Source organism: Desulforhopalus sp. IMCC35007 (assembly GCF_005116575.1).
GTDB lineage: Bacteria > Desulfobacterota > Desulfobulbia > Desulfobulbales > Desulfocapsaceae > Desulforhopalus_A.
This window is the reverse complement of record NZ_SWCN01000010.1, coordinates 115344-173014: the sequence shown is the minus strand read 5'-3', so window position 1 is coordinate 173014 and position 57671 is coordinate 115344. Positions and strand designations below refer to the sequence as shown.

Below are 57671 nucleotides of genomic sequence, written 5' to 3'. Positions count from 1 at the left end.
TCAGACCCATGACCTACGATGATATGCCTGTCATTGATCGAGCTGGTCATCTGAAAAACCTTATAATTGCTACGGGACACGGCATGCTGGGCCTGACTCTCGCCCCTGGAACCGGAAAGATGGTCTGTGATATGGTACTTGGCCATCCAGCGGAAATTGACATCAACCCGTATTCTCTGAAACGTTTCAAATAGAATTATGCCAAAAAAATTTTTTGCCTTTATTGCATAATGGCGAGTTTTTTGATTTTGGTGTTGAGTTAAAAAAAAGAATCGACCTCTTCAACTAGGCCCTTGTCAAAAAATAATATGGCCGCAATTATACTCGGAACTCATAAGGATCCGTAACGGAATGGGTAAAATAGCCAGGTTATTTCGTAATGGCTCCTAAGTACCACAATCAAAAATGAATGCAGACTTTCAGGCATGAGAATAGATGTCCTGTATTTGATTGTTTTGTTTCAATTCATTTGCGTTTGCCAATGAATGCTGTTATGGGCATATAATTTATGCTAATCACATTTTTTATGGCGGTTGTAAAGACCCTAAACAATTCAACGAAATAAGCTTATGGTTGCAAAAATAGCAATACGAAGAGAAGACAAAAACAAGTGGGAAAGGCGTGTCCCTATAACTCCAAAACATGTAAAGGAGTTAATAGCTAAAGAGGGCCTTGAGGTTGTAGTACAGCCTTCAAAAATCCGTGCTTTTTCTGATCAGGAATTCGAACAAGCAGGTGCAATTATTCAGGAAGACATTTCCCAGTGTCCTGTGGTCTTTGCTGTAAAGGAAATACCAGAACAACATTTTCAAGCGAAGAGTAGTTATGTGTTTTTCTCCCACGTCATTAAAGGGCAATCATACAACATGAACATGTTGAAGAAAATGATGGCTCTTAGGTGCAATCTTTTTGATTATGAGAAAATTGAAAATAGCGCAGGCCGGCGGTTAGTGTTTTTTGGCCGCTATGCAGGTCTTGCCGGCATGATTGACACACTCTGGTCATTGGGCAAAAAACTACAATCACAGCAGATTGACTCTCCATTCAATGATATAAAGAAAACCGTCGAGTACACCAACCTCGATGAGGCGCAACAACATTTGAAAGACATTGGGCAACTGATTCGTGACCAGGGGGTTCCCACTTCTCTGGCTCCTCTGGTTGTGGGCTTTGCAGGATATGGGAATGTATCTAAAGGGGCCCAGGAAATTATACATCTATTGCCTGTAACAGAAATTGCTCCGGGTGATCTGGCTGAACTGTCTGAAAACTATTCTCGACACACTATTTACAAAGTGGTGTTTAAAGAAAGTGATATGGTTGAGCCTATTGATCAAAAAAAATCATTTTCGTTAAAAGACTATTACGATTCTCCCGAAAACTATCAGTCCTGCTTTTATCAATACCTTCCCCACCTGTCCATTCTTGTTAACTGTATTTTCTGGAATGATTCTTATCCGCGACTGATCACCAAAGCCCAAATGAAGGTCGCATATGCGGATCAAACCAAACTGATGGTTATAGGTGATATCAGCGTAGATATAAACGGAGCAATCGAATTCACAGAAAAATCCACTAGTCCTGATAATCCTTCGTTTATGTATGATCCTGCTGCTGAAATGCTTTACGATGATTTAGATCATGACGGTATTGTTGTAATGGCTGTTGATAACCTTCCTTGTGAGTTACCCCTGGAGTCGTCACTGGAATTTGGCGATGCCTTATTGCCTTTTGTTGCAGAGATAGCAAAAGCTGACTTTTCATTGGACTTTGAGCAGTTACAGCTTTCACAGGAAACAAAGGGTGCCTTGATCCTTCATAATGGGGAATTAACACCAAATTTTAGATATATCGAAAAATATTTATAAATGAGACCTGGCTCAATACAGATCCACTATACAACTTTCACAATCCGGTAAATTTATGAAAAATATACTTGTTCTCGGTGCTGGCATGGTATCCAAACCGCTCGTTCAGTATCTGTTAAATCAGCAAGATTATAATGTAAAGATGGTCAGCAGAACCTTGAGTAAGGCTGAAAAAAATATTGGTGGCCATAAAAACGGTATTGCAGAAGCTCTTGATGTCGAAGATAAGGCAAAATTAGAGACCCTGGTAACAGAAGCAGACCTGGTGGTGAGTCTGCTCCCTTATATTTTTCACGTAGAAGTAGCCCGTTTATGTATTAAACATAAAAAACATTTGGTAACGACCTCTTACGTCAGTGATGAGATGAGGCGACTTGACCAGGATGCCAAAGATGCTGGCGTTATACTGTTAAACGAGATTGGACTTGACCCCGGTATCGATCATATGTCTGCTATGCGGATAATTGATGATATTCATGAACGGGGCGGGAAGGTTGTCAGCTTTAAGTCTACCACCGGAGCCCTTCCAGCTCACGAGGCTAATACCAACCCCTTTGGTTATAAATTTTCCTGGTCCCCTCGCGGTGTACTGCTTGCCTCAAGAAATCCATCAAAATGGCTGGAGGATGGGAAAATATTATCCTTTCCAGGTGAACAATTATTTGAAAACTATTTTCTTCAGGACGTACCTAATGTTGGTACATTTGAAAATTACCCCAATCGAAACTCTCTGCCGTATCAGGATATCTATGGGATAGGTGAAGCACAGACAGTGTATCGTGGCACATTTCGTATGGTTGGCTGGTGTGAGACCTTAAAAATGATTGTTGACCTAGGCTGGCTCTCAGAGAAGGCAGTAGAGAATTTTAGTGGTCAAACATATCGAGATCTGAGCGCACATTTAATTAATGCAAAATCTAACTCGAATGTTGTCGAGGCTACAGCAAAACACCTTGGCCTGAAGTTGTATTCCACGGCCATTAAACGACTTGAATGGTTAGGCCTGTTTAGCCAACAACCGCTTTCGGATAAATGTAAAAGTCCTCTGGATTTTCTCAATCAATTAACCATGCAGAAAATGACGATAGGCTCACATGAAAAAGATATGATCGTTATGCATCATGAGTTTACTGCCGATTTTCCTGAAAAGGTAGAATCTATCACCTCGACGATGTTGCAATATGGTATCCCAGGAGGCGATACATCAATCGCCAGAACTGTGGCCTATCCTGCAGCTATTGCTGTTAAGATGATACTAAACGGCGAGATCAACCTAACTGGAGTTCATGTTCCGGTAATTCCTGAGATCTACAATCCCGTATTAGACGAACTGGCTGCCATGGAAATTGGCTTCGAAGAGCATTGCACTGAAGTGGCAAAGTAAACGAACGAAGAAACACCGCCCCCCAAAAGGAGTTGAAGGCTATGAACGGGGTCGGTGTTTTGAGGTCTTGGGCAACAGACAGGAGCAGCAGTGCTTTTCAATAAAATTTTTTCTTAACCTTCTCAACGGCAGTCAGTAGCTGTGCAGGTAGCGGATGATCTTTTTGATAAGCAAGGCCGATGACGCGTTCAAGTTTTACATTGCCAATTGTTCGAATGACAATATCTGTTCGATGGCTGGCTGAGTGGCTGGGAACAAAGGAAACTCCCAGTCCCGCGGCAACCAGATCAAGAGCGTATTCCTGGGTATTAACTGTCGCCTTAGAAACAAATGAAACCCCATATTTTCGTAAGGCATAGTTCCAGCTATCCCGTGCATCACAGAATTTACTGCTTATAAAAGCCAATCCATTCAGATCTTGCAATATAATCTCTTCTTGACTGGCAAGTGGGTGTTTGACCGACATGGCGAGTACGTAATCATCCACCCATAGATTGTGAAAAGCTTCATCCTGCAAAACCATAGATCTTGAAATAATACGGGCATCCGCTTCCTCGTTCCAATCTACAACAGTTAAATCCAGCTCCGGCAAAGATAAAATCAGTTCATTTATTATCAGGCCGACCCGCTCGCCTGACAAAAAAGGCATGAGGGCAATACGCAACGGGATGAGCGAAGGACAATCGTGTAGCAGCCCCTTCATAGTGTTAATATCATTGATTACTTTAACCGCTGCAGGATAGAAAGTCTTTCCTGCCTGTGTTGGGCTAGCCCCTTTGGCATGACGGATAAACAACTGTTTATCAAGTTCCGCTTCCATCTGACCAATAGCTGCTGAAATAGACGGTTGCGAAACGAAACATTTTTGTGCAGCTTTACTGAAGCTGAGCTCCTGATAGACTGAGATAAAATATTGCAGATTGCGTAGTTCCATTTTCTTCGTCCTGTCTCTTAGACCTTCCTGCCCTACCCCTCACTAGAAATGACAACATAATCTCCCGTAAAAACAAAACTTTGTCAATCAGAGATATTTTTGCTTGTTAACCGCAAGCGATAGAACACCCACCTATAGTCCCTAGCTATACCCCATAGAAAAAATGGGTATTGTACCTTTTCGACGCCCACACCTAAAGTATTACCAATAGATGAGAGGATCCGAGACTCACTGCGAAGGGAAATTCTCTTGTGGTGGACTGAATTGGAAAAAAAGTAACGGAGACAAAAATGAATTTTTTAACAGAACTCAATATTAAAGATAAAAATTTTGGCGCGTCAACAGGTCTTGAGTGGAACACCACCACCGATCAGGGCGAAATTGAGATAACATCCCCGGTTGACGGCAAAAAAATTGCCTCAGTCTACCTCGCCTCGACAGCAGATTATGATAAATTAGTCACCACAAGCCAGGAAGCATTTAAAAAGTGGCGACTGGTGCCTGGCCCCAAGCGTGGCGAAATAGTACGCCAAATCGGCATTCAATTGCGTAAGTATAAGGATGCTCTTGGCACCCTGGTTTCTTACGAAATGGGAAAATCTCTACAGGAGGGCAAGGGCGAGGTTCAGGAAATGATCGACATTTGCGATTTCGCAGTAGGCCAGTCACGGCAGCTTTATGGCAATACAATGGCTTCCGAGCGAGAGTTGCATCGCATGTACGACCAGTACCACCCTTTAGGCATTGTCGGCACCATCTCAGCCTTCAACTTCCCCGTGGCAGTTTGGTCATGGAACGCCATGATTGCGACTGTTTGCGGCGACACTAATCTCTGGAAACCATCGTCAAAAGCCCCTCTTTGCGCCATTGCTGTGCAGAACATCCTCTCTGAGGTGATAAAAGACAACAAGCTGCCGGAAGGACTCTTTAACTTGATCGTCGGTCGAGGCTCCTCCGTTGGTGAAAAAATGCTCAATGACAAGCGGGTGCCATTGATTTCTATCACCGGCTCCACCAAGGTTGGGCGGCATGGTGCCGAAGTAATTGCCGGAAGATTCGGCAAATCTATCCTTGAACTGGGCGGCAACAACGCAATCATCCTCACCCCTCATGCCAACCTGACAATGGCCCTGCCCGCCATCGTCTTTGGCGCAGTCGGCACCGCCGGTCAACGTTGCACAACAACCCGGAGATTGATCATTCACGAATCGATCTACGACAATGTCAAAGAGGCAATCGTCAAGGCCTATGGCGGACTGAAGATTGGCAACCCTCTTGATGAGAATAACCATGTCGGTCCCCTGATTGACAAAGGTGCGGTAGAAGATTTCCTTAATGCACTTAAAAAAGTCCAGGAAGAAGGTGGCAGAGTTATTTGCGGTGGCTCTGTCCTGGAGGGTGAAGGTTTTGAGTCAAACTGTTATGTAATACCGGCTGTAGCCGAAGTGGAAAACAGCTATGAAATAGTCCAGGAAGAAACATTTGCGCCGATCCTTTACTTGATTAAATACAGCGGCGAGGTCGAAAACGCTCTTCTGCTGCAAAACGATGTTGTCCAGGGACTCTCGTCGGCAATTTTCACAGAAAATCTTGGTGAAGCCGAACTCTTTTTGTCGGCGGCAGGATCAGACTGCGGCCTTGCCAACGTCAACATCGGCACCTCAGGCGCTGAGATTGGCGGTGCTTTTGGCGGTGAGAAAGAAACCGGCGGCGGTCGAGAATCCGGTTCCGACGCATGGAAAGCATATATGCGCCGTCAAACCAACACCATCAACTACGGCAAGACCCTGCCATTAGCCCAAGGAATCAAGTTCGATATTTAGTCCAGATGCAAAATAAACAGGTCCAAGCAAGGACACACTGTTTATGGGATCGGACAGCTGACATTAACAAACTTCCCGTATGTAACCATAATCAACTCTAAAGCCCGGCAAACAAAGCTTGAGCCGGGCTTTTTAAAACCTCAATTCCGCCCCACCTAATTTTTCCGGACAGGAAAAAATACGTCATGCAGACGATTTTCAGCTAAGCTCTTTCACCGAAGGATTTAACAATGTGATCAGAAAAGCATTCTATAATTTCAGACGTCTTTTTCTTGGTTTTATGAAGTACAATATTTGAGACAGGCAATATGGGCAGTCCTTCTTCCAGTCCTAAAATTTTCAACCCAGCGGGAACGTTGCTGCGAATGATCGGTGCGATTGCAAGCCCTGCACTTACGGCATCAATGAGACCCGATATACTGTGGCTGACATAGACAATCCTATAATCTATCCCATATTTTTCCAAGGCTTCTGTTGCCCAAGTCCGAAAGATACACCCCTCTTCAAAGACTGCAACCGGCACGGTACTATATTTTCGCACAATAAATCCAGGTTCAGCCACCCATACAATCGGGTCATGAGCAATTACCTGGCCGCCCTCACTTATCTGGGTACAGATCCCGACATCAAGCTCTCCATTATCGACGGCGTCCTTAATTACATCGCTATTTTCACACCGCATTTCAACCAGGACATCTGGATAGATCGAAGCAAATCGAGCCAGCAGCTTCGGCAGAATGCCAACGGTATAATGTTCCGGAGATCCGACCCGGAGACACCCTTCCAGATCCGGCTTTGATAATGCCCGAACAGCATTATCGTGTTCTTTTAGAATTCTCAGGGCATATTTGATCAAAATATTCCCTTCAACTGTCAGTTTCACTGTCTTGCCAACACGTTCAAACAGTTTCTTACCAATTTCATCCTCAAGCCGCTTAATCTGCATGCTCACAGCCGATTGTGACTTGTTGATCTGAATCCCGGTCTTGGTAAAGCCCTTCGTCTCAGCCAGAGCAATAAAAGTTCGTAAATAATCTATTTGAAGTTCCATAATGATAACATTTTTGAATTGTCTGGATTAAATCTATTCATTGGACAAATAGTTTAAGCAAATATACAGTCATGGTCAAGGCTGAAACAATTTTTTAAAATTAAAGGAGAAAAATGAAAATTTTAATTATTGGTGGAAATGGAACAATTGGTAAAAAAGTCAGTGCACATTTCTCAAAACAACACGAAGTAATCATTTGCGGAAGAACTTCAGGGAAAGTCACGGCAGATATCGCAGACAGCAAATCAATACAATCTATGTTTGAAACAGTTGGCAAAGTTGATGCTGTGGTCTGTATCGCCGGAGAGGCCAAATGGGCGGAATTCGCTTCTATGACTGAAGATGATTTTTATATTGGCCTAAAGAGTAAATTGATGGGACAGGTAAATCTGGTAAGAATTGGCAAGGATTATCTGAACGAAGGAGGATCTTTTACCCTTACAACAGGTATACTCGCAGACCATCCTGTATTCATGACTACGAGTCCTGCCATGGTTAACGGAGGGATTCACAGTTTTGTCAAAGCAGCGTCTCTGGAGCTGAAAAACAACCTACGGATTAATGTGGTGTCATCCGGTCTCGTTGAAGATGCAGTCGATAAATACGAAGCATATTTCCCCGGAGACAACCCGATACCAATGAAAAAGGTAATTAATGGTTATGTAAAAAGTGTTCTGGGTCGAGGTACTGGACAGATTATCAGAATGTATGACAATTGTTGATTATTAATCACAGTTGTTTTTACCAATGGCCTCACCATCTGGATGAGGCTATCTGCCCATAGTAATCAATGTCGGCATGTCATCCAGGAAGGGCCGATGCAATTCGAAGGCGAAGCGAATTGTGCTATTGTTCAGCAGACAAAAAAAGATGAGTGCACAAACTATCGCCTTCATGACTCGCTGCAGGTCGTCTCACCTGAGCCTTTTTAATAATGGGAAAGATGGAATCAACAGCGTTTGATTTCACAAAGGAGTTGCCTGATAACAGCTTGATGTATTAGTGTCGTCCTGTGGTTGAAAAGCGTTAGCGCAGATCGATCAAATATCAGCTTTATAACATTTATCAAAGGCGACTTCCCCTTATGTTAACCGGATACGTATTTATTCTCGCAGCTGCAATAAGCTGGGGGTTTATCGGCATCTTTTCTGCAGTGGCCTTTTCACAGGGGCTCGGTCCAATGGAGGTTGCTTTCTGGCGTGCAATCCTGGCATGGTGCTGTTTCGGCGGTCAGGCCATTTGGTGCGGTCAGACCAAAATAAAAAAACAAGACCTGCCTCTACTTGCATTTTTCGCTGTTTTTGGCATCTCTTTGTTCTACATCTCTTACCAGTATGCAGTCAAATCAGGCGGAGCAGCCTTTGCTGCTGTATTGCTCTACACAGCACCAGCCTGGGTCGTAGCCTTTTCGTTTGTTATCTATCGCGAAAAATTGACCGCAATAAAGATCGGCGCAGTGGTGCTGGTCATGACCGGTGTCTACCTGATCTCCAGATCAGGTAATGCTGGTGGTTCTGCTGTTGGCCCATTGGCACTGGTTTCCGGACTTATTTCTGGTTTTTGTTATTCTCTCTATTATACGGTGGGAAAATACTTTTCAAAAAGATACTCCTCTGCAAATCTCTTCCTCTACGTACTGCCTTTAGGAGCTCTTGGCATTTTTCCTTTTGTCGATTTCGTCGACAAAACGCCCCTGGCCTGGGGGGCGCTGGTAGGCGTAACGGTAGTTTCAACATTCTTTGCCAACTACTGCTACTACAATGGCTTAAAATATCTTGAAGCAGGTAAAGCCTCTATTGTTGCAACCATTGAACCGGTTGTGGCAGCGGTAGCAGCCTATCTTTTTTTTGGGGAATATTTTACCCCACTTGGGTATCTGGGGGCAGGGCTCATTCTTACAGCTGTTATCGCCACCGTCTGCGAAAAATAGATCGGCCGGCCCAGAATGTCGCAGCGTTCATGGTTATCTTAAATATCTGGTTTTTTTCAGGATCGAATAACTTAGAGGAAATACAACAATGTATCGAGCTGCACCAAAAACTAGTTATCTGCCATTGGCAGCTTTTCTTTTTCTTGGCATCGTCTGGGGAAGCAACTTTATTTATATGAAACTTGCAGCCAGTCTCATCACCCCTACCCAGATCGTCTTTTTCAGGGTTCTTTTTGGTTTTTTCCCCGTATTGATCTATGCCTACCTGTCGGGTGCCATGGCCTGGCGACATCTTCGATATACCGGGCACTTTTTCGTTATGTCGCTTTTGGCAACTACGCTCTATTATTATGCATTTGTCAAAGGAACCACCCTGCTTCTGTCCGGCGTAGCAGGTGCCCTCTCTGGATCTATCCCGCTCTTTTCATTTATACTCGCAATTCTCTTTCTGCCAGAGGAGAAAATAACTCTATCAAGAACTGTCGGCCTTATCATTGGCTTGATCGGTGTCCTTATTATTGGTCGACCTTCTGGACACGATTTTATGTCAACTAATATGGAAGGGGTTCTATACCTGGTGGCAGGTTCGCTCAGCGTTGGTGCTTCATTCGTCTATGCAAAGAGATATATAACTCCATTAAAAATTCCAGCTGCGGCCCTCACGGCGTATCAATTGGGAATCGGCTTGTTACTATTGGCGGTTGTAACCAACTATCAGGGTATCGGCAATGTTTGGACAGACGTACACGCCTCAATTGGCCTAGTCGTTGGGCTAGGCCTACTAGGAACAGGAGGCGCATATATCATCTATTATTTCATCATCGAGAGACTTGGAGCCGTCACTGCGTCTTCTGTTACCTATATCCCACCCATAGTTGCTCTTCTGATCGGTGCGATCATTGTTGGAGAGCCAATCGAATTTGTCGACTATGCCGCTACTTCGATTATTTTTATTGGTGTATTTTTATTAAAAAGAGGTTCAGGACCAAGATCACCTAAATCTATAAAGACAAATGGACCAACAGAGCAACTCCGATAAAAACGATCCTGGTCTCGTTGTTTTTAAAGAATTAATTCTGAGATTGTTTGAGGCACCACATATCAAAACACCGAACTTAAAAGGCCCCCGATCAACGCTGTTCAGGGTGACGCACCCGTCGTTTGACGATACAACCGCTTAAACAGAGTCACAATACATCAGTCACCTTTCGTCGAAGATTTATAGAACAATAAAATTAACCTGATTTGCATCGTACACAACGATCAAGGATAGATTGTGAGAGCGCAGTGATCCGCAATCTATCCTTAATTCTAGGTAGTGGTGTTGATACCAAAACAATGTGCGTGCAAAATCATGCCGAAGATTCAAACTGCCAATGTAAAGCAATGGGTAGATTCTTCTGTTGAGGTGTTTTCTGAAGGTGGTGCCATCTACTTTTTCGGTCCTGCACAGAAATGAAGAAAATACGCAACATAACTGATCTCGCACCATAACCAAAGAATCTCTCACAGTGGCAACAGCACGCCAACCCTGAGGCGACTACTTTGAAGGTCATGAAGAAGTTGCCTTTGCCTATCAACACAAAATCTGATTTTGACTTTTTAGAAAAGCAAGATTTTCCTAACAGGAAAAGTGAAATTTAATACCGTTGATGTTTCCAGATTCTCTTTGACATCCACTTCAGAAAAGATGTTTGGATTTGTGCTCGATACCACAACCGCGTTGGTCAATTCTGAATCAAAACATATGAATTAAGAGTGGACAGATTTGGGGACCGCAACGATTCGTGCGAAATTGTTCGTATAGTAAATTTTTCTGTCATAAAATAAAAGTTGAGTCGTCTTTTCTTATAAGGAGTATTTATGCCTACCCCTTCTCTCGAAAAGTACAACAAATGATGCAACTTTATTGACATATGATTTTCGGCCATTTCAAAAAAACCTTCACAACAGTATGATATACTGTTGATAGTACGATTCTGTGAACAAGTTGGCACGAATCGTTGCGGTCCCCCAGCATGAGCAGAAAACATGATTTAAAATAGATTCAATAAACCTAGAGACTTGAAATGAAGGCATATCCCTCATGATGACCAACAATTATCATTTTGAAACAGGTACTTACCGGCCCCCAAGTGAAGGAGGCAGTGCTTCTCTTCTTGTCCGGTTCACCCGTAACTGCCCCTGGAACCATTGCACATTCTGTGCAATGTACAAAGAAGATAAATTTCAGTTACGCCCACTTAAAGAGATCAAATCAGATATCAATGCTATGGCTACCCTAGCCAATGACCTAAAGTTAGAGGCCACTCGCCTGGACCAGAACGGTAAGATTACCCGGAAGGCAATTATGGCCCTAATTGATCGTTCTCCTGACCTCAACTATCACCACGGGGCTGATATGCTCATCCAATGGTTGCTTTCTGGCGGGAAAACAGCCTTTATCCAGGACGGCAACTCTTTGATCATGCCTCCCGGAGACTTAATTCAGGCCTTGGCTCATTTGAAATCCACATTTCCCTCCATCAACAGGATTACCACGTATGCTCGTGCAAGAACTATTGCGCAACGGACACCAGAAGATTTAATTGCTATAAAATCGGCGGGCTTGAACCGCCTCCACCTAGGGTTGGAAACCGGAGATAACGAGCTTCTCAAGATGATCAAAAAAGGAGTAAATGCCCATGGCCATATAATTGCGGGTCAAAAAGCCATGGCAGCTGGATTTCAAGTCTCAGAATACTGGATGCCTGGCCTAGGCGGAAAAGAAATGTCCGAACAGCACGCTCTTAATACTGCTCGAGTTCTCAATAAAATCAATCCTCATTATATCCGATCCCGACCCTTTAGGCCCATTCCCCACACCCCGATATCTGACCAAGTTCGGTCTGGGGCGTTGACCCTGCTCACTCCAAAAGAACAGCTTCTTGAACTCAAAACCATGATATCAGCTCTAGCAGTCACCTCAAAGATCTGTTTTGATCATGCGGGCAACCACTGGCGCACCCCCAAAGGCGACTTGGTCTTTGCCCATAATTACGAAGGCTATCAGTTCCCTGGTGACAAGGACAAGGTATTAGAACGGATCGATCAGGGCCTGGCCTTTGTTAAAAGACCTGACTCTGTTGCAACAAATTCCATAATGAGATGAAATGATAATCGATCATTATTGGAGAGCATGCAAAACCGGGAGAGGCTGTTTTGAGAGATTCGATGATTCTGCGATACCGTGCAAGCACAGGTCATATTTTAGCACAGGAAACAGAACGTCAACCTGATACGGCTATCTTGAAGGTTATGAAAAAGTTGCCTTAAATGCCTATCAACTTAAAACCTGAGCTTAACCTTTAGAAAAGCAAGATTTTCCTGACAGGTAAAAATAATTCCAAAATCCGAGATACTTCCAGAAAACCAACGGAGTCAGTTGCTCTATTTTCGAACGATTCGGGCGTTGATACTACTTTTATGTTTGTTACGTGGAGTACTTTCGAAACGGTTCAGTTACCAGATGATTTTAGTGTGCTGTACTATTTTTTACGTTTCTCAAATGTTAACTCTATCTTACTCTTCTGCTTTTGTCAGAAATTCTGGTAGCAGCAAAACTCAAGTATGCTTAAAATAGAACTAGTTTAAGAATAGTCAAAAAAGCACAACCTAAAAAGAAATCAATACATTTCTAACTAATAGAAAGACTAGGAGTAGAAAATGGCAGGTGGATGGACCAGCGACGGAGCGGTACAGGATCAAATAGATGCTACCGTGGGAGATGCGGTAAATTTAGCAAGAAGCCGTTTGCCCAAGGGCAAAAGCCTGAGCAACTGTGAAGAATGCTACGAACCGATTTCAATGGCCAGAAGGCAAGCCATCCCCGGTGTACGTCTCTGCATACAATGCCAGTCTGAGATAGAGAAACAGCAGACTTTTACATCCGGCATCAACAGACGGGGCAGTAAAGATAGCCAATTAAAGTAACTCCGCTTCTGATCTAAAACTGTATTGAGAAACACTCATTCTGACAATCCCTGCACAGTAGATAAACCTCTTCTGTGAATCTTGACCCTTTCTCAGCGTTGAGCATTGCCCCCTGTATATTAATGAAGAAGAATATGTTTCCTCGTTCAAACCCCTTCTGGGTGGTGGATTAAGAGTTTCTAAAAAGAATAGCTTTTGGTTTGAGGGGCACCCTTGGACGCTGACAAGGGGCAATATTGAAAGCTGATTGACAAATAGCCTGGAAAAACTGATTTACAAATATAAAAAATAATGAGTTGTTTGGTTTTTAATGCAATGGGTTAGATATCTTGAGGATGCTATATTATTCCCACCGGCTCTAAAAAAAAACGAGACAGGAAAAATTTAAGCCTTGTCTCGTTTTTGATCTTCCAATGTTATAATTACTAAATATTATTTTATTCAACTGTTTGCACTTTTTTTCGAGAAAATCTACCTCCATCGTTAATTACCCGACTTTTCGTTGAGGCTCATCGGTTTCTTTTCCGTCTGCTTGATTCTTTTTGGCTGTTTTCTTATCAAAAACTTCAGGTAAGTGGGCTAACATTTCTTTTTTTCAATTGCTACCATAACCGGATGTATTTCAAATTCTGCAATGATCAATAACAAGAGAATTAGTGGTGCTGGATAGGTGGAACAGATCGAGAATTGGTGCCGATTCAATTATTGTAATAAAATACATATCAGGCAAATTTCTTGCCCATACAATAGAAGTTGTGAGGTCTAACCATGCCTGGCACCGTTTTTATGATTGTCCTGTTTGCAGCATTGCTCCATGCTTCTTGGAATTTTCTTATTAAGCGCACCGAAAATAAATTTGTCAGTATGAGTGCTGTAGTGTTCGGCCATACAGTTTTTGCGCTCATAGCCATTCTTTTTTCACCCACCCCCTCCACTTTATCCCTGCCTTATCTCATTGCCGGAGCCTTATTGCACGTTGGTTACCAGTTTTTTCTGTTAACCTCTTATCGTCTCGGCGATCTTAGTCATGTCTACCCCCTTGCCCGGGGTGTGGCGCCGATTCTTGTTGCCACAGTTTCCATCTTATTTCTCAATATACGGCTAACACCTTTTGAGCTTGTGGCAATTCTCATCATTGCCGCTGGCATTACCAGCCTTTCTCTGGTACGACGCAAAGATGGTCTACACAACAGCCGGGCTGTCTTCTATTCCTTGATTACAGGGGGTTTTATTGCAGCCTACAGCCTGATAGACGGTATTGGTGCGCGGACTGCCGGAACTGCTCTCGGTTTTTACGGCTGGCTGTCAGTTGTTAATGCGGTTGTTTTTACTGTCATTATGCGGCTGAGACACCCAGGAGTTATCAGTAGTACAATCATCTACAATAGAAAACTTGCTCTCTTCGGAGGCGGTGCCTCTTTTCTCGCTTATGCAATTGTCATCTGGGCTTTTACTCAGGCACCCATTGCCCTGGTAACAACCATCAGGGAGACGAGCATTATTTTCGCAATGCTTTTCGGCGTTGTTTTTCTAAGAGAACCCATAAATTTGATGAAATTGCTGGCGACTACCCTAACCCTGCTCGGTATGGTTCTGCTGCGCTTGAAGATCTGAGACGTCGTCCATCCCGGTCATTTCCTCCCCCACCATGGCAGACGAAGATATCCTCCGGCAATAATAAACTTTAAGAACTACAGCCTAAGTTGTTATTATTCCATACATTATCTTAATCAGATCTCTGCCCCCACTGAGCCGATTTTTATCAAAATAACGACTTCATATTACTCCATTTCTTCCAATTATAGCAGATATAGCTGAAGAACTTGACAAGATGGTTTAAGTTTACAAACCACCTCAACAATTGAACTCCGAATAGATTGTCGAAACGTTTTTGTCCGTCTACAGGAATCCCCTCGCACTGCAATTCCCCCACTTCCGCAGGTCACCCCCACAGAAAAAAGATAATAGACAGCAAACAATCGCCGTTTTCATCTTATCTCAATTACCTCGCCTACGACCCAGAACTGGAACTATATCTGAACCAGGACGGAAGTCTGGGCTTATTGTGGGAGTGCTCTCCAGTTATCTACGCAGGTCCCAAAACCATTACCGCACTTGAAGGGTTGTTTCGCGCTGGTTTACCAAAAGACAGTGTTATCCAGCTTCTCTTTCATGCCGATTCTCATATTGAACCGATTCTTGATCGGTACCAGAACTGCAGAAGCAGAACAGAGACCATTGTCAGCTCAAATACCGATGCCGTAGTGTCATTTCTTGTAGAGGGAAAAAAGGGGTTGCAGGCCTGCCCCAACATTCCAGTACGTAATTTCAGACTGTTTGTCGCCGTCAAGATACCTGGCGATACACAGGAGTTAAAAGTTTCTAAAGATTTTGCAAGAAAAGAGAGAACAGCACCTCTTCTTGATATCAAGCGGCAGATCCATGAAACCCTGAAGGCAGCACTCCTTTCTCCTTGCCATATGCACCCGGGATCCTTGCTGGAATGGCGTCGCAGGCTGTTGAACAGCTATCCTGAAAATTATCCGGAGCAGAACTTTCACACTTACAATCCGACGATTCCTCTGCGCAAGCAGATCATCAACAGTGATACTGTAGTCCGGGAAGAATCAGACCACATGCGGATACTTACTGAAATATTTTTCGGATAGGTTTTTCCCACACAAACAGGAGGATGGTAATTGAAGAGATTGTTTTCCAACCTAAGATTGCAGTAAATCACATCCTTCTCTATAAAAATGTTTACTGTTTTAGATATCTAATAAAAAATCTTCTAGCTACAGATCCCCCTGAACTGTTTTTACCCGTTTTACCAGGTAATATCTTGAGACATGAGGAGTTTGCAATGGTTGAATATCAGATTTCTATTGAAAAGTTTGGTTCCCTTACCGCCTATAATGATAACGAAGAGGCCATCAAACTGTCCTCCTTATGGCAGAAACAGACTGCAGTTTTGGTCTTTGTTCGTCATTTTGGCTGAGTAATCTGCCGTCAGCAGGTTGCTGAACTCGCTGGGCATTTGGATAATTTTTCACAACACGGAGTGCAACTTGTTGTTGTTGGTAATGGTGGGAGCTATGACCTTATAAAATTCAGGAAGGTGACAGGATATCCAGGGATATTACTCACTGATCCATCCCTAGAATCATATAAAATTTTGAAGTTTAAAAACAGCCTTGCCGATGTTGTCGGGATTAAATCCTTTATTCAAGGTTTTTCAGCTCTTAGGTCCGGCTTCATGCCGGGTTCACTTCAGGGGCATGCACTGCAACTTGGCGGTGCCGTAGTTGTCGTGCCAGAGGGCAAGATCACCTACCTTTTCAAAAGCTCTGCGGCTGGCGACCACCCGCCCGTTGAAGACCTGCTGGCGGCCGCAATTTAAATATTCACCGTACACATCTGGTAAACTGAGCGCAAACAACTCATTAGACCGGCATTTTTGTATGTATTTCTAACAATTCATTTGGTTATTTTTTTTCGGGTAACTGTAGATTTGGTCCCTGGAATGTATTGCTGTCTTTGTCAATTTCGCGCTGGGTTGCAAAGAAATGAGATACCACCCCTGCTTTGTTTTTAATGGGGACGATTTTCCACTCCATTAAAAATTTTTCACCATTCTTTCTGTAGTTAAAAGCCCTACCATGAAAATTTTCTCCGTTATCGAGTTTATTCCTTAAATCGATAAGTACATCTTTGTCGGTACCTTCCCCTTGAAGAATTGAAGGCGACTTTCCGAGAAGCTCGCTAAAACTGTAACCAGTTATTCCACAGAATGCAGGGTTTACATAAATGATTGGGTAGTCAGGTCCAGCTTCAGTGATGATCACGCCATCGAAAGATACCTCAAAAACGCTTTGCAGCATATTACAGACAATTGTCTGAAAATTATCGTCATGCCGAAGTATTTCAATAAGGTTTACAGGATTATTCATAATCAACTTGTTATAAAGGTTATGGGTTCATTCTGCCTGAGCACCAGCAAGTGGAAGAGTAATCAAGCAAAAGACCAGGGTCAAGATCTATAGCCTGGTTATTTTATAAGTGCAACGTCTAGGCCGTACATCCACCGTTAACCAGAATATTCTTTCCTGTCACCCGGCGCGATCTTTCATCCACAAGCACTCCAACAATTTCAGCAATATCAACAAAAAAGCCAATCCTATAAAGAGCCGCCATTTGTGTTGTTCAATCTCCAAATTTAACCCTCTTTCAGCGGTGCACATTGACCTCCGTGTATATGGAGCAAAAACGTATTTCTTCTCTTAAAACCTTTCTGGCTGGTTGAGTAGTAAAAGGTTTTTACGAGTGAAGATATCTACCTTACGGGTCACCCTTGGAAGCTGAAAAGGGGTCATTGTTGCACGCTGTTCAACAAGACGTAGCTCTCAAGAGTCATGGACTCTCACTCTGGAGGCCTTTGGCTGCTGCTCTTTTGCAAAATGACCAAGAGCGCCTTCCGGAGTGACTGCTGCACCTATGGAAATTCCAGTTGAGGTCGGGTACCAATCATCTCCCCCGCGAATTCTACCCGTCAAGAGGGCCAGGGTCTGCAGCGGTGCAACCAGCTCAGGCAACACGGAATCCAGAGACTTCTTGTGCGGAGCCTGCAGATCAAAAGTCCAGGCAAATGGCCAGTCCCACTCATGATAGGTTTGACCAAAAGTTGATGGAATTTCAGTAAATCGCAGGTCAACGACCTTAACTCTATTTTCGCCATCTTCGACAGCATACCACCACCCTTGAGAAAACCACTCCACAACCGCAAAAGTCCCGGTCCCAGATATTCTTTCAATTAACTCTGGTCGTTTGGGGATATAATAAAATCTGATAGCCTTTGAAGGATCGTCAAATATTGAAAAATACGCGAGAAGAAAACCGTTGTCTGTTTCTGCAACATGTCGCTACAGAAAAGTAGTAAATGGCCCTGCCGTGGTCCTCTGTCTGACGATTGTTATATTCTCATCTGCGAGCGCTGCACTAAAGGTACGATCTGCAATAGCTTGAGCCGAAAACGACCAGAACATATAACAGACAGCGAGGGATAAGCCTGTTACATTTGCTCTTCTGCTAAGGGGCTCCTTTGAAAATGCAGCTAGAACACACCCAACGAGAAGAGGAATTGTAAACAGCGGATCAACTATGAACAAATTACCCAGTGCAAAGCCGTTAGGAAGGCAGATGAGTATTAGAGTGATATCTGAATATTCGTTTTCAGCTATTCTATCCCAGGAGTATTTTCCCCGGTGCAGGCGAGTTTATTGAAATCGTCTCTCAGGGTGGCGGCTCTGTCCAACAAAAAATCAAGTTGCTCCTGGTCTGTCTCCTCAAGCAGGTCTGTCAACAGGTCTGTCATCGAAGCCCGGCTCTTTGCCATCATCTGCTCATACTCCGGTCCTCGCAACGCCTCATTGTTATCGATCAGATTGTCGATTGCACGGTCAAAGCTCGCTTCTTTCCTCTGCTCTAACGCCTCAAGTAGTTCCCGTTGCCAGGTCTGACGGCCTTCCAGCCAGATTTCGGTCTGACGGCCACGATCGTAGGACCACTGCTCCAAGATACTGGTCTGGGTCTCATTCAGGGTACCCAACCAACGTTCAATCCTCTCTTTTGTTCGCTCTGTCCGGGCCTGCCGGGTTTGTTCAGCCTTTTCTGCCAGAAGCTTTTCCTTCAATTCTGCTTGGTTTTCGGCCATGTTCTCCGCAAGCTCTCTAACCTGCTCGTCGGAAAGGCTCGACAGTAGACGTTTCGCCGCCGGTTTTGCCCGATCTGCCAGCGGTGGAGAAAAGGATAACAACTGTTCCAGATGATAGGAAACCCTGGCATTTTCCAGGTTGCCGGACCTAATGTCCTCCTTTAGATTTTTCAGCCATTGCGAATAGCGGGGCAACTCTGTCCTACAGTGCCAATCCCGCAGAGCGAGAATATCTCGTTTAAGCTGATTTTCCTGCTCCTCTGTCATCGAGATGTAGTCATCAACCCACCAGACGATACCCCAGTCGGCGTATCGGTAAGCAAATTTTGTAGAGCTGCAACTGGCAAGCGCTAGGACTATCGCAATAATTACGGCAACCTTTTTAATTTCTTTCAACCAGAAGGGTGATTGGCTTTCCATAGGTCAATTGATTTAATAACAGTATATTACCGATTCATCATATTTCGACGAGACATCATCACAGGGTACTCTCAAGTACATCAATACAGGTGCTCACTACAAATAATCTATACCTGTAACCTTTCTATTGCTAAACGAAAGGCTAATGTGTGTTATGAAAAAAGTTAACGTGCTTCCTGAGATGGTGCTACCGCCTATTCTATTAAAATTACTCAGAAATGGAGCAACTATCAAGTAGACCTTAGCAAAGAAAAGGTTAAACTCACCAAGTAATCGGGTCAATTCGGTAGGTGTCAAGATAGTTTTCGCCTCATTTGCTCATTTACAAAGATTAATTTGGCATCCTTGTAATAATCCGCTTCAGCAAAAGCCAACTCTTCCGACGAACATCCAGTTGGGGCCCATTCTCAGAGTTGTCTTTTACTTCCGCTCACCACTGTGCTTAAATTGCATCACATAAAAGAGTAATACTTCCTTTTATGCAGCAATTTTATCCTCACTATTTTCAGGTGCCTGATTTACAGGATTAAGCTCAACAGCTGTTTCATGATCCCAGTTTCTGATCTTGCCAGACCAACGTTCAGGATGCTTTCTCCTTGCGGCTTCATAGACATGTTTTCTTTCCTCCAGAATACCCTTATCTTTACCACGGTGGCGTTGTGCTGGTGTTACAAACTTCAACCCGCTATGGCGGTGTGAATAGTTATACCATCGACAGAAGGTTGACACCCATTGCCGGGCCTCTATAACACTGCCAAAAGGTTTCGTTGGGTATATAGGCACGTACTTGAGTGTTTTGAACAAAGACTCTGAAAACGGATTATCATTACTTACTGAAGGTGTCCTTCCGGTAAGCCTGCCATGACACCGAGCATCTGACTTGCTACAATCGGTATTTTTCTAATAACCATAGGAGGATTACCGATGGGCCAACCTGCACTACCCACCACGACACTGCAAGATGTCGAGTCCCTGTTTACTCAATGGCGCGCAACCAGACAGCATAAATGCCGTATTCCAGAAGAATTATGGACTGCGGCAGTGAGGTTGAGCAAAGAGTATTCTATCCATCGATTATCTCGTACATTGCGGTTAAGCCACAGCGAACTCAAAGCAAGGGCGGCGAGTTTTCATGCCAGCAAGAACGCCGCTATTCCTCCCGCTCGTTCAATGGATTTTATTCCCATAGATATATCTCTGCCCCATCCAGCAGAATGTATAGTTGAGATGGAACATCGCAATGGCAATAAGATGAGGATGCACTTCAAAGGAAAAGCGGATCTTGACCTGCAGTCTTTCGCTGAGTCTTTCTGGGGTGGGAAAGTATGATCCAGATAACACCCCATATGCGCATAATGCTGGCCGTGGAGCCGGCAGACTTCAGGAAAGGTATTGATGGTCTGGCAGGGATCGTTAAACGAACTCTGCAGTCGAATCCGTTTGACGGGACCCTGTTTCTTTTTCGCAATAAAGGAGGAACGGCTATAAAAATAATCAGTTATGACGGGCAAGGGTTCTGGCTTTGCCAAAAGCGTCTTTCCTGCGGGTGCTTTAATTGGTGGCCGGAAAAGCTCGATCGACAATCACAGCTCCTTGTTGCCCATGAGGTCCAGTTACTGCTCTGGAACGGTAATCCGGATGCAGCACCAGCTGTAATGTGGAAAAAAATTACGCCCACTCCATTTTTAACGGGACACACATAACGCAATAGTGTACAACACTCTCTGAATACTATTACAAGGAGAGTGGCATGCGCTATTGCGGTCGAGATTTCACTGAAGAAGAAATTGCCTGGATCCGTCAGATCATAATTGATCAGCCTGAACTGAGTCGAAAAGACCTTTCGATTCTCTTTTGCCAGACTTCTAACTGGTTAAAGCCCGATGGTGGCACAAAAGATATGAGCTGCCGGGTTGCCATGTTAAGGATGGAAAAGGACGGTCATTTTACTCTCCCCCCTCCCAGAAAGAAACACACCGCACCATACAAAAAAATACGGACCCTATGGACTATAGAGCAGCCTGAGATCAACAAAAAAGCAGGTGAGTTCAGTCTCGAACTGGAGCTGGTCGATAAATCCGGCAGCGCATTATGGAACGAGTTTATAGACCGTTACCACTACCTGGGTTACAAAACTCTTCCTGGTGCACAGTTGAGATATTTTGTCAAAGCAGAAGGGCAGATACTCGCCCTTCTCGGGTTTGGGGCGGCAGCCTGGCAGACAGCGCCCCGTGACAATCATATCGGCTGGGACAGGGCCACGAGAAAAAAGAACCTGCACATGGTTGTCAATAATGCCAGATTCCTGATTCTGCCATGGGTTCGCTCAAAGAATCTGGGCTCAAAGATTTTATCACTGGCCAGCAAAAGGATTTCCGACGATTGGCAGGAGCGCTATAACTATCGCCCGGTATTGCTCGAAACCTTTGTCGAAAAGCAACGTTTTCGAGGGACCTGCTATAAGGCGGCGAACTGGCTTGAAGTGGGCGAAACCTGCGGCAAGGGAAAACTGGGCAACAGTGAGGGCGAGGTGCCGACAAAGACTGTCTGGCTCTATCCTCTGCGCAAGGATTTTCGTACCCGGTTATCCGAGACCTCATAATGAAGCTCAAAAAGTTAGAAGTCAGTGGCAGCGAGGCCGAGGCGCTGCTTGAACGGGTAAAGGATAATATGGATCAAGAGGATTACCAGATTATCAAAGGCCTGGTCGATACTCATCTGCTCCTGGGACAGGCTGTGAGTGAAAAAAAGAGTTCCATCAGTCGACTGCTGAAGATGATCTTCGGCGCTAAGACGGAAAAAACCAGAACTATCTGCAAAAATTCAAAAAAAGAGAAGACTGAAAAGGGCACAACGCCTCAAGGGCACGGTAAAAACAGCGCAAATGATTACGTGGGGGCAAAAACCGTAAACGTCGATCATACCGCACTTCAGCATTGTGGTCCCTGCCCATTATGTCAGGACGGAAGACTCTACCGGCAAACTGTTCCAGGAGTGATTGTTCGCATCAATGGGGCAGCACCGCTTCAGGCAATTGTCTATGAACTGGAAAAATTACGCTGCAACATCTGCGGCAAGGTGTTTACCGCAGATTTACCGGTTGAGGCTGGGGCGAAGAAATATGACGAGACCGCCTCGGCTATGCTTGCTGTACTGCGCTATGGCAGCGGTCTGCCTCTTCATCGCATTGCCAGACTTCAAGCCGCGCTGGGAATACCTCTTGCCACCTCCACCGCATGGGATGTCCTTGAGCAATCAGCCGACAAGATACATCCGGTTTTTCCTGAACTCATCAGACATGCAGCCCAGGCAGATATTGTTCACAACGATGACACCAACATGAAGGTCCTGAGCTTGATCAAGGAAAATAAGGATAAAACACGCAAGGCATCTCGAACCGGAGTGTTCACCACCGGCATCCTCTCAATACACAATGGTCGCAAGATAGCACTTTTTTTTACCGGCCGTAATCATGCCGGTGAAAATATGACAAAAGTGCTGGCTGCACGGCAGCACGGCCTGGATCCGCCGATCCAGATGTGTGATGCTCTGGCACAAAACACCTCTGATGAGTTCCAGTCCATACTTGCCACTTGCCTCGTTCATGGACGAAGAAACTTTGTTAATGTTGCCGATAATTTCCCTGATGAGTGCCTGCATGTGCTGGAGATGATCGGGAAAGTCTACCAGCATGAAGCCATCGTTAAGGAACAGAACATGACGGCTATCCAGAGATTGCAGTATCATCAGGCCAACAGTGAACCGTTAATGGGAGAACTGCATGTTTGGATGAAGGTGCAGCTTGATGAAAAAAAAGTCGAACCGAACTCCGGCCTCGGCAAGGCGATCAAGTATATGCTCAATCATTGGCAGCAACTGACACTTTTTCTCCGAGTTGAGAAAGCCCCATTGGACAACAATATTTGTGAAAGAGCACTTAAAATGGCTATTTCGCATCGGAAGAACTCGCTTTTTTATAAAACCGAACACGGGGCTTATATCGGCGATATGTTCATGAGCATCATCCATACCTGCGCCCTCTCAAACGTCAATCCCTTTGAATATCTGACGGCTCTGCAAAAAAACTCCTCGGCTCTCTTCGCCAACCCCTCTCTCTGGCTCCCCTGGAACTATAAAGAAAATTTCACGGGACCCGTTTATTGACCAGGCTTTTTGAAAAAACACCCTCCCTGTTGGATAATACTCTATCAATCAGCGTTGAGATAGACAGGCTTGCCGAAAGGACACGATCTTGCCAGACCAACGTTCAGGATGCTTTCTCCTTGCGGCTTCATAGACATGTTTTCTTTCCTCCAGAATACCCTTATCTTTACCACGGTGGCGTTGTGCTGGTGTTACAAACTTCAACCCGCTATGGCGGTGTGAATAGTTATACCATCGACAGAAGGTTGACACCCATTGCCGGGCCTCTATAACACTGCCAAAAGGTTTCGTTGGGTATATAGGCACGTACTTGAGTGTTTTGAACAAAGACTCTGAAAACGGATTATCATTACTTACTGAAGGGCGGCTAAAAGAGGGTATAACACCGATTTTCTGCATCGTAGCAAGCATAGTTGCACCCTTCATTGGACCACCATTATCAGAATGTAAAACAAGTTCATGATTAATCGGTAAAGCTTCTTTAAGTCGGGTCTTTCTCAACACATCAGCTGCTTGCTCAGAAGACTCATTTTCATACACTTCCCAGCCAACAATCTTACGGCTATAAATGTCCATAAATAGGTACAAATAGAAGAACTGACCTTTTATGGCGCTGGCGAGATAAGTAATATCCCAAGACCACAATTGATTGGGGCCATTTGCTGTATAAGAAGCTGGACGGTTTACTGAACTGGGCTTTGCTGTGCGCCCTCGATGCTGTACTTGGCTGACAGCTCGAAGGATGCGGTAAATGGTGCTTTCGGACGCGATAAATACTCCTTTGTCAGCCAAGGCAGGAACAATTTGTTTGGGTGACAAATCCATAAATTCTTTACTGTTGCATACCGAAAGAACTTCCTGCTTCTCTTGTTCACTGAGTTTGTTGGCTGGCCTCTTGTTTATCATTTGTCGCTGGTCTTCTAAACCATTAACACGCCAATACTGTAGTGTGCGCACAGTGATATTAATAATTTTGCAGGCTTGTTGTTGCCGGGCTCCATGACGCACAGCAGTAGCTATGGACTCAATAGCCATCTGACGAATCTCAGAAGAAATTAATCTTCCTCGTTTTCCCCCCAGATGGCTTCCCACTTTTTTGACAATACCAACAGGGCAGCCGTTTCAGCTAAAGCCTTTTCCTTACGATTTAACTCTCGCTCAAGCTTTTTGATTTTTTGCTTATCTTCACGCCGGTCCTGGGTTTGAGTCTTGTTTATCTGACTACTTTTTTCATACCCGGATAAGGCTTCTATTTTCCATCGGGAAATCTGCTCTCTATAAAGTCCTCTACTACGGCAATACTCACTCAGCTCAACTTCATTGAAAGAAGCAGTTTCAATAACAACGGCGAGTTTGTCACCTGCGGACCAATTTTCAGGTTTACTTTTATCTCCTGGCACAGCCACTCCTTTGTTTCTGTATGAATTTCGCCATTTATACAGAGTAACATCTGAAACTCCTATTTCACTGCTCAATTTTGGAATAGATACTGGATTGGGATGCATCATTTTTTTGATTGCTGATTCTTTGAACTTATCTGAGTAACGTTTTGACACTAGAGGCTCTCACTTCGCCCATTGGTTATATATGAAAATATTTGAAGTGCAAACTATTCTGACACATAGGGAATTTACCTTCCTGATAGGGTAGTAATCAGATCTTCACCCCCACTGAGTCGATTTTCATCAAAATAGCGACTCCATTTTACTCCATTTGTCCCGATTATAGCGGATATAACAGGAGACCTTCACAAAATTGTTTCAATTGACAAACCACCTCAACAATTGAACTCCAAATAGATTGTCAAAATGTTTTTGTCTGTCTACAGAGATCCCCTCGCACTGCAATTTCACCACCTCTCCATAGGTCACCCCCATAGAAAAAAGATAATAGATAGCAAACAATCTTCTCATCTCTGTCAGGGAAATAATTCGACTCGTGGAATTGACCAATGAAAAGAATCAAACCGATTGCAGTACATAGTCCCCTTCTCCTCCTCATGCTTCTTGTAGGCTGTGGTCCTGTACTCAATCCCTACAATGAGGATTTCAGATGTCGGGCAAAAGATGATACAGGAGAATGTATTGACACTCCCACTGCTTACCAAAAAGCTCGGTATCCAGAGACAGCAACAGAAGGAGCCCCAGAACCTACAGAAACCGCCCAGCAAGAATTGCAGGACAATCGATACAGGCTAGTTGCAGACCTCCTTCAAGAACAGACAAAACCGCTGCTGCAGCCACCAAAAATCCTCCGAGTTCTCCTGCTCCCCTATAAAGGAGAAGACGAAGAACTGTTTATGAGTCGTTATGTCTATCTCAAAATCGAGGACTCTCAGTGGGTCCTCACCGATCTCACGGAGCAATAACCTATGCTTGCCGGATTATTGCAGCGGGTTCTTCTTGGCCCAAGAGAATATCTGAAACAGAGCGATCTGGGTAGGATGACCAATCGATCACCGTTTTCATCTTATCTCAATTACCTCGCCTACGACCCAGAGTTGGAAATATACCTGAACCAGGACGGAAGCCTTGGTTTATTATGGGAGTGCTCTCCGGTTATCTACGCAGGTCCCAAAACCATTACCGCACTTGAAGGGTTGTTTCGCGCGGATTTACCAAAGGACAGTGTTATCCAGCTTCTCTTTCATGCCGACTCTCATATTGAACCGATTCTTGATCGGTACCAGAACTGCAGAAGCAGAACAGAAACCATTGTCAGCTCCAATACCGATGCTGTGGTGTCATTTCTTGTAGAGGGAAAAAAGGGGTTGCAGGCCTGCTCCAATATCCCTGTTCGTAATTTCAGGCTATTTGTCGCCGTCAAGATACCTGGCGATACACAGGAGTTAAAAGTTTCTAAAGATTTTGCAAGAAAAGAGAGAACAGCACCCCTTCTTGATATCAAGCGGCAGATTCATGAAACCCTGAAGGCAGCACTCCTCTCCCCTTGCCATATGCACCCGGGATCTTTGTTGGAATGGAGTCGCAGGCTTTTTAACAGCTATCCTGAAAATTATCCGGAACAGAACTTTCACACTTACAATCCGACGATTCCCCTGCGCAAGCAGATCATCAACAGTGATACAGTGATCCGGGAAGAGTCTGACCACATGAGGATAGGCAATAATTATTTTTGCTGCACCACTCCCAAGGTGATCCCCAATAACATCGATCCACTGCAAACCAACTCTCTTTTTGGCGGAATATGGGGAGTGATATCTGATGCAGATCAGATCAAAACCGATTTTCTCTACGGTTTTAATATCGTTTTTGAAGCGGGTCTTGAGATGAAACTCCATGCCAAATGTAACCTGATCCTCAATCAACAGGCCGTTGGTTCTCTCTCCCCTACTCTCAGGCGCAAACAGGAGGAGTATCTTTTAGCAACCGATGACCTTGAACGGGGAGAAAAGTTTATCAAAGTTTTGCCCATATTCTGGGTATGGAGTGAGGATCTCGAACAGGCCAAGGATTCCTGCACCCGGGTACGGCGTTTGTGGGAAAACAACGGCTATGTCATGCAGCAGGACAATATGATTCTGAAAATCCTGTTTCTCTCCTCTCTTCCTTTTGGCCTCTACACGACAGGAAAAAACATTGAAAACCTGGAACGGGATTTTATTGCACCTGTTCCATCTGTTACCCCGCTTCTCCCCGTCCAGGGTGATTTTGCTGGTTCAGGAGGTGAGCCAAAGCTGATTTTTACCGGCAGAAAAGGACAACTGGTCTCCCTTGATTTCTTTGACGCCCACGCCACCAACCAAAACGTCTTCTGTTGTGCCACTTCGGGATCAGGTAAATCATTTCAAGTCAACTTCATCGCCTTTAACTATTACTCCTGTGGAGCATTGGTACGGATCATCGACATAGGTGGCTCGTATAAAAAGATAGCCAATATGCTCGGTGCCAGATATCTCGACTTCGGACCTGACATCAACATCTGCCTTAATCCTTTTACCGCAATCCAGGAACCTGATGAAGAGTTGAAAAGCGTTGCCGCAGTCTTTGCTCAGATGGCCTACTCCAACTCTGACAGGGAGAAATGTGACGATACCGAAATGAACCTGATCCGCAATGCAGTGCGCTGGGCCTGGAGGAAAAAGGGACAAGAGGCCGATGCAGACACCGTCTATGAATTTCTTATGAAGTTCCCCAATGCACCGGATTCAGATCTGGATGAAATGGCTGATAACAGCAACCTCATCGAGGTGGCCAGAAAAATGGCTTTTAATATCCGAGAATTCACCAGCCACGGTTTCCACGGCAAGTTCTTTGTCGGCCCCAGCACCTTTGATATCCGCCGTGATGAGTTTGTCGTACTTGAACTTGAGAACTTAAAAGTCCAGCCGGATCTCTACCGGGTCGTAACCCTCTTAATCATCAATGGCGTTACCCAGGATCTCTATCTTTCCGACCGATCCAGGCCACGACTGATCATCTTTGACGAGGCCTGGCAGTTTCTCGATAAAGGTGCCATGATCGCCCCGGTCATCAACGAAGGCTACCGCAGGGCCCGTAAATACAATGGCAGCTTTATGGTTATCACCCAATCCCTGCTTGATCTCGAAAATTTCGGTGAGGTTGGCAATGTCATCAACTCCAATTCGGCCTTTAAAATTTACCTGGAATCGAATGATTTTGATCAGGCACAAAAAAAAGGGCTGATCGATTACGACGACTTTACCTTAAAACTGTTGAAAAGCATCAAATCCAATCCGCCAAAATACTCGGAACTCTTTTTCGACACACCATTTGGGGTAGGAGTGGCTCGCCTGGTGGTCAACGATTATGCCTATTTCATCTACACCTCCAAGGCTTCTGAAATAGCTCTCATCGAGCAGATGGTACGCAAGGAGAAAACCCATCATGAAGCAATACTCAAAATGGTCGAGCTGAGGAAAAATGGTGAACTATAAATCTCTCATCGCCTGCATCCTGCTGGTAACTTTTGGTCTTTCTACTTGCCAGGCAGCTATAGCGACTACAGCTGTAAAAAATCTTGGCACAGTTGGAGAAACTTACCCTGTAGTGGAAGCTGATATTGTAGCCGAGCTGAAAAAAGAAGCGGTCAGACATGACCTCGCAAGAGATACAGAACAGATTCTTCATGAAATACAAAACTATCAACCATCAAGCCTGCACAAGTTGGCCCATGCGACAGTTGATCGAACATTTCTGGTCAACATGGACTACACCGTCAAGCAGGATATTGTCGATGGTGAAGGCAACATCCTCTACCCACAAGGTTTTACCTTCAATCCGCTTGATTACCTCTCCTTTCCAGGCGGCCTGGTGGTGATTGACGGCACAGATCCCCTACAGATCAAGTGGTTTCAGAGCACCCCCTATGCAGGCAACCATCAGGTAAGGCTCCTCCTCTCGGATGGTTTTGCCTCCCAACTCACCGGGCAACTGAAGCGGTCGGTATTTTATCTTACAAGCGATATCGCAGAGCGACTACAGTTATCCGCCGTCCCTTCCGTCGCAGTTCAGGAAGACAGAAATTTACGGATCCATGAGATCAAAATCGTCCCTGAAGAGTTGGAGGACAACGATGAAAATCACTAATCCTTTCAACCTGTGCCTCCTGTCATTACTCCTCCTTTCTTCTCCTGCAGGGGCAGTAAAATCCGGGCAATCTTTTAACTCAGCGACAGATGTGCACTGGAATGAAATCGAATTCAGAGTTGAAGGAATCTGTATCTGCCCTCGCCCTCCCCCTGTCTTTTATGAAGAAGGCCTGATCATCAGCTATTGGGAGCCTTTTCTCCTTGAAGATACGGTATCTGTCGCCAACTATTCCACCTATCAGGGCAAGAGTATGGGCTCCTCACTCATCGATGAGCTTGGAGGAAAAAATAAAAGCTCGGATTCAATCGACATAGCCAATGAATCAACCTTCGCCCAGGCCCACGCCTACCTGATTCCCCTCATGTATGGTGAGTGCAACCGAAATGATTACGGCATGTGGTGGAGTGAATACGATTCCATGTGGCAAAATGACGAACTCTCCGCCATCATCCATCCTGAAGCCACTCTTTATGCCAACAAAGTAATGCAAATGGCCTGCATGGCTGATGCCGTGTCCGTAAATCTTGGCTACACCCTCGATGCTCTGCCCTGGTGTATTGGCAGCGGCGGCTCTGCCTATCCGATGACCGGGCATGTGGACAACGACAACATTGTCCAGGCCAACAACACGGTTGCTTCACGCCTCATCTACAAACTCAACAGAATTATGATGATCTGTGACCCTGCAGACAATCTCTGCGGCTGTAACTACACGCCGGTCTGGATCAAATCTCATTACAAGATGCATGTTGTCAGACCCGATGATCGCGCCCCGGCATATCCTGTGGGCAAGGCTGCAAAATTCTACGATACCGGGCTCAATCCTCCATTTCTCGGGGCAAAAGGCTCCAACGATGAATTCTTATGGGTCGTGTACAGAAAACAAAAATGCTGCACCTGCTGCCAGTGATCTTGGTGAACTTTATCAGCCTTGTGCTTGCTATTTCGCTTACCCCATCCTGGGCAGGCGAGATCGCTACGATCATGGAGAAAGCAGAACTCGAAGCAAAAAAGATGACACTCCCGGATAACATTTACGACGAGGAAGGGGTAAATGCGGCCAAGGAAACTGCAGAACTATTCAATTCTTCTGCATTTCAAGAAAAAGTTCGAGGTGAAGAGCAACGATTGGAAAAGGAAGTTTTTGCGGGCCATATCGAGCCCTGGAAAAGCAAACATAATATTGACAAGCAACGAAAAGAGCAGACCGGCATCCTTGCAGGTACCGAGAAGGTCTACCTCTTCTTCTCAAGCTCAGTGCCGATTGAAACGATGCAAGCATACGTTGCTGCAATTGCGGGAGCAAACGATCCTAATCTTGTTCTGGTAATGCGGGGTTGGCCAGGTCGAAGGGACGGGGCTTCAAGAAAGGCCGACACAGACTATTTCAGTAAACTTTTGTTAAAAGAACCCGCTTGCGCGCGACCCCCAGCACCATGCGAACATTACCAACTGGGAATAAGCCTGCAACCAGAACTCTTTGCAAAATACGCTATTACCCAGGTACCTGCTGTGGTCTATCTAAACAACAAAGTGGCATACCACATCCAGGGAGATGCCGGACTCGACTACCTCCTGGAGCGGATCAACCGTGAGGCCAAGAGTGATACCTTAAACGACCTGATCCACAGAATTCGAAACAGATGACCGGAAAAACAACAGAGAAAGGAAAAGGCCATTTGGGTCCGTCATACCTCGAAATTATTGTCATCGCCTTGATCATCGCAGCAACAGCAGTCACAGGCTATGACAGGTTTGTGGCTCATAAAATCTATGTATTTGACTTAAAAGGATATCTCAGAACTCAAAACGCCCTGCTGCTGGCAGGAGAAATAACGGATAAACAGTGGCAGACACGCCTTAATGCAATTGAAGATTTCCTCGACGATGAGGCCGTCAATCCTCGTCACGTAATTTTGATGGGAGACATCGTGCTTAGAAATGGAAAAACAGTCAGCCTCAAAGAGCAGCGGTAAGAATAGATTCTTTCTAAAGCTGACCACCAGGGAAAAGAGCATAGCCCTGGCATTTCTGGCAGCTCTTCTGGCTGGTCTTTGGCTACCGACGCGGATCATCGTTTCAACCAGCAAGTCTCTGGAGCACCGGGTGTTTTTCATGACCAAAGGTGACATGAACAATATCAAAGACGGCGATTACCTGGTTTTCAGGCATCATGACACACCCTTTGTCTACCAGGGAATAGTCAAAGATACGCTTTACATCAAGAAGGTTGGCTGCAGCCCGGGTCAGACGCTGAGACGAAGTGACAATAACCAGTTTTTCTGTGAACAGACGCTACTCGGAAAGGCCCTTGCTCGGGACAGCAAAGGAAGAGATCTACCTCAGTTTACATTTAATGGGCTGGTACCCGCCAACAGCTTTTTCGTGGTTGGTACGCATCCGCGCAGTTTTGACTCCAAATACTTTGGTTTTATCCATGCAGACGAGATCATACACAAAGCACTGCCGCTCTGGTAACGGGTTATTTGGCCTTCTGTTTTGTCTGGTACTGTGTCTTATTTTTAAAACCAGCGCAGAGGCCGGTGAAAACACCTTTTACCACGACAGCAAACATGGCTGGTTCTGGTATGAAGACCCACCTCCGGAACAGGAAAAGGAAGTACAGGAGATCGATCAGCAACCGGTGGCAGCTACGCGCCACATTCCGTCGCTTGATACCTACTCCATCGAAGAGTTGTGGAATATGCATCCAGATGATTTTCAGCAGTTATTAAACAGCTTGCAGAAAAAGGCGGTCCAGACTCCAACCGAGCAAAACATCCTGGAATATCTAACCATGCAGGATACCGCCCGGCGCAAAGCCCTCGCCTACACCAATGCAACCATGTACGTCACCCAAAAGTATGGTGAACTGTTTAATGTCAATCATGTCTACCCAACTGCCGGACCAGGAGTTACAGCCAGGGTCACCATGCAACAAAATGAAATTTCCCAGACCATCAGCCGCGCAAACAACGATCATGCCCTGATATTTTTCGTCGCTCCAGGTTGCGGCTTTTGTGAAAAACAAGCGGGTATCCTCAGCTATTTTGTCGATAAATACGGCTGGCCGATCAAGACAGTCGATATCAGCCAGAATCCTGGCAGTGCGGCTCGCTTCAACATCACCATTACCCCAACTCTACTCCTCATTAAAAAGGGGCAGGACAACTATATGACTGTTGCCAGTGGCGTCATCGCCCTGACAGAGCTGGAACGAAAGCTTTACCGGGCCATCCGTCTTTTGCAGGGCAATACTCAGGGAGATAATTTCCTGATGTATGATTTTCAAAAAGGCTCTGCATTTGATCCTCCTTCAATCCTCGAAAAAGGAAGACAACCGTGGAAAAGACGAGAGTAACCATCCTTGCAACAATGCTAACAACCAGCCTTCTGTTACATCCAGTTATTGCAACATCCGCCTGGGTTGACGACTGGCTCGACCAAAGAATCACCACCTCCCCCAACTATCTATCAGGACAACAGCGGGGCTATTATTCCGGCGGCAGTTTCAATGCCAGGTGGCCAAGTACCGTCTCCTATCCGGTAACCGTGGAGACCCCTAGAATCAAAAGCGGTTGCGGTGGTATTGATGTCTTTATGGGTGGTTTTTCCTTCATGAACACCGACTACCTCGTTGATAAACTTCAAGGCATTCTCTCTGGAGCTGCAGCCGTAGCCTTTGATCTTGGCCTGAAAACACTCTGTGAACAATGTGCCAACACAATCAAAAACTTGGAGGCAATCTCCGATAAGCTCAACTCCATGCAGCTTGATGAATGCGCGGCAGCAAAGGAGCTGGTCGGTGTGGTCATGGATGAAAACGGTTTTCACTCAGGCGAAGTCATGAAGGAAAAACTTGGTACCTCAATCAAAGAAAACAAACTGAGCCAGGGCGTCTCCGAAATGTGGGACATTATTACCACCGAGGATCAGGCCAACAATAATGTCCCGCAATCGGGGGACGTCTCAAGGGTCACCAGCGGCTGCAACAGTGAAATCACCTCTACCTTTCTCTCAGGCGGGTCACTCCTTGATAATGTCGGCAGCAAAATCGGTCTTCCTGCAGATTACATCAGTCTCATTCGTGGCCTGGTGGGAGACGTTAACCTTACAGGCCCGGCAACTGCCTACAAAATATCCTACGAGCCACCATGCTCGGAGAATAACCCGGACGACATCAAGGCCTTTACCAATGGAGAGGTGTACGCAAAAAATTCTGGTGGAACCTGCAGCCAGATCACCGATACCAACCGAGACCTGCGTCAATATGTCCAGAACACCTTGACCTCAATAGCGGGTAAAATTGAAAACAAAGGTACATTGAGCACAGCAGAAGAAACCTTTCTGGCCGCAAGTCCCCTTTCCGCTCTGCCCATCCTTAAAACGGCTGTAGCTGCAAATATGCAAGAGGCTGCGGTGGCAGGTCTTGCCGATATCACAGCAAATGCATACGCCCTGCAGATGCTCTCTGATCTTTACGTCCGTGCTGAAACCATCGTCTGGAAGGCACGAGAGATGCTGGAGAAACAGGCAGAAGCAAGTACAGGCCAGCCATCAGAAAATTGTGCGGCTGCACTTTTTGCAGAACATGCCGATCAGAATATCTCTCTCATGCGGGAAAGAATCAGGCGGCTTCAGGATGCTGCCCGGGCCAGTTATGTCGCTTCGGCCAAAGAGATGACCACCATTATGAACTACCTAGAGCACATGCAGAAGATGGAATTACAGATAACCGCCGAAATAACACGTCGCTATGGAAAGGATGTTGCGGCAAGACTACAGATGTAGATCGGACCTGTTTATGAGAAAACTCACACTCATCATCTTAAGCTTTACCTGCTTGTTCCTGCTTTTAGCCGGGCCTGCCTTAGCCTTGGATATGGAATACTATACCTACGGCGGCTTTAACCCGATCACCCAGGCCTTTACCAAGATTGCCCTGATTTTCAGTGATTCCGCTTATCAGGGCCTGCTCTTTGTTATCATGGTGCTGGGACTTATCGCCGGGGTTGCTGCCTGGTTGGCAAAAGCTGCCACCGGGGCACGTGTTATTCCCCTGGTGTGGGCAGTACCGGTATTCTTCGGAGCTGTTCTCTACCTGGCCCTGTTTGTCCCCAAAGGAAATATCACCGTCTACGATCCGGTATTAAACCGCTTCCAGACCATAGGCCAGGTGCCCGATGCTGTGGTATTTACCGCAGGCTTTCTCAATAAGATAGAAAGGGGCATGGTCGATATCATCAATACCGCTGCCGCACCTGATGCCCAGTACCAGACAACAGCAGGCGGCATTGGCTTCAAGGCTCTGGAGTCCGTGAAAGGTTCAGCTCCAAAGAACAACTATGCCAGGACAAGTATGATCCGCTATGTCAAAGATTGCGTGACATTTGAACTCCTCCGTCCCGGTACAACGCTATCCTTGGACGATCTGCGCAACAACACATCGGATTTCCTGGACAACCTCAGTTCCGCGGTCAATCCGGCAGTCTATACCGTCTATTATGATTCTATTCACCCGGAAGGGACCAATGTCACCTGCACCGATGCCTGGAGTAGCTTACAGCCTATTTATGCCAACCCCACTAACTACGATGAAGCAATAAAGAAGGTGTGCAGCAAGGCATACTTTGATCCAGCCAATGCGGTTGAACTCAACACCTGCAAAACACTGCTCACCAGTACCCTGAATTTTACCACCGGCACCGCCACCACTCCGGAAAAAATCATTCAGCAACGCCAGATTGCCGAAATCCTCTACAACTTTTATTTCCAGGACGATTACGAGACGTCCATGCTCATGGAAAGCAACCGTAAAATCACCTCCACCGGCCTCGGCATCGGCCTCACCATGAACGAGTGGATCCCAATCATTCGGGCAGTCATGACCGCCATTGCCATCGGAGTTATTCCCTTTCTGGTCCTCTTTCTCTTCACCCCTGTTGTCGGCAAAGCTTTGTCGGTGATGTTCGGCTTTTTCGTTTTCCTTACCACCTGGGGAATAACCGATACCGTGATCCATGGAGCGGCCATGGATTATGCATCCTACGCCTTTGAGGACATGCGGCAATCGAGTCTCGGTGTCTATGCCATGGCTGCCTTTCCGACCATCTCCATCAAGTTGCTGTCAATGTTTGGAGTGATTCGCTCAGCGGGTATTATGCTAGCAAGTTTTTTCTCCATGATGCTTATTCGCTTCGGCGGCCATGCCCTGGCCATGCTTGCCGGCAACCTCAGCAGAATAGTGCAATCCGCAGGCGCACAAGCCGGGCAATTGCTCACCCCGGAAGGTACGTCTGCAGCCATAAACCAGCAGGTGCGTGCGGCCGGACTCCTTGCCGGTATGCCGGAGCACCGGTTTTCCAACATGTCAGCGGCACAGGCCTGGAGCACCCACCGCTCAGTTGGTGGATATACCGCTGCCATGAACGCGAAAAACTCCCTGCAGGAATCCGGACAGATACCTCCGGGGACATCAGACGGTGAAATGGCCACCATGATGGCTTCGGCAAGGGTAAGTGCGGGGACAGGCTCAGGTCCTGTCGAAGTTTCAACCGGTCCGGATGGCAGTACCACCAGAACAAAATCAGAAACCGTCAACCCTGACGGTTCCACGACAACCACTACCACCGGCGCTGGTGGCGAAGGAGTCGCCGTTGACACCATGGCAGAAGGCCGAGCCGCCTACTCGGTCGACAGTTCAGGAAACCACCAGACAACCCACGCAGCAGTCAATGGCCTAAATCCCGTCAACGTTGGTGCCATGGCCCAACAGCAACAGATTGTCGCTGCTTCAAACAGTCTTGGCAAGAGTCAGAATTGGCAACTGGCTATGGATGCAGCGAAAAGGGCCAGCCTGACCAGCAGTGAAGCCAGTGCTTTCACAACTCGACTCGATAATGCGACTCGAGAGAACTGGAAGCGAGCAATGAGCGATAAGTCCAGTTTTGTTCACTCTATGGATGAAACTACACGCGCACAATTCCAAGCCACAGTAGGATCTGGATTTAAGAGAATACTCAGTGGTAATGGTCAAATTGCCGTTGTTGGCAACAATAACGAGGCTGTAAACTTCAACGTTTCTGAAGAAACTGCCAGAGCTTTTGAAAATACTGCGGCCCAGGTACGTTCAGAATCTCTTCAACAAACCTTGCAGGATTCCAAAAGCCTCGATTATATGACCAAACTGGCAAAACAGGTTGGAGCTACTGAAGCTTACTCATATCTGAGCGATGCAAGGGAAATGCAAAGCTCAACTGAGTCATACGGAGCAGATCTCACCACCGCCCTCATCAGAAATTACGCCACAGAACGCTATGGAAACGAATCACCTGAGAACATTCGGCGAACTATAAGCGACTTCAATCACTTTCTGACACAACAGGGGAGTCAGGGCGTGGGCAATATGAAAGCCATCGTTACCGGCTTTGTCAGTGGTCATGGCTATGGTTGGGGAAGCACTGCCGATACAGTAGGCAATACCATTGCCGGCACAAGAGATCACGTCCAGAATCCGGATTTTAAGCAAAATGTTGGAATAGCTGCGAGTGTTGCCGGATCAAAAACCTATGGTATCAAAGATGGCACTCTCGCAAATCCACAATCAGACATTCCAATGGACAATCCTAATGCAGCTTCTGTCACTGATACAGCCCACGACATTCGCAACAGAAATCGTACTGAAGAATCAGGCCAAGGCGGGATTCATACGACTGCAGGAGACCTGGTGAAAGACATGGCCGGCTTGAACCAAGGTGCACCCCCGAGACCAACTCACGATTTCTACAGGAATCCCTCTTTTTATTACGAAGGCAATCTCGTTGAACCACAGAAACAAGATGGAGGAATCGTTCTGCCTTCCGGCAGGGTCATTCATGGTGATGCAGCTTCTGCCGCACCAACAAACGATGAAGATTTTTGGAAAGGCAGTGTATTCGAGAAAAAATAGATGAGTTCAAATCTCATTGGGAAGGCGGAAAAAGAGCCTTTTTATTCTTGGTCAGAATGATTTGCTGACCAACTGTAATGGTATGAGTTACCGGGTAAATGAGCCAAACCCGGATCATCAGACGCATCAGTGCCGCTCAAGCCATCCCGGTCTACTCCATGAAGCCCTTCTTTTTGATCAGTTTCCTCCTCATCCTTGAAAAACAAGCTTAAAAGGACCAGGAGAACCAATCCTGCGATTATACTGATTGTTCCAACTGCCATGATGCCTCCCATTGATGGACGCAGAAATTCTCAGGCACATACTTAGTATTATGCTTACCACTCTTCCCAAAGATGTCAATCGAACAGCTAATATTGTAATATGAGCTAATTGTAACTTTTTTTGGTATTCTGTTGAGTACATGGTGAGACAATCTGATAAATTAAGACACACTGATCAAGATACAACTTGGCATCATTACAAGTGTCTATTTTGAACCAATTTATACGTCTTGAGAGCTTTTGGCAGTAAATGCTAATGAGTTTTTGAAAAAATAAGAGAGAGATGGGCGTGACTAGCAAAAAAAGAAAAACGATGATCTCTCTGTTTAGCGGTGCTGGCGGCCTGGATCTCGGGCTCGCCAAAGCTGGCTTCAGCAATAAACTTTGTGTGGAAATTGATGAACTTGCACAGCAGACCCTCTCACTCAACCACCAAAAATGGAAATTATTGCAACCAGCTGATATACATGCCGTAAGCCCTTCAGAGCTACTCAATCAGTCAGGTTTAAAACCCAAAGAGCTTATCCTTCTGGCTGGAGGGCCACCTTGCCAACCTTTCTCCAAATCAGGGTATTGGGTGACAGGTGATACTGAACGTCTGATCGATCCTCGCGCCAAAACACTCAAAGCTTATCTTGACATAGTGCACATAGCTTTGCCTGAAGTTATTCTTCTCGAAAATGTCAAAGGAATTGCATATACGAAAAAGGATGAAGGTCTAAAGCTCCTCAAAGACGAGTTAAACCAGATTAACCAGGAAGCAAAGGTTAACTATCAACCACACGTGATCACACTCGATGCTGCAGATTACGGTGTACCACAATCGCGTGAGCGGGTGTTTATTATAGCAAACAGGGAAGGTAAACAGTTTACACTACCAGAACCAACCCATTTCCCGCCGGCTGATAACATAAAAAAGCACAAGTCCCATACAACTGCGTGGGATGCCATTGGGGATCTAGATTTCGATAAATGGCCTGAGGATCTTAACCCTTCTGGAAAATGGGGCGAACTGTTACCAACAATCCCTGAAGGGCAGAATTATCTGTGGCATACCGAAAAACTTGGTGGACTGCCATTGTTTGGCTGGAGAACACGATTTTGGTCTTTTCTTTTAAAGCTTGCAAAGAATCAACCTAGCTGGACAATTCAAGCCCAACCAGGACCAGCGACTGGTCCGTTTCACTGGAAAGGAAGATTGTTATCAGTACAAGAACTTGCTCGACTGCAAACATTTCCTGATGGTTATAAATTCGCCGGCGACCGAAGAGCCGCACACAAGCAAATCGGCAACGCTGTTCCACCAGCTATTGGTGAACTTTTTGGTTTAGAAATCCGACGTCAATTTTTTGGCGAGAAAGTCCGGAAAAAGCTAAGGCTTATCCCAGAAAAAAGAGATGAGTGTCCTGCTCCTGAAATCCCCAAAGCTGTCCCCGAAAAATACATGGAACTAGTCGGCAAGCATCATGCTCACCCTGGCACGGGGAAAGGTCCAGCCGCACAAAAACGAGAACATAAGGAACAAGCTTATGCCTGATAGTAGCAAGCGCGAATCACGATCTCGAATTCTTGATGCTCTGCAAAGAGAATTAATGGGACCAACATCAGAAGATGAGACTATTACAGAGTTCCCTACCACACGCTATGTTATTGGACGCCTTGCTCCCTTAAAGTCTGAAATACCTGAGATGGAAAATGATCCGCTTGCAAGCGGAAGTGATGATGACGAGGCTGGTGAGTACGAGCCTCAACCGCCACTCATTGTAGGTTTCAACCCATCTTCAATGGGACTATCTTTTCTCGTCTCTAAAAACATTGAGTCGATAAACGCTAAAGTGATGTGGGGCGATTATCGTCGCGAAAAAGATGAAGTAGAAGGTGGAGGAATCTACTGGCAACGATATCAACGTATGATTTTGATTGAAAATATTCCTATTAGCAATATAGGAAAAATCACACCAATACCATTATCAATATCCAATGCACCATCGACAGTCACAATTACACCATATGGTTTTAGGGCCCCTGGTGAAGATGGTGATGGAGACGGTCAAGTATTCTTGGAAGGTGTAGTTCATCACATTGATGGGGCTAAAGCTATTAGCCTTTTTCTTGTGAATAGACGACCGAAGGGGGATGATTCTGACAGGACAAAAGATCAGCAATGGTTAATGCAGCCAACACTGGAATTTTTTTCAGAGAATCAATCGCCTATCTTCATCGCAAAAGATTTCGACAAAGATATCTCAAAAGATCCAGAAATCGCCACCGCCAACATCCTCTACCGTGATGCAAAAGAATTTGCAACTGGTCATGGGGTTGCTACAAAATGGGATGGTCTTAATTCAGCTGGAGATAAAGTAAGTAACATTTCCACTGATTTCATTCCTAATTTTGAGGTTCCCAGCTTGATTGCCCAAAGTGGCGATATTGCTGATCTCAATCTGGATATGTTTCAACTCAGTAAGAGTACAACGCCAAATGCGGTTTTCAATGCAATAGAGCCACTCCTTATTTCTTATGAAAAGTGGGTTACAGATCGAAAACAAGAAGCAAAAGGAACACCATTCACCTCTAGCCCAGAGAACCAGGATACAACTAAAGTACTCATTGAGGCATGTGAAGATGCGGCACACCGAATGCGTGAAGGCCTTAAACTCATAAGAGATGAAGGTATAGCTTTTGAGGCATTCTTATTTGCAAACCACGTTATGTGGGATCAACGTATCCATGCAATATGGGCTGACCACAACAGAGACACCGGTGAAATTGTAGGTAACTCCAGCGACCACGATGAGTGGTATAACCGAACGTGGCGACCATTCCAGATGGGTTTCATCCTGCTCAATATTTCCAGTATGGTGAACAAACCCAACCCAGGAGAAAATGTAGCGAAAGACAGAGAACTCGTCGATCTTCTCTGGTTCCCTACTGGTGGTGGTAAAACTGAAGCTTACCTTGGCTTAGCTGCTTTTACTCTGGCCTATCGCCGCTTGCGTGGAGATATCGGCGGACTAGATTCCAGTGCGGGTGTCGCAATAATCATGCGCTACACTTTGCGCCTCTTGACTGTACAACAGTTTCAGCGGGCCACCGCACTCATATGTTCCTGTGAGTTGGTGAGAAAGAGCGATCCAGGAAAATGGGGGAACGAGCCTTTTAAGATCGGATTATGGGTTGGTAAAGCCACTACGCCAAATGATGCAAAAGCTTCCGGCAAGGCTCTAGAGGATTTGAACGATGGGAAAAAGCCAAAGGATGGAAGCCCTGTACAACTGGTTTCCTGCCCTCGTTGTGGTACTTCCTTGGTTACACCTCAAGGCAAACCGGAAAATCAAACCTATCATTTTGATAATGCTAGGCTAAAAACCATTATTCGCTGTCCAAATCCCAAATGTGAATTCTGCGCTCGAAAGTCAAATAACGAAGGATTACCTGTCGTAGTCGTGGATGATGAAATCTACCGCGCATGCCCCTCTTTAGTTATTGCCACAGTAGATAAATTTGCTCGAATGCCGTTCAAAGGCGAGACACAAGGTCTGTTTGGTTTACGAGATCGCTACAGCCCCACATATGGACACCTCACTCCTGGCCATGGAGACAAACCTAACCAACGCGTAGTAAAAGATGACCAACCAGCTAACCGGCTTGTTCCTCCTGAATTAATTATTCAAGATGAACTTCATTTGATTTCAGGTCCGCTGGGCACGATGGTAGGCTTGTATGAAACTGCTATAGACTTCATAACAAGGGTCGAAATTGAAACAGGTGTAACCGTACCCGCTAAAATAATTGCCTCAACAGCAACAATTCGCCGAGCTCGTGAACAGATTCGGCAGCTTTACAATCGAGATTTGGCAATTTTCCCTCCAAGTGGGCTCTCTTCAAAAGATTCTTTTTTTGCGAAAGAACAGGAAATAAAACTTGATGACGATAAGACCGCAGGGCGACTCTATGTCGGGCTAAATGCGCCAGGATCAAGTACCAAAACCTTATTGGTAAGGGTGTATGCTGCATTGCTCGCAGCAGGTGAAGCCGAAATCACCAGAGATTCTCAAGCCGCAGATCCATATGCGACCATTGTAGGGTATTTCAATAGTCTTCGAGCACTGGGTGGCGCACGTCGACTGGTTGAGGATGATATCAAGAAGCGACTCAGATATCTGCATCGTCAACGTGGTCTGCCTCAACGCTATATAAACGATCCAGAGGAACTCACAAGCCGTCTCGACTCGTGGAAAATCCCAGGTCTTTTGAAAAAATTAGATATCAAGTTCCCGAGAGAAAAAGGTAAACAACACCCTGTTGATGTTTTACTTGCCACCAATATGATATCAGTCGGGGTCGATATTGACCGCCTGGGTTTGATGGTAGTTACAGGTCAACCTAAGAGTACTGCCGAGTACATCCAGGCAACCAGCCGGGTTGGTCGTAAACATCCGGGCCTGGTCATAACTATGTACAACTGGCTTGGCCCACGTGATCTTTCACATTACGAACACTTTAGAGCATACCACGCTGCACTCTATCGCTATGTAGAAGCAATCAGTGTGACACCGTTTTCCTCACGTGCACTTGATCGCGGGTTGCGGGGCACCTTTGCTGCAATGCAACGATTAAAAGGTCAAAACATGTCGCGTGAGGTACATGCACAAAATTTTGATCCTGCATCTAATGAAACTAACCTCATGATTGACGATGTAACACTACGAGCTGCGGCAGTCGTTGGCAAAAAAGATGCACAGCTTGTAAAAGATCGGCTCATGTCAAGCCGAGATGATTGGGCACATTACGCTAGTGATCTCTTGAGATATTCGTGGCTGAAAAGTGGTGAAAAACCACCCAATAATTCAAGAGTACTGCTAAAAACATCAGGTACTGATAACGAAGGGCAATGGGCTACGCCCGGTTCATTACGAGAAGTTGAGCCAACGGCTGCTTTTTATTTGAGTGAAGAGGAATAATACAATGACGAGTAAAAGAGCTATTGGTGATGTGCGCCCAAGCCAGGTAATCACAACTTTTGGCCCTGGGGCGATTGTAGATCTCCAAACCTTATCAGTCATTGTAGCGGGCATTGATGGCTGGAGATTGGATGAAGATCAAGCTATCCACGAACCTCGCCTCCAGAGAGCACTTAGAGTCAAACGATTTTTCTCTGCCGAACCTGCAAGTGGCAATTATTTTTCTAAACGGGGCACTGTGCCTACGTTTTTGTTTCCCCGCTATCAGGTGTGTACGCATCCTGAATGCGCTACGCTTTCTGAGCCTAGTGAAGGACTTGTTGAGTACAATGAAAAGATGCAGGAGATGGAATGTAAAGCTCCCAACTGCAAAGGCCGAGGGAGATTTCGTGCTCCCACTGTTCCGGCCCCTTTTGTCGTAGCCTGCCCAAGCGGACACATTGATGACTTCCCCTGGCGTGTTTACGTCCACAAAGAGGAGAATCCGAGGTGTAATCAACGTATGCGCCTAGTGTATTCAGGAAATACAGGATCGGTGTCAGATATCTGGATCTACTGCACTTGTGGTAAAAAAAGAAGTGTGAGTGATGCGTTTGGCGAAAATAGAAGTTTGGTTCTAGGTGAATGCACACGCAAACGCCCATGGCTCGGAATTAAGAATAAAGATTCAAAAACGTGTGCACATGCTGGACAGGTACGGGCAATCCAGCGAGGTGCCACAAATGGCTGGTTTCCTATGGTTCGTAGCGCACTATCAATCAAAGAAGCTGCCAGCCCTATTGGTCAAGCTCTAAAAAAATGCCCTCAACATCAGATTGAAAAAATTGATACCCCCGAAAAATTACAGCTCATGCTGGATATGGAAATGTTCCCTTCACTTGTTGGGTTCAAACCAGAGGATATTTATCAAACCTTACTGAAAGAACGTGGAGAAATCGAAACTGATGAGATTGATTTGCGTCTGCCTGAATGGAATGCATTTAGAGATATTGCAGCAAGTAATCAAGGCGATCAGTCAGATTTCTTTTTAGAGGCTGGTGAAGTCCCTGACTTTTTAGTTGATAAGGTAGACCGTATTGTCTTGGCACGTAAGCTGCTGGAAGTAAGAGCTCTCACCAGTTTTACGCGAATAGATTATGCTTCTGGTATGGATGATGATGGCATAGGAGCGTCCCGTGCACCTATCTACAAAGAACGCCAAGATTGGCTGCCTGCAGTAGAAGTACGTGGTGAAGGTATATTTATAGAGTTGAAGGAAGAGGCTCTGAATAGCTGGGAAACCCAACCTGCCGTACAGAAACGTACTGCTGCCATTAAGCAAAAGTACCAAGAATGGGCAACAGAACGTGGAGTTGATGCTGACGATTTCCCTGGTGCTCGCTATCTATTGCTGCATAGCTTATCACATGTCCTGATGCGTCAACTTGCCTTAGATTGTGGGTATTCAGAATCATCTGTTCGAGAACGAATCTACAGTAACTGCAACACTGACCCCGAAAAGAGAATGGCAGGTATCTTGTTGTATACAGCAAGTGCTGATTCAGAAGGGAGCTTGGGTGGTTTGGTCGATCTTGGAACTAAGGAGCGCTTCCCGAACTTGGCCCACAGTGCTCTACAAAATGCCAAGCGATGTTCGTCCGACCCTCTTTGCGCCGATCATCAACCAGATGTACATGCCACGATAAATGGTGCCGCCTGTCATGCTTGCCTATTAGCTCCTGAAACCTCTTGCGAAGCGTTTAACCGTTTTCTTGATCGTAACTTTCTCGTTCCTACTATGGCATATGACGACATGGCATATTTTAAATAAATAGTGATGATCACGGGAACAACAGAAAGCACAGCAAAAGTGCTCGCACAAAATGTTCGGCAGCTGATGAATGCCGGTGTGATTGATGAGGTCATTTTCGCTGTTCAAAACGGTGAAATATTCCACCTATCTGGTTCTGCCAGTATCGCAAAGCTAGCAGCAGGGCGTACTACAGTCCAAAAGGCATTGACAAATCTCATTAAATGCTGGAGCGAGTATCTACACAAACAAAATAATGATAGTTTTGCCTTGCAGCTCTCTTCAATAAAAGAGGCTATTTTTTTAGTTGAACGTGAGGCAACTCAAACAGAAGTAGTCTGGTCGGGCCCTAAAGTCGATGGTTCCTATCTGCGAGCGACCCGCCAAGTAGTTCAAGATATCATCGCTTCTTCGAAAACAGAACTACTCGTTGTTGGTTATTGGTTGGCGGGTAAGGAAGACTCTGAGGGTATAATAAATGATATCGTTGAGCAGATTGCACAAGCGGTCACTCGAAACGTTAAAGTGACATTAGTACTGGATAAAGGAGAGAAAGGTTACGGTAAAAACAACCGGGAAACTCTCTTATCACTTTGGCCAAAAGATTTGCCTTTGCCTCTACTTCTCACCTGGAAAATCCCTTCAAATGATCAACATTTGAAGTTACATGCCAAAGTACTCGTTTCGGACAGGCGAGACGCGTTGGTAACTTCGGCTAATCTCACCATGTATGCTTTGGATCGTAATATCGAAATGGGAGTTAGAATGCAAGGCGACCCTAGCAAAATAATGGCCCAACATTTTGAAATATTAAAAACAAAAAATATTTTAGTCCCATATTCATACTGACCTGACAGTTACCACCTTTAAAAATCTGGTAACTGTCAGGTCAAGTCGTGACTACTTCAATTCATATTACATTTTAGCTTCTAACTGATCCTTGTATAACTGGGAATTTCGAAATAAAAGCCGCCCTAAAACTTCATCTCTAATATCATCGGGCCAGCGATATCTCCATGCTTTCTTTTTACCGTTCTGGACCTTGTATTCTTCAATAAAGTCATAACTCAATTGAATGTCATCCCATCCATATGATTGAATTACTGCCGTATCAATTTCTTGAATTAGACTTCTTAATGCGCTTATTTTCTTGCTATTCTCTTCTGGAGAGTTGATTCTATTATAGAATTGAGTAAGACCACATGAAATCTCTTGCATATAAGACTGTCGTGCAATTAAGAATTTTTCACCGATATCCTTTAATAATTTATTTTGTTGCCATTTGTCTGGGAATGGAAATGTCTCAAGACAATCTTCGACACTGTATCTTAAATCATCTTTCATGGATGAGCTAAAAAACCTGCTCCAAATTCCGTGAATATTTGATTGCAATATTGCAAATGAGGCAGTGTCCTCTAAAGCTATTATAACTACTGCCTCTGAGTAGATTGGTTTTGGAGAAACCATAGCCATCGCGCCCCATTGGCTCACTCTAGAAATAGCAATAACTTTCTCAAGGTTAGAAATTTTTGATCTTAGTTTGTTTCGGTTCCTCCAAAACCTCCACCAGTCCCAGTTAGCAAGATCTTTACTTTTAGACTGCCTTTCTGATTTCACTTTTTTCTCTACAATATCAATTAGGTCAGGCCATAACCGTGCTTCCTCTAAAGATTTGTCCCCAAAAAATATTATTTTCCGTATAGGTTTATGATTATATGAGTCATTAATTTCTTCACCGCTCATATAATCATATATGCATTCTTTATTCTTAGGGTTATTGGTAATTAGCTCATCAGCTAACTTTCGAGGAGACGCAAGTTCATCATTGTCATCAAACAAAAAGCCTTGTCCTTTTATGTCGCAGCCAACAAAGCCTAGATCAGCATTTTGTGCAAGTTTGTATGGGTCATCAGAGCTACCTTGATGAAACAAAAATGCAGTGATATTCTTCACACGCTTATCATCAAGATATTTCACTACTAGTTCTTTTTTGGATATACAAACTATACTCACTATTACAGCGGCTTGGCCAGGCCATTTAACACGTTTATCTGCATGATAAATAGTTCCACCATTATTGCAAATATAACGGAGCCCCCCTCGCCTGGTATCTCCCTGTGATATTGAATTTGTAGAAACAAACCCAATTGAACCTTTACTATTTATTAAATCAAAAGCCCTTCTAAAGAATCTTGCAGCTAAATCTGCATTACCATTCATTCCAGAGTAACCAGAAGACCAAACAGCAAATGGCTTCCCTAACTCTGTACTAATTCTTTTTCCACCAAGGAATGGCGGATTGCCAACTATAGCGTCAAATCCACTTGCACGTCTACTAAACACTTCAGGGAACTCTATTCCCCAACAGAAAGGTATGACAGGATTGTCACCTGAAGTAAGGTCATATACGATCTTTAGAATTTCCGCCTTTGCTTTATTGTCTTTATCTATCCGCTCCAGCCAATAACGATAACTGACTAAATTGCTTTCACGCTCTGTCTGTTTTGCACCATTAAAAAAAGCTGCGATAGCAACAGTTGCCTTCCTGCGAATTGTTTCTATAGATTTCTCTGCAATTCGATTTTCCTTCTCTTTTCCTATAAAATCATGATCTGGAATGTTATGTATTTCTTCACGATGTTGCTCTACCTCTTTAACATCACTATTCGATTTGCTCGTGAAAAGTGGACCAAATTCTCCATCCATAGACTTCCAGGTAAATTCTTCAATCTGCTTAGGAGTGAGGCCTACTAATGAATTACCATGCTTGAGAGCATGATCAACAAAAGTAAACGGTCGATCGTTGGAAAGCGTTGTAAGCCAAAGTGACAGCTTGGCCATCTCAACTGCCAAACGATTCATATCCACACCGTAAATACAGCGCTCTGCCACATAACGTCGAGCAAACACAATACGCTCCTCTCGAGAATCAGGCATGAGGTTTTCACTTGCATTACCCTTTGATGGCTGTGCAAAAGGCATGGTTAAAACATCATCAGGCTGTTTGGTCGACACACTCTCCCAAGCATCGACTAATCTATTAGCCAAATATCGTGTTGCTTGGACCAAGAATGCACCCGATCCCATTGCAGGGTCACAAACCTTGAGACTTAAAATTTCCTCTGGTGATTTGATGAGTTTGGGCTCGACGAGCAACCCAGGTTTTCCTTTAACATTTACATAAACCTGATGCTCAAGAGTACGACGAACCACTGGCTCTGTAAGTGTGGGAGGAGTGTAGTGTGCTCCACTCGATCGGCGATCTTGCCCTTGGGTAATATATAAGCCACCTGGGCGCACAATTCCTAATTTCTTTATAAATCGAATAACTGGAGTTGCGATTTCCAATAATTCAACATCATCTGTCCCAAGGTCGGGTAGATTATGACGATTTTCTTCACGTTCTAAAACTGTTCTAATCGTATTCGCCGTTTTGCTTGTGAGTTTTGCTATGGCCTTAATGAGTACGACCTGATCTAATCCACTGAACGTTCTAGCGGCGATAGGGTCAGGCTCTTTGATTGTTGGTCCACCTTGCAACAAGAGTAGAGCCTCATGACTAGGCGCTCGGGCAGCACGGCGATCCAGCAACCCCTCGTACATATGACCAATCTGTTCAACTGCTAGGGTACGGTAACTGACAATTTGGCGTACACCTTCTGCCTTTGCGTATTTGAGACTACGCAATACATCACGAACGACGGAATCCCGAACCTTCGGCGGCTCTGGCTCCTCAGTTGCCCAAACACCAGCTTTAGTCCGACCATCGAGCAATGGATAGCGGTTTGGATCAAATAGCTGACCACCATGCGCAGCTATTCGGATATCAGGGTCGATACTGCCATCATGTAAAAGTTGGGTGCTGGCTAATAATCTGGCATAAGCAGAATAAGAATGCTTTAATTTGTCGGGCGATAACCGCTTGGTCTCTTCAAGTTCTGTGAGCAGGTGGAGTACACCATAGGCGCGATCATAAGCTACATTACCATGCGGCAGTAAACCGTTCTCTTCTGCATAAAGAGTAAATATCAGTCGCATTATGAAAGCGACCGTAGATTCAAAAATTTCTGATTCTGTATAGTCTTTTAAATACTCACCATCTAGATCTGCATCAACGCGATCCAGGTCATGCACTAATAGCTGTAGTGCTTCACGTACCTGGTTACCGAGTTGATCTGCAACATCTAACTGCCTCTCTCGACTTTGCTTGATCAGTTCTAAGATTACTTCTTCACGAGGTCCTGCAAAAAAACGGGTTTCTCCCAGCAAGTTTTTAAAGGCTGCGAGGGTAAGAATATCATCATTCCAGGTATGAGCTGTCCACGTTAACCAAGAGGTAGTTTCTGACGGTGATGCCACAACCAAACGCCATGCTTCACCATTGGTGAGCAGGCCTAACTCTACTTTCGTCTCTCGCAATAACCGATCAAGTTTTGTTGTAGGCGATGCTTTCCAACGCCCTTGCGCCTGAAGCCATGTTCTATCAAGTGACTGTTCTCTGGGTACTTCCAGTACTAGCATCACAGGTTGACCGTCATCTATTAAGATACGATTGGGCCGCAATACCTCCTGGTGCTCTGACAAATTCACAACCATATTCGCAGGAATAGCAGCGCCTACCTGCCAATAGTCTTTATCTTTAAGTCCTAAGAAGTCCTCTAAAATAAAGTTTAGCCAAGCTGGTTGACCATCACCTTCCACCATTCCTTTGGGGAGATTCCAGATCTCTCTTTGCTTTCTGAATTCTGCTATTTCTTTTTTATCGAGCGAACGGAAGTTACCCGCATCTGCAAGTACAGGTTCGCTTAATACAACACCGGTAATTTCTACGCTGGACAACCAGCGATGTTGCCGATTCGCAACGCGCTTATTGGTCGCCATCAGTTGTTCTCCTTTGGCAGGATAATTTCCAATGCAACTGGATACATTCTCTTGTCTGTCGCTTTATATAAATTGCTCTGTCGTTTAGGCTCTGTTGCACGTTCCTGCTCTAGTTGTTTTTGTCTTTCTTGAAGAGCAATGAGGTCTTGTTCACGTTGTTCCTGTTCTTCCGTAGGCCACAACATCAACTGTTTATTATCAAAACGCTTTGTCCAATCCTTAATAGCTTTTCGTATCGCGGTTATTCGCTCGGTTGCAAGACTTTGAGCATGTTTTCTGGCTACTTCTCCTCGGCTCTTCAACGTTTCAATAAGCTCCTCAGCATGTCTCTTACCGGAAAGCTCGAGGTCTTCGTTAATTTTTTGCATATGAGGTTCAATTAAACTTCTGACGCTATCAATATCACCGGAAAAAATCTCTTTCTTCAGCATAGGCAAGTCTGCGCAGTCAACCAGTGCTCCATTACTAATGCTTAGCTGACAGCGCACTAGACCTTCATGCAACCTATTATGCTCCGATCCCAGTAAAACAAGACGACCATATGCAATAACAACTGGGCTTTTTATATCTGTTGATTCTGTTATAGACACTCTATTGATCTTGTTCCTTGAAGCATTCACACCCCACATTTGTATACGAAATGTTGATATAGCCCTTCGCATTAATGGGTGATCGAGATGGACAATCCCTACAGAATCAGTCGCTCTTGCGTTCGTGCGGTTAAAGGAGAGTCTTTTGAGCAGATAATCATTACTCAAGTAAACTTTGCACTCAGTCCAGGCGATTGGCACTGACCGTATTACAAAATCACCATCTTCTAGTTGTGCGATAGCATCATCACAGCCTTCTATATTTAAGGCTTGTGTGAGTAACTGCAGCTGGTTCTCGTCTGAAATATCCAATGCGAGGCGTGCCTTGTTTAAAGCTTCGATCATATTGGCTACATTTTCATTTTCACTGGCCTCAAGAGCCATTTCCTCGCGAGCCATTTTTCTACGAGTATTCCTCTCAATCTCTTCCAGATCTACAACTTGGCCTAATGCTTTTCTTCGCACGTTATCGGCAATCAATGCCCCGACACTCCCAAGGTCATGTCTAATTGTTTCTACTTTATCGACGATATGCTTTAGGAACTCAGAATCCTCCTGATTTTTAAACACAAAATGATGGACACGAACTTCGTCTGCATTTTGACCATGTCGATCGATACGTCCATTTCGTTGTTCGAGCCGTATTGGATTCCAAGGAATTTCATAATGAATAAGATTGCGGCAATATTTTTGGAAGTCAGCACCTTCAGATGCGGCATCGGTAGCGAGTAAAATTCTTACATTGGTTTGGCTGCTAGGTGCCTGAAACTCATCATTGATTTTCTGGCGTTCACTATCATTCATTCCACCAATGATGACTCTTGTGGCATCACGGTAGTCGTATTTTTCAAGAATACGTTCTAAGTAGTTGAGTGTGTGTTTGTACTCTGTGAAGATAATTACTCGTTCACCATTCCAATCACCATCTGTTCGAAGGTTTGAATCGATCCAAGCAATCAGAGCGGCAGCTTTACTATCGGCTTTTACTGAGTAATGATTGACCTGCTCATCGACAATTTTAAACATCTCTTGAAGAATGGCTTTTTCTTCATTACTCAGATGAGTGATGAGTTTGGAAGCAGCGCTTGTAGCAGCTTCTAAGTTATCTTCTTTCTCATCGTCGTCACTCCAATCTTCAGCATCTTTCTGTTCAAAACTGTTAAAGAGAGAATCACCAATTTCCAGTTCGTCTTTAAGTCCTGCATTGTTGGTATGGACAATGAGGCTTTCTCGTAACGCCAGAGGAGATGACAGAGTTCTCTTTTTCAACAAAGTAAGGATGAACTGTAATGGTCTTTCCGAGCGTTTGTCAGCTGTTGCTAAGCGACTGGTTGTGTATTCTCTCAACAGATCGAAAAGGCGTTGTTCATCGCTCTTCAGCTCAACATAGAGCTGCGGATCTAAATTTTCATTTCGTGGAAATATAATTCTTTTCGGAAAGCGAAGGGTACCGTCAGGGTTTGTAATTTCTTCCTTTAAACGTCGAATGGTTACTGCGGAAAGCTGAGCTTTATCAAGGTCTGTACCTCGTGAAAAACGTAGGTTATCAAGAATTTCAAGCAAACCCGTGAAACTTGCAGTATGACCGTTGTGAGGTGTTGCAGTTAAAAACAACTTATGTTCAAACTGTTCTGTTGTTGAACGTAGTAAAGACGTTCTTTCCGAATCTCTGACATAGTGTTTCTTGCCAGAAGGAGCAGCGTTGTGGGCTTCATCTAAAATCAGCAAATCCCAGGGGCGGTTGTTTGGGCTTTCCTCAAGTTTTCTACGAGTGAACTCGTCAAATAAACGACGAGGGTGCTCTTTTTTTAGGTAATCGATTGATGTGACAAGTCGTGGAAAGCTTGCCCAAGGGTTAATGGAGGGGCCATATTCCTTCCTCATCTTCAGTACGGCAGCTCGGTCGATAATTTTAAATTCGAGACCAAATTTCTCTGCCATTTCGTCGACCCACTTCAGCTTAAGGTGTGCCGGGCAAACAATAAGGACGCGACTAGCTCGGTGGCTATGAATAAGTTCTTGAGTAACGAGCCCTGCCTCAATAGTTTTACCGAGACCAACATCATCTGCTAGTAGAAGACGTACACGTGGCATCTTGGTTGCCCTGATTACTGGCGCAAGTTGATACTCCTCCATTTGCACACCACCCCGAAATGGAGCTTGCAGCATATCCCCAACCGCAAGGGAACTAGCTCCCCATTGTAACGAACGGATAAAGGACTCGAACAGTTCTGGAGAATCAGTTGCTGTAAGACTGGGGAGGGACGTTGATTCAACCAACCTTGGAGCGATCTCACGTTCCCAGATAACCTGAATATTATCTCCTAGGGCGTCGTCGCTTAGGCACTCTAAAGATACGCGGTGGATGCTATTATTGGACTTAGCAGCAGTTCTGTTCACTGCGGTAACAGCCCATATTTTATGGCGTAACTTTACTATCTGGCCTTGTTCAGGTGCCAACCATGGTTCTGGCATTATTTCATTTCCCAATTTTTGTGTTTGCAGGAGGAGTTTTCACTTCTTTATATTTCGTTATCTTTCTATCAAACGCTGCCAGGTCTAAGTCAGAAACACTGATAGAAATCTGGGATGAACCATGAACGTGGCTTATCAAACGATCATATTGTTGTTTGTAAGGAGCCTGTATAGTGGTTCCACCAAATTCACCTTTGTTGACCACAGCGATATGTTGGTACATATGATAGTGAAGAGCTGTGGCCATGGCGTCGAATGTATTAACATCTTTATTATGTGCTAGAACTACAAAGAGATCAGTTTTTCCTTTTAAGTCCGACGCTAATTTCAAGTCAGTAGAGTCATAACAAATAGCACCTGTGATTCTGTACGGTCCTTCAGTGTCCCCCTCAACTTCAATGATATGTTGGCAGGGGCGATAGCTTTCTACCCCAAGACCTATTTCGTTTGCTGTTAAATTTTTTTTACCTTGGTCACGAATCATCCATTGGCGGCCGGTTTGTCGATAATCAGGCAAGAACCATCGTGCAATGTTGACTAATTTCCCCTCATTATCTAAGAAAACTAAACCTGCTAAAATCATAGATTTTGTTTTATCAGCCAATCTCTTCAAAATGTCTTGATCATCAGGGTGAACGGATATTTCTGGAAAAATGATAAGATCAGAACACGGATATGGCTCTTGGCTCACGTCTTCTTCTGTTTTTAGTTTTGCCTGGAGGGTCTTATAGGTTATATGACACACCCGTGCCAAATGATCCCGATTTTTTGCTTTTGTGTTTTTGTTGGAGAGTGTTGGGTCAGCCTTTGAAAAAGAATCTGATTTAGGTAGTAAAGATTGAACAGTTACAAGTCGAAATGGCCTATCTTTCTTTATATCAGGCCTTTTCACTCTAGTGATCAGTGCAGGAAGATCTGTCGCTTGACAGTATAGATTGTCAATAATTACTAAGCGGTTTTCTAATACATTGATTAGCTCAACAGCACTTTCAACGTTTTTAATCTCTTCATGTGAAATATGTGTTGATTCAAATCCAGGCCACTGAAGGCACTTCATTAGAAGCTCAGATGTCCATTGGGAGATAGTTGCGTAATCACCAACCAACGCTTCCGGCGCGTGCATCATACCCATTCGGCGTTTATACCAGCCAGTTCTGAGACCTCTGTAACCCTTGCTCTTTGAAGACTTCCATCGGTTTCCTGTAAAATCTTCAGCCCCAACGATGACAGCCCTTAAGATGGTCCCTAACCAATATAGCTTTTTAGCATCAAGAGTATCGTTTAGCCAATTGGGAAGAGAAAATCTTTCATCGTATGGGTATGATCTAGATGTTTCTCTACTTGTTAAGATCGTACCCGGACGCCAAACTTCCGCCCAATCCACCCAAGCACCTGAATCTTTTTGAGAAACTTCGATCTGTGAGGGGCAAAAATCAACTGTTAAATTTTTCTGTTCCAAAGCTCTTAGCAAAGACAATGCAAGCTTTATTAATGCTGATTCGTGAACAAAGGGATTATCGGTCGATGACAGAAGGACAGACAATCTCTGAGCAACTTTTTGAGGTGATGACGGGAGAATCGGGGCTGCCCATTTGTATTCATTTATAAGGCTCTTCGGTATCTTCGATTTTTTTAATCTCTTCCAGAAACACTCCCAGAATGGTCCACCTCTTTTGGCCAATTCATCGATGAGTTTTCTTTGCTCAGAGCCTTCTTGATGTTCGGTTGCCTCTATAAGAAAGGATGCAATAATATTTGGCGTATTGGTAATTTGAGCAGCCACTTCATATAACGCAAAACGTTGGTGGTGCCAGTGCGGCTGCTTACCAGCCAAAATTCTATGCAAGCTATCTTGCATGGTATCATTTTCTTGGGCCTCTTCATGTTCAAGCGGGGCTGGCTTTTGAAGAATAGCCAAAAGAAGTAATGCCTGCCTTTTCACGAAAACAGGAAGAGCGTCACCATGTGCTATTGCTTTCTGCGCAAACTGGTATGCAACGGCAAAAACTGCCTCGGGATCTGCAGTTTGCGGGTAGTCAATGTATTGGAAATAGCTATGAAACTCAGAACAGCACCTGAACATGTCTGCTAAGAGATAGTCTGCCATGGCAGAAGAGATTTTGTCTTCTGTTTTATGCTTAACAAAGCTACAACGTCTATATATTGCTGATAGGGCTGGTTCCAAAATTGAAGGTGAAGGATATATTTCAATCGCTTTTCTAAGAACTAGAGCCAATGATGGGTCTTTCATCCATGCCCAAACAAGCTTCTTAGCGATAAGTTCGCTTTCATTATCAATGGGGCTTGGGCTCCCTTTATGGTTGTCTTTATGAGGCAGACTTTCAGTCATTTTGCGCTTGTTGCGTAAAAGGACTTCTAGCCTATTCGCAGCAAAACGTTTTAACGTATCTATCCGAACGTCATGATCAAATTTTACTACGCGGATCAGATCTTTATCATGTTCTGGCGTGACTGTTGATAAATCTTCACTGGGGGTACTAAGTAGTCCCTCAAGGACACCCAGTGAACTATCAATGATATCACGGTCCACAGGACCACTGAGGTCATGCTGTAGTTGGTTGATTCGCTCGGAAATGCTTCCAGAGTTATCCAGATCAGATAGAGCTGTGATGCTTGTTTTTTTGGTGTTTAACTGAAGATGTTCACCTGCATATTTAGCTAGGAGTTTAGTAATCCATTTGTTAACTTTTTCGCTAATTTGGTCGTAATATTCCTCGTCATCAATACTTAACACAAGGCGTAAGTCATCAACATATCTGCAATAATCATGCAAAACTATTCCACCTGAATCAGGTATTGATTTATGGATGTATGTCCCAACTTTTTGATCGAAGTCAATCATATAAGCATTGGCAAAGAAGCCTGAGGAAACAAGTCCTTGAGGTAAACCTTTTCCTAGTGTCAGATTTAAACCTTTTGCCCTTGTAAGAGCTTTGTCATCCCATTGCCAATTAGTTATCTTTTCAAAAGTATTCCAAAACTCTTCACAAATAGTGTATCCACTTCGAATGCAGAGCACCTGAAGACGAGCTGACAATTCTTGTATATCTACATGGTCGTAAAACTTCTTTAGATCAAGGCTGACAACATAGACTCTATCTGCTTCACCTATTGAGTCAGCAATTTCACGACCTATAACTGCCGGTCGTTTAAGAAATTTCTGATAATCTGTGAAAAACTTTCTGTAGGTTTGGCTGTTACCCCACCTAAACCATGCATTGCTTCCTCTCCAGTCACATAATAGTCGATTCCCATAGCTGTATACTTTTTCAGATCTGGCAATTTGAAAATTATTTTCGTTACAGTCGCCCTGTGCTGTTTCAACAACATCTGCAAGACAAAGCATTGCTGCTGTTGCCCAGGTTTGATCTCTTACCATTAAATGAGCCAATGGCCGAAGAGGCGGGTTATCCTCTCGAGACTGTGCTTGTTCTTTGTTCTTTTTGCAAAATTGATCAATAGGGGCATTAGGACAGTCAGCTACATCTAATTGCAAACATTTTGATAGTTGTTCGCATTTCTGCTCTTCAGAGGATTTAGGTATCCATCCTTTATTCGGGTCAACAGTCCACTCTTCACTTTTGGCTGCTGGAATCAATTCAAGAGGATAAAGGAGAGTATTGGGGTCGCGAATTTGCTTCCCCCAACTTATAGCATTTGCTTCAAGACCAAGGGCTGAAATATCGAGGGCTAGAGTGTCTGCATACCAGTTGTGAGTCCTTATGTAAGCATGGGTTTTTTTCCATGCTTGAGCAATAATCACCTCGTTGCATAGATACTCAATTGAAGGTTTTAGTTTTTGAAAAAACGGATGGATCAGTTTCATAAGGCCTCAATATATCTGAGAGACAACATTTATTTGGTGTAACTGTTTACAACAGTTTGCACATTTAAGTAAATGGACGTTCAAAAAACTCCACTCGACAAACGAATGCAATAGTCAACACCACTCCAATCTATCGCAACAACAGCCATTTAGTCCCGAGAGATCTTGATCAACTTTGAGAACCAAGATAAGCCCCCGTTTTTTTTGTTTCTTCTTACACGCTGTTTCTTGATTTCTTCCGGTTAGTAGTCAGGGTTTCTTTGTTTTTATTACCTTCCTGTGGACATACGGCTAAGATATTGTTCTCATTACTATAGCCCTTTATATTTTCGAACATTCACAGCCTTCCACTCCAAAAGAGGCTGCCTTTGAATGCGTTGTTGTAGATCCGAATCAGCAGTCAGAATTGTCGAGTCAATTTCACCCTGCTCAAGCAGCAGATCAAGAAATGCTTTTTCTTTTTCCGAGAAGGGAAGCACAACAGACAGGGCCTGTCGGCACTCCTCAACAAGGCGTGCACCATATTGATCGATTAATTCTTGTTCTGAAAATTCAGTGGCGCGCAAGGTCGGGATTAACTGTCGAGCAAGTTCTGTGTTTTCAAAATTCACATCCTCGACGGAAACCTTTCGCCAGTCTTTACGGTTCATGGCACCGTACACGACAAAAGCAATGCGCAGCCGAGCCTGATCAAGATTTTCCTTATGCAAAATGCGATGACTGTCAAACAGATCCCTTGCCTGTCTGCGTGCAAGCAAGGCCGCCAGTTTTCCCGCCGCCAATTCATGGATATCGATTACCGGTATTTTGTTAGCCTGCCAGGTTCCGACCGGGTACGAATCAGATAACCTAACGGGCCACAATGGGACCCGATACATAAAGTTGAGGTCCACTTCGAGATTGCCGCCAAGGCCTGCAGCACTCTGGTAACGCAGGGACCATTTTCCGCCGGCGTGTTCTTCCGGCATGCGCCTGACAGTGAATCCTTCCCTTGCAAATACTGCCTGAACAGCCTGCTCGATCCTGGGTCTTTCGGCAAGCATGGCTTCACGATCCTCCTCCCCCACATAGTTGAGATCGATATCAACCGAAAGCCGGGGAACCTTGAATATAAAAAGGTTCAGAGCTGTTCCACCCTTGAGAGCCAGCTTGCCTTTTAAAAAAGGATGGCTGCCAAGAGCCTCGAGCAAACCCAGTAGGTGGGCAACCTTTTCAAGCACATCCGGTCTGAATCCTGTTGCTTCCGCTTGAGTTATCAGTTTCTCATGAGATATTTTCATAGAACTTCCCCCCAAGTCCGCTTGAGTAAACCAACAGGGACCACCAGGTTCCAATCTCCGACAACCTTCCCTGATTTTCTGTTGGAACTGTCCAGATAATGTGGCTGCCTGGGGCGATGATCTCGAAGAGGTTTCAGATGACTCTCTTCAACCATCAACGATTCGCGATGCTGTTCCAGATAAAAACCAACCTTAGCAATCGTTGTCGCATTACCGAGTAAAAGGGCATATTCGACCACTTTTTCGAGATCGAAGAATTCGATCGCTTCAAGGGAACGCCAAATTTCTTCCCAGCTTCCTGAAAGAGCAGGCCGATCCAAGACATCCACCAAAGTCCGCTCAAGGGAAGTGACCCTGACTTCCAAACCGGCGCGGTCAACAGTGGTAACACCGAAATCTACCTTTTCTGCGCGACAAAGTGATTGGGGGTACCTGACACCTCGAAAAACATGGGATCGAAACGTAACTGGGGAAACCGGGCGGGATGCTGAATACGTGAGATGCTCACGTATAGAGTAGGCGTAACCGTGCACTTCTAAAGCCGTGTGGTATGACAGTACAGCATCTGCTGTGAGTTTGGCAGCAACAAGAAAAGGATCAACCGGATATGAATCTGTATCGGCTCCTATTGGGATAACCGCATATAATCCTCTTCGAATGAGAATGACATGCCCGGTATTCCTATGATAATTCAGCAAGGATTCTCTGGTCCTGGGACCTGTTTTCCCAAGACTTGCGAGATGATCGTTGAACTCTTCGCCTGTGAACACCGGATGTTTGCGGAAAAACGTTTCGTGTTTCATAT

Annotated in this window: 44 protein-coding genes and 1 pseudogene (1 of these 45 only partly in view); 30 read left to right on the top strand and 15 right to left on the bottom strand. The window is 44.8% G+C overall.

What is annotated here, in order from left to right; all coding sequences use genetic code 11:
- From FCL48_RS12700 to FCL48_RS12690, 3 genes are all read left to right on the top strand, one after another.
- On the top strand, nucleotides 1–194 hold the final stretch of the coding sequence (locus tag FCL48_RS12700; protein ID WP_136872651.1) for an FAD-binding oxidoreductase. 1057 nt of this gene lie to the left of the window's left edge; 194 of the gene's 1251 nt are visible here — the last part of the coding sequence; the start codon falls outside the window, past its left edge; its stop codon occupies nucleotides 192–194.
- A gap of 375 nt (nucleotides 195–569) precedes the next feature.
- Complete coding sequence (locus FCL48_RS12695; protein ID WP_136872650.1) at nucleotides 570–1868, top strand: bifunctional lysine ketoglutarate reductase /saccharopine dehydrogenase family protein; 1299 nt, start codon at nucleotides 570–572, stop codon at nucleotides 1866–1868.
- 55 nt (nucleotides 1869–1923) lie between these two features.
- Complete coding sequence (locus tag FCL48_RS12690) at nucleotides 1924–3252, top strand: saccharopine dehydrogenase C-terminal domain-containing protein (RefSeq protein WP_136872649.1); 1329 nt, start codon at nucleotides 1924–1926, stop codon at nucleotides 3250–3252.
- 97 nt (nucleotides 3253–3349) lie between these two features.
- On the opposite strand, the gene FCL48_RS12685 is transcribed toward FCL48_RS12690, so the two are convergent.
- Nucleotides 3350–4186: a LysR family transcriptional regulator gene (locus FCL48_RS12685; protein WP_136872648.1), complete on the bottom strand. Its 837-nt coding sequence runs from the start codon at nucleotides 4184–4186 to the stop codon at nucleotides 3350–3352.
- A gap of 290 nt (nucleotides 4187–4476) precedes the next feature.
- Here FCL48_RS12685 and FCL48_RS12680 point away from each other — a divergent pair, with 290 nt between their 5' ends.
- The gene (locus FCL48_RS12680; protein WP_136872647.1) at nucleotides 4477–6009 is read left to right on the top strand and encodes an aldehyde dehydrogenase family protein; all 1533 of its coding nucleotides are present in this window, start codon (nucleotides 4477–4479) and stop codon (nucleotides 6007–6009) included.
- A 202-nt stretch (nucleotides 6010–6211) separates the two neighbouring features.
- Here the strand turns inward: FCL48_RS12680 and FCL48_RS12675 are convergent, their stop codons facing one another.
- Complete coding sequence (locus tag FCL48_RS12675; protein ID WP_136872646.1) at nucleotides 6212–7060, bottom strand: LysR substrate-binding domain-containing protein; 849 nt, start codon at nucleotides 7058–7060, stop codon at nucleotides 6212–6214.
- Nucleotides 7061–7173: 113 nt separating this feature from the next.
- Here FCL48_RS12675 and FCL48_RS12670 point away from each other — a divergent pair, with 113 nt between their 5' ends.
- The 8 genes from FCL48_RS12670 (at nucleotide 7174) to FCL48_RS12630 (ending at nucleotide 16362) form a co-directional block, all read left to right on the top strand.
- Nucleotides 7174–7782, top strand: a complete 609-nt coding sequence (locus FCL48_RS12670) for a short chain dehydrogenase (protein WP_136872645.1) — start codon at nucleotides 7174–7176, stop codon at nucleotides 7780–7782.
- Nucleotides 7783–8144: 362 nt separating this feature from the next.
- The gene (locus FCL48_RS12665) at nucleotides 8145–8990 is read left to right on the top strand and encodes a DMT family transporter (protein WP_136872644.1); all 846 of its coding nucleotides are present in this window, start codon (nucleotides 8145–8147) and stop codon (nucleotides 8988–8990) included.
- 88 nt (nucleotides 8991–9078) lie between these two features.
- On the top strand, nucleotides 9079–10029 hold the full coding sequence (locus FCL48_RS12660) for a DMT family transporter (RefSeq protein ID WP_136872643.1): 951 nt from the start codon (nucleotides 9079–9081) through the stop codon (nucleotides 10027–10029).
- Between the two features lie 1047 nt (nucleotides 10030–11076).
- Nucleotides 11077–12141 carry a radical SAM protein gene (locus FCL48_RS12655; RefSeq protein WP_240744834.1) on the top strand — a complete coding sequence of 355 codons (1065 nt, stop codon included), beginning with the start codon at nucleotides 11077–11079 and terminating at the stop codon, nucleotides 12139–12141.
- A gap of 554 nt (nucleotides 12142–12695) precedes the next feature.
- On the top strand, nucleotides 12696–12962 hold the full coding sequence (locus FCL48_RS12650) for a DksA/TraR family C4-type zinc finger protein (protein ID WP_136872642.1): 267 nt from the start codon (nucleotides 12696–12698) through the stop codon (nucleotides 12960–12962).
- 768 nt (nucleotides 12963–13730) lie between these two features.
- Nucleotides 13731–14576, top strand: a complete 846-nt coding sequence (locus FCL48_RS12645; RefSeq protein ID WP_136872641.1) for a DMT family transporter — start codon at nucleotides 13731–13733, stop codon at nucleotides 14574–14576.
- A gap of 263 nt (nucleotides 14577–14839) precedes the next feature.
- Complete coding sequence (locus FCL48_RS12640) at nucleotides 14840–15631, top strand: conjugal transfer protein TraC (protein ID WP_136872640.1); 792 nt, start codon at nucleotides 14840–14842, stop codon at nucleotides 15629–15631.
- Between the two features lie 194 nt (nucleotides 15632–15825).
- Nucleotides 15826–16362 (top strand): peroxiredoxin-like family protein, encoded by a 537-nt coding sequence (locus tag FCL48_RS12630; protein WP_263657642.1) that lies wholly within the window; start codon nucleotides 15826–15828, stop codon nucleotides 16360–16362.
- 85 nt (nucleotides 16363–16447) lie between these two features.
- Here FCL48_RS12630 and FCL48_RS12625 read toward each other — a convergent pair whose 3' ends face one another.
- From FCL48_RS12625 to FCL48_RS12610, 5 genes and pseudogenes are all read right to left on the bottom strand, one after another.
- On the bottom strand, nucleotides 16448–16912 hold the full coding sequence (locus FCL48_RS12625; RefSeq protein ID WP_136872637.1) for a PAS domain-containing protein: 465 nt from the start codon (nucleotides 16910–16912) through the stop codon (nucleotides 16448–16450).
- Nucleotides 16913–17030: 118 nt separating this feature from the next.
- Nucleotides 17031–17156 carry a hypothetical protein gene (locus FCL48_RS25655; RefSeq protein ID WP_256374289.1) on the bottom strand — a complete coding sequence of 42 codons (126 nt, stop codon included), beginning with the start codon at nucleotides 17154–17156 and terminating at the stop codon, nucleotides 17031–17033.
- A gap of 209 nt (nucleotides 17157–17365) precedes the next feature.
- Nucleotides 17366–17737 carry a hypothetical protein gene (locus tag FCL48_RS12620; RefSeq protein WP_136872636.1) on the bottom strand — a complete coding sequence of 124 codons (372 nt, stop codon included), beginning with the start codon at nucleotides 17735–17737 and terminating at the stop codon, nucleotides 17366–17368.
- Between the two features lie 458 nt (nucleotides 17738–18195).
- Complete coding sequence (locus FCL48_RS12615) at nucleotides 18196–19092, bottom strand: DUF6279 family lipoprotein (RefSeq protein WP_136872635.1); 897 nt, start codon at nucleotides 19090–19092, stop codon at nucleotides 18196–18198.
- Nucleotides 19093–19569: 477 nt separating this feature from the next.
- A pseudogene (locus tag FCL48_RS12610) lies at nucleotides 19570–19932 on the bottom strand (integrase core domain-containing protein); the annotation flags it as partial.
- A gap of 84 nt (nucleotides 19933–20016) precedes the next feature.
- Between FCL48_RS12610 and FCL48_RS12605 the strand changes: the two are divergent.
- From FCL48_RS12605 to FCL48_RS12590, 4 genes are read left to right on the top strand one after another with little or no spacing between them, the layout of a single operon-like run.
- Complete coding sequence (locus tag FCL48_RS12605) at nucleotides 20017–20421, top strand: hypothetical protein (RefSeq protein ID WP_136872633.1); 405 nt, start codon at nucleotides 20017–20019, stop codon at nucleotides 20419–20421.
- Nucleotides 20418–20795, top strand: coding sequence for an IS66 family insertion sequence element accessory protein TnpB (tnpB, locus tag FCL48_RS12600; protein WP_136872632.1), 378 nt, complete (start codon nucleotides 20418–20420; stop codon nucleotides 20793–20795). The genes FCL48_RS12605 and tnpB overlap by 4 nt, the downstream gene beginning before the upstream one ends.
- 47 nt (nucleotides 20796–20842) lie before the next feature.
- The gene (locus FCL48_RS12595) at nucleotides 20843–21694 is read left to right on the top strand and encodes a DUF4338 domain-containing protein (protein ID WP_136872631.1); all 852 of its coding nucleotides are present in this window, start codon (nucleotides 20843–20845) and stop codon (nucleotides 21692–21694) included.
- On the top strand, nucleotides 21694–23256 hold the full coding sequence (locus tag FCL48_RS12590) for an IS66 family transposase (RefSeq protein ID WP_136872630.1): 1563 nt from the start codon (nucleotides 21694–21696) through the stop codon (nucleotides 23254–23256). The genes FCL48_RS12595 and FCL48_RS12590 overlap by 1 nt, the downstream gene beginning before the upstream one ends.
- 48 nt (nucleotides 23257–23304) lie before the next feature.
- On the opposite strand, the gene FCL48_RS12585 is transcribed toward FCL48_RS12590, so the two are convergent.
- Both FCL48_RS12585 and FCL48_RS12580 read right to left on the bottom strand, forming a co-directional pair.
- Nucleotides 23305–24291: an IS3 family transposase gene (locus FCL48_RS12585; RefSeq protein WP_136872629.1), complete on the bottom strand. Its 987-nt coding sequence runs from the start codon at nucleotides 24289–24291 to the stop codon at nucleotides 23305–23307.
- Between the two features lie 20 nt (nucleotides 24292–24311).
- A complete protein-coding gene (locus FCL48_RS12580; RefSeq protein WP_136872628.1) occupies nucleotides 24312–24812 on the bottom strand; it encodes a transposase in 501 nt (166 codons plus the stop codon).
- A gap of 395 nt (nucleotides 24813–25207) precedes the next feature.
- Between FCL48_RS12580 and FCL48_RS12575 the strand changes: the two genes are divergently transcribed.
- The 10 genes from FCL48_RS12575 to FCL48_RS12530 are packed head-to-tail and all read left to right on the top strand — an operon-like array spanning nucleotide 25208 to nucleotide 36777.
- Complete coding sequence (locus FCL48_RS12575; RefSeq protein WP_136872627.1) at nucleotides 25208–25624, top strand: TraV family lipoprotein; 417 nt, start codon at nucleotides 25208–25210, stop codon at nucleotides 25622–25624.
- A 3-nt stretch (nucleotides 25625–25627) separates the two neighbouring features.
- Nucleotides 25628–28174, top strand: a complete 2547-nt coding sequence (locus tag FCL48_RS12570; RefSeq protein WP_136872626.1) for a TraC family protein — start codon at nucleotides 25628–25630, stop codon at nucleotides 28172–28174.
- Nucleotides 28161–28826 carry a hypothetical protein gene (locus FCL48_RS12565; protein ID WP_136872625.1) on the top strand — a complete coding sequence of 222 codons (666 nt, stop codon included), beginning with the start codon at nucleotides 28161–28163 and terminating at the stop codon, nucleotides 28824–28826. The genes FCL48_RS12570 and FCL48_RS12565 overlap by 14 nt, the downstream gene beginning before the upstream one ends.
- Entirely contained in the window at nucleotides 28813–29739 is a 927-nt protein-coding gene (locus FCL48_RS12560; protein WP_169309201.1) for a TraU family protein, read from the top strand. The genes FCL48_RS12565 and FCL48_RS12560 overlap by 14 nt, the downstream gene beginning before the upstream one ends.
- Nucleotides 29694–30476 (top strand): TrbC family F-type conjugative pilus assembly protein, encoded by a 783-nt coding sequence (locus tag FCL48_RS12555; RefSeq protein WP_136872623.1) that lies wholly within the window; start codon nucleotides 29694–29696, stop codon nucleotides 30474–30476. Before FCL48_RS12560 ends, FCL48_RS12555 begins: the two co-directional genes overlap by 46 nt.
- A gap of 32 nt (nucleotides 30477–30508) precedes the next feature.
- Nucleotides 30509–30805 carry a hypothetical protein gene (locus FCL48_RS12550; RefSeq protein WP_136872622.1) on the top strand — a complete coding sequence of 99 codons (297 nt, stop codon included), beginning with the start codon at nucleotides 30509–30511 and terminating at the stop codon, nucleotides 30803–30805.
- Entirely contained in the window at nucleotides 30771–31307 is a 537-nt protein-coding gene (locus tag FCL48_RS12545; protein WP_136872621.1) for a S26 family signal peptidase, read from the top strand. Before FCL48_RS12550 ends, FCL48_RS12545 begins: the two co-directional genes overlap by 35 nt.
- Nucleotides 31267–32190: a conjugal transfer protein TraF gene (locus FCL48_RS12540; RefSeq protein ID WP_169309199.1), complete on the top strand. Its 924-nt coding sequence runs from the start codon at nucleotides 31267–31269 to the stop codon at nucleotides 32188–32190. The genes FCL48_RS12545 and FCL48_RS12540 overlap by 41 nt, the downstream gene beginning before the upstream one ends.
- The gene (locus FCL48_RS12535; RefSeq protein WP_136872619.1) at nucleotides 32172–33620 is read left to right on the top strand and encodes a conjugal transfer protein TraH; all 1449 of its coding nucleotides are present in this window, start codon (nucleotides 32172–32174) and stop codon (nucleotides 33618–33620) included. The genes FCL48_RS12540 and FCL48_RS12535 overlap by 19 nt, the downstream gene beginning before the upstream one ends.
- Before the next feature lie 13 nt (nucleotides 33621–33633).
- The gene (locus FCL48_RS12530) at nucleotides 33634–36777 is read left to right on the top strand and encodes a conjugal transfer protein TraG N-terminal domain-containing protein (protein WP_169309198.1); all 3144 of its coding nucleotides are present in this window, start codon (nucleotides 33634–33636) and stop codon (nucleotides 36775–36777) included.
- A 41-nt stretch (nucleotides 36778–36818) separates the two neighbouring features.
- On the opposite strand, the gene FCL48_RS12525 is transcribed toward FCL48_RS12530, so the two are convergent.
- Nucleotides 36819–37040, bottom strand: coding sequence for a hypothetical protein (locus FCL48_RS12525; protein ID WP_136872617.1), 222 nt, complete (start codon nucleotides 37038–37040; stop codon nucleotides 36819–36821).
- Between the two features lie 283 nt (nucleotides 37041–37323).
- On the opposite strand from FCL48_RS12525, the gene FCL48_RS12520 reads away from it, so the two are divergent.
- Genes FCL48_RS12520 through drmC form a run of 4 tightly spaced genes read left to right on the top strand, consistent with a single transcriptional unit; the run spans nucleotide 37324 to nucleotide 44642 of the window.
- Complete coding sequence (locus FCL48_RS12520; protein ID WP_205747708.1) at nucleotides 37324–38577, top strand: DNA cytosine methyltransferase; 1254 nt, start codon at nucleotides 37324–37326, stop codon at nucleotides 38575–38577.
- On the top strand, nucleotides 38570–42004 hold the full coding sequence (gene drmA / locus FCL48_RS12515; protein ID WP_205747707.1) for a DISARM system helicase DrmA: 3435 nt from the start codon (nucleotides 38570–38572) through the stop codon (nucleotides 42002–42004). The genes FCL48_RS12520 and drmA overlap by 8 nt, the downstream gene beginning before the upstream one ends.
- A 4-nt stretch (nucleotides 42005–42008) precedes the next feature.
- Nucleotides 42009–43814: a DUF1998 domain-containing protein gene (gene drmB / locus FCL48_RS12510; RefSeq protein WP_136872616.1), complete on the top strand. Its 1806-nt coding sequence runs from the start codon at nucleotides 42009–42011 to the stop codon at nucleotides 43812–43814.
- A gap of 6 nt (nucleotides 43815–43820) precedes the next feature.
- On the top strand, nucleotides 43821–44642 hold the full coding sequence (gene drmC / locus FCL48_RS12505) for a DISARM system phospholipase D-like protein DrmC (RefSeq protein ID WP_136872615.1): 822 nt from the start codon (nucleotides 43821–43823) through the stop codon (nucleotides 44640–44642).
- 66 nt (nucleotides 44643–44708) lie between these two features.
- On the opposite strand, the gene FCL48_RS12500 is transcribed toward drmC, so the two are convergent.
- The 5 genes from FCL48_RS12500 to FCL48_RS12480 form a co-directional block, all read right to left on the bottom strand.
- Nucleotides 44709–48674, bottom strand: coding sequence for a DNA methyltransferase (locus FCL48_RS12500; RefSeq protein ID WP_136872614.1), 3966 nt, complete (start codon nucleotides 48672–48674; stop codon nucleotides 44709–44711).
- Nucleotides 48674–51739, bottom strand: a complete 3066-nt coding sequence (gene drmD / locus FCL48_RS12495) for a DISARM system SNF2-like helicase DrmD (protein ID WP_136872613.1) — start codon at nucleotides 51737–51739, stop codon at nucleotides 48674–48676. The genes FCL48_RS12500 and drmD overlap by 1 nt, the downstream gene beginning before the upstream one ends.
- Before the next feature lie 4 nt (nucleotides 51740–51743).
- Nucleotides 51744–55586, bottom strand: a complete 3843-nt coding sequence (locus FCL48_RS12490) for a reverse transcriptase domain-containing protein (RefSeq protein ID WP_136872612.1) — start codon at nucleotides 55584–55586, stop codon at nucleotides 51744–51746.
- A 311-nt stretch (nucleotides 55587–55897) separates the two neighbouring features.
- Nucleotides 55898–56866 (bottom strand): nucleotidyl transferase AbiEii/AbiGii toxin family protein, encoded by a 969-nt coding sequence (locus FCL48_RS12485; protein WP_136872611.1) that lies wholly within the window; start codon nucleotides 56864–56866, stop codon nucleotides 55898–55900.
- The gene (locus FCL48_RS12480) at nucleotides 56863–57669 is read right to left on the bottom strand and encodes a transcriptional regulator (protein ID WP_136872610.1); all 807 of its coding nucleotides are present in this window, start codon (nucleotides 57667–57669) and stop codon (nucleotides 56863–56865) included. The genes FCL48_RS12485 and FCL48_RS12480 overlap by 4 nt, the downstream gene beginning before the upstream one ends.
- Nucleotides 57670–57671: the final 2 nt, after the last annotated feature.

What these genes read in the sequence shown, in the direction of transcription:
- FCL48_RS12695 (WP_136872650.1), top strand. Translation starts at nt 570, where the DNA reads ATGGTTGCAAAAATAGCAATACGAAGAGAAGACAAAAACAAGTGGGAA.
- FCL48_RS12690 (WP_136872649.1), top strand. Translation starts at nt 1,924, where the DNA reads ATGAAAAATATACTTGTTCTCGGTGCTGGCATGGTATCCAAACCGCTC.
- FCL48_RS12685 (WP_136872648.1), bottom strand. Translation starts at nt 4,186, where the DNA reads ATGGAACTACGCAATCTGCAATATTTTATCTCAGTCTATCAGGAGCTC.
- FCL48_RS12680 (WP_136872647.1), top strand. Translation starts at nt 4,477, where the DNA reads ATGAATTTTTTAACAGAACTCAATATTAAAGATAAAAATTTTGGCGCG.
- FCL48_RS12675 (WP_136872646.1), bottom strand. Translation starts at nt 7,060, where the DNA reads ATGGAACTTCAAATAGATTATTTACGAACTTTTATTGCTCTGGCTGAG.
- FCL48_RS12670 (WP_136872645.1), top strand. Translation starts at nt 7,174, where the DNA reads ATGAAAATTTTAATTATTGGTGGAAATGGAACAATTGGTAAAAAAGTC.
- FCL48_RS12665 (WP_136872644.1), top strand. Translation starts at nt 8,145, where the DNA reads ATGTTAACCGGATACGTATTTATTCTCGCAGCTGCAATAAGCTGGGGG.
- FCL48_RS12660 (WP_136872643.1), top strand. Translation starts at nt 9,079, where the DNA reads ATGTATCGAGCTGCACCAAAAACTAGTTATCTGCCATTGGCAGCTTTT.
- FCL48_RS12655 (WP_240744834.1), top strand. Translation starts at nt 11,077, where the DNA reads ATGATGACCAACAATTATCATTTTGAAACAGGTACTTACCGGCCCCCA.
- FCL48_RS12650 (WP_136872642.1), top strand. Translation starts at nt 12,696, where the DNA reads ATGGCAGGTGGATGGACCAGCGACGGAGCGGTACAGGATCAAATAGAT.
- FCL48_RS12645 (WP_136872641.1), top strand. Translation starts at nt 13,731, where the DNA reads ATGCCTGGCACCGTTTTTATGATTGTCCTGTTTGCAGCATTGCTCCAT.
- FCL48_RS12625 (WP_136872637.1), bottom strand. Translation starts at nt 16,912, where the DNA reads ATGAATAATCCTGTAAACCTTATTGAAATACTTCGGCATGACGATAAT.
- FCL48_RS25655 (WP_256374289.1), bottom strand. Translation starts at nt 17,156, where the DNA reads ATGGCGGCTCTTTATAGGATTGGCTTTTTTGTTGATATTGCTGAAATT.
- FCL48_RS12615 (WP_136872635.1), bottom strand. Translation starts at nt 19,092, where the DNA reads ATGGAAAGCCAATCACCCTTCTGGTTGAAAGAAATTAAAAAGGTTGCC.
- FCL48_RS12605 (WP_136872633.1), top strand. Translation starts at nt 20,017, where the DNA reads ATGGGCCAACCTGCACTACCCACCACGACACTGCAAGATGTCGAGTCC.
- tnpB (WP_136872632.1), top strand. Translation starts at nt 20,418, where the DNA reads ATGATCCAGATAACACCCCATATGCGCATAATGCTGGCCGTGGAGCCG.
- FCL48_RS12595 (WP_136872631.1), top strand. Translation starts at nt 20,843, where the DNA reads ATGCGCTATTGCGGTCGAGATTTCACTGAAGAAGAAATTGCCTGGATC.
- FCL48_RS12590 (WP_136872630.1), top strand. Translation starts at nt 21,694, where the DNA reads ATGAAGCTCAAAAAGTTAGAAGTCAGTGGCAGCGAGGCCGAGGCGCTG.
- FCL48_RS12585 (WP_136872629.1), bottom strand. Translation starts at nt 24,291, where the DNA reads ATGGCTATTGAGTCCATAGCTACTGCTGTGCGTCATGGAGCCCGGCAA.
- FCL48_RS12575 (WP_136872627.1), top strand. Translation starts at nt 25,208, where the DNA reads ATGAAAAGAATCAAACCGATTGCAGTACATAGTCCCCTTCTCCTCCTC.
- FCL48_RS12570 (WP_136872626.1), top strand. Translation starts at nt 25,628, where the DNA reads ATGCTTGCCGGATTATTGCAGCGGGTTCTTCTTGGCCCAAGAGAATAT.
- FCL48_RS12565 (WP_136872625.1), top strand. Translation starts at nt 28,161, where the DNA reads ATGGTGAACTATAAATCTCTCATCGCCTGCATCCTGCTGGTAACTTTT.
- FCL48_RS12560 (WP_169309201.1), top strand. Translation starts at nt 28,813, where the DNA reads ATGAAAATCACTAATCCTTTCAACCTGTGCCTCCTGTCATTACTCCTC.
- FCL48_RS12555 (WP_136872623.1), top strand. Translation starts at nt 29,694, where the DNA reads ATGGGTCGTGTACAGAAAACAAAAATGCTGCACCTGCTGCCAGTGATC.
- FCL48_RS12545 (WP_136872621.1), top strand. Translation starts at nt 30,771, where the DNA reads ATGGAAAAACAGTCAGCCTCAAAGAGCAGCGGTAAGAATAGATTCTTT.
- FCL48_RS12540 (WP_169309199.1), top strand. Translation starts at nt 31,267, where the DNA reads ATGCAGACGAGATCATACACAAAGCACTGCCGCTCTGGTAACGGGTTA.
- FCL48_RS12530 (WP_169309198.1), top strand. Translation starts at nt 33,634, where the DNA reads ATGAGAAAACTCACACTCATCATCTTAAGCTTTACCTGCTTGTTCCTG.
- FCL48_RS12525 (WP_136872617.1), bottom strand. Translation starts at nt 37,040, where the DNA reads ATGGCAGTTGGAACAATCAGTATAATCGCAGGATTGGTTCTCCTGGTC.
- FCL48_RS12520 (WP_205747708.1), top strand. Translation starts at nt 37,324, where the DNA reads ATGGGCGTGACTAGCAAAAAAAGAAAAACGATGATCTCTCTGTTTAGC.
- drmA (WP_205747707.1), top strand. Translation starts at nt 38,570, where the DNA reads ATGCCTGATAGTAGCAAGCGCGAATCACGATCTCGAATTCTTGATGCT.
- drmB (WP_136872616.1), top strand. Translation starts at nt 42,009, where the DNA reads ATGACGAGTAAAAGAGCTATTGGTGATGTGCGCCCAAGCCAGGTAATC.
- drmC (WP_136872615.1), top strand. Translation starts at nt 43,821, where the DNA reads ATGATCACGGGAACAACAGAAAGCACAGCAAAAGTGCTCGCACAAAAT.
- FCL48_RS12500 (WP_136872614.1), bottom strand. Translation starts at nt 48,674, where the DNA reads ATGGCGACCAATAAGCGCGTTGCGAATCGGCAACATCGCTGGTTGTCC.
- drmD (WP_136872613.1), bottom strand. Translation starts at nt 51,739, where the DNA reads ATGCCAGAACCATGGTTGGCACCTGAACAAGGCCAGATAGTAAAGTTA.
- FCL48_RS12490 (WP_136872612.1), bottom strand. Translation starts at nt 55,586, where the DNA reads ATGAAACTGATCCATCCGTTTTTTCAAAAACTAAAACCTTCAATTGAG.
- FCL48_RS12485 (WP_136872611.1), bottom strand. Translation starts at nt 56,866, where the DNA reads ATGAAAATATCTCATGAGAAACTGATAACTCAAGCGGAAGCAACAGGA.
- FCL48_RS12480 (WP_136872610.1), bottom strand. Translation starts at nt 57,669, where the DNA reads ATGAAACACGAAACGTTTTTCCGCAAACATCCGGTGTTCACAGGCGAA.